Annotated in this window: 54 protein-coding genes and 1 pseudogene (1 of these 55 only partly in view); 21 read left to right on the top strand and 34 right to left on the bottom strand. The window is 71.8% G+C overall.

Annotated features, from left to right (window positions below; genetic code table 11):
• A protein-coding gene (locus I4J89_RS24810; protein ID WP_196416461.1) for a winged helix-turn-helix domain-containing protein crosses the window boundary here: on the top strand, positions 1 to 80 show its 3' end. It extends 481 nt beyond the left edge of the window; only the last 80 of its 561 coding nucleotides appear in the window; its start codon lies beyond the left edge, outside the window; its stop codon occupies positions 78 to 80.
• Complete coding sequence (locus tag I4J89_RS24805; RefSeq protein WP_196416460.1) at positions 77 to 1,324, top strand: MFS transporter; 1,248 nt, start codon at positions 77 to 79, stop codon at positions 1,322 to 1,324. Before I4J89_RS24810 ends, I4J89_RS24805 begins: the two co-directional genes overlap by 4 nt.
• On the opposite strand, the gene I4J89_RS24800 is transcribed toward I4J89_RS24805, so the two are convergent.
• Positions 1,263 to 1,916 (bottom strand): maleylpyruvate isomerase N-terminal domain-containing protein, encoded by a 654-nt coding sequence (locus I4J89_RS24800; protein WP_230859543.1) that lies wholly within the window; start codon positions 1,914 to 1,916, stop codon positions 1,263 to 1,265. The two genes, I4J89_RS24805 and I4J89_RS24800, sit on opposite strands and share 62 nt — an antisense overlap.
• A complete protein-coding gene (locus I4J89_RS24795; RefSeq protein ID WP_196416458.1) occupies positions 1,913 to 2,917 on the bottom strand; it encodes a Ppx/GppA family phosphatase in 1,005 nt (334 codons plus the stop codon). Before I4J89_RS24795 ends, I4J89_RS24800 begins: the two co-directional genes overlap by 4 nt.
• A 124-nt stretch (positions 2,918 to 3,041) precedes the next feature.
• On the opposite strand from I4J89_RS24795, the gene I4J89_RS24790 reads away from it, so the two are divergent.
• Positions 3,042 to 3,533, top strand: a complete 492-nt coding sequence (locus tag I4J89_RS24790) for a SigE family RNA polymerase sigma factor (protein WP_196416457.1) — start codon at positions 3,042 to 3,044, stop codon at positions 3,531 to 3,533.
• Complete coding sequence (locus tag I4J89_RS24785) at positions 3,530 to 4,318, top strand: hypothetical protein (protein WP_196416456.1); 789 nt, start codon at positions 3,530 to 3,532, stop codon at positions 4,316 to 4,318. Before I4J89_RS24790 ends, I4J89_RS24785 begins: the two co-directional genes overlap by 4 nt.
• Here the strand turns inward: I4J89_RS24785 and I4J89_RS24780 are convergent.
• Entirely contained in the window at positions 4,302 to 5,003 is a 702-nt protein-coding gene (locus I4J89_RS24780; RefSeq protein ID WP_196416455.1) for a TetR/AcrR family transcriptional regulator, read from the bottom strand. The two genes, I4J89_RS24785 and I4J89_RS24780, sit on opposite strands and share 17 nt — an antisense overlap.
• Before the next feature lie 89 nt (positions 5,004 to 5,092).
• On the opposite strand from I4J89_RS24780, the gene I4J89_RS24775 reads away from it, so the two are divergent.
• Together I4J89_RS24775 and I4J89_RS24770 are read left to right on the top strand one after the other, a co-directional pair.
• Complete coding sequence (locus I4J89_RS24775; protein ID WP_196416454.1) at positions 5,093 to 6,352, top strand: saccharopine dehydrogenase family protein; 1,260 nt, start codon at positions 5,093 to 5,095, stop codon at positions 6,350 to 6,352.
• 10 nt (positions 6,353 to 6,362) lie between these two features.
• Entirely contained in the window at positions 6,363 to 7,250 is an 888-nt protein-coding gene (locus tag I4J89_RS24770; protein ID WP_196416453.1) for an NAD(P)-dependent oxidoreductase, read from the top strand.
• On the opposite strand, the gene I4J89_RS24765 is transcribed toward I4J89_RS24770, so the two are convergent.
• Positions 7,215 to 7,748: a hypothetical protein gene (locus tag I4J89_RS24765; RefSeq protein WP_196416452.1), complete on the bottom strand. Its 534-nt coding sequence runs from the start codon at positions 7,746 to 7,748 to the stop codon at positions 7,215 to 7,217. The two genes, I4J89_RS24770 and I4J89_RS24765, sit on opposite strands and share 36 nt — an antisense overlap.
• Positions 7,745 to 9,010 (bottom strand): hypothetical protein, encoded by a 1,266-nt coding sequence (locus I4J89_RS24760; protein ID WP_196416451.1) that lies wholly within the window; start codon positions 9,008 to 9,010, stop codon positions 7,745 to 7,747. The genes I4J89_RS24765 and I4J89_RS24760 overlap by 4 nt, the downstream gene beginning before the upstream one ends.
• 127 nt (positions 9,011 to 9,137) lie before the next feature.
• Between I4J89_RS24760 and I4J89_RS51590 the strand changes: the two genes are divergently transcribed.
• The 5 genes from I4J89_RS51590 (at position 9,138) to I4J89_RS24735 (ending at position 15,254) form a co-directional block, all read left to right on the top strand.
• Complete coding sequence (locus I4J89_RS51590) at positions 9,138 to 10,214, top strand: helix-turn-helix transcriptional regulator (RefSeq protein WP_196416450.1); 1,077 nt, start codon at positions 9,138 to 9,140, stop codon at positions 10,212 to 10,214.
• A 21-nt stretch (positions 10,215 to 10,235) separates the two neighbouring features.
• Positions 10,236 to 10,667, top strand: a complete 432-nt coding sequence (locus I4J89_RS24750; RefSeq protein WP_196416449.1) for a VOC family protein — start codon at positions 10,236 to 10,238, stop codon at positions 10,665 to 10,667.
• A 133-nt stretch (positions 10,668 to 10,800) separates the two neighbouring features.
• Entirely contained in the window at positions 10,801 to 12,489 is a 1,689-nt protein-coding gene (locus tag I4J89_RS24745) for a tetratricopeptide repeat protein (RefSeq protein ID WP_196416448.1), read from the top strand.
• Positions 12,486 to 14,147, top strand: coding sequence for a hypothetical protein (locus tag I4J89_RS24740; protein WP_196416447.1), 1,662 nt, complete (start codon positions 12,486 to 12,488; stop codon positions 14,145 to 14,147). Before I4J89_RS24745 ends, I4J89_RS24740 begins: the two co-directional genes overlap by 4 nt.
• Positions 14,148 to 14,222: 75 nt before the next feature.
• The gene (locus tag I4J89_RS24735; protein ID WP_196416446.1) at positions 14,223 to 15,254 is read left to right on the top strand and encodes a hypothetical protein; all 1,032 of its coding nucleotides are present in this window, start codon (positions 14,223 to 14,225) and stop codon (positions 15,252 to 15,254) included.
• Between the two features lie 61 nt (positions 15,255 to 15,315).
• Here I4J89_RS24735 and I4J89_RS24730 read toward each other — a convergent pair whose 3' ends face one another.
• On the bottom strand, positions 15,316 to 16,431 hold the full coding sequence (locus I4J89_RS24730) for an epoxide hydrolase family protein (protein ID WP_196416445.1): 1,116 nt from the start codon (positions 16,429 to 16,431) through the stop codon (positions 15,316 to 15,318).
• A gap of 113 nt (positions 16,432 to 16,544) precedes the next feature.
• Between I4J89_RS24730 and I4J89_RS24725 the strand changes: the two genes are divergently transcribed.
• On the top strand, positions 16,545 to 17,174 hold the full coding sequence (locus tag I4J89_RS24725) for a TetR/AcrR family transcriptional regulator (RefSeq protein WP_196416444.1): 630 nt from the start codon (positions 16,545 to 16,547) through the stop codon (positions 17,172 to 17,174).
• A gap of 287 nt (positions 17,175 to 17,461) precedes the next feature.
• Here the strand turns inward: I4J89_RS24725 and I4J89_RS24720 are convergent, their stop codons facing one another.
• Positions 17,462 to 18,769 (bottom strand): S8 family peptidase, encoded by a 1,308-nt coding sequence (locus tag I4J89_RS24720; protein WP_196416443.1) that lies wholly within the window; start codon positions 18,767 to 18,769, stop codon positions 17,462 to 17,464.
• A 65-nt stretch (positions 18,770 to 18,834) separates the two neighbouring features.
• Between I4J89_RS24720 and I4J89_RS24715 the strand changes: the two genes are divergently transcribed.
• Complete coding sequence (locus I4J89_RS24715) at positions 18,835 to 21,534, top strand: CHAT domain-containing protein (RefSeq protein WP_196416442.1); 2,700 nt, start codon at positions 18,835 to 18,837, stop codon at positions 21,532 to 21,534.
• Here the strand turns inward: I4J89_RS24715 and I4J89_RS24710 are convergent.
• Positions 21,512 to 21,964 (bottom strand): hypothetical protein, encoded by a 453-nt coding sequence (locus tag I4J89_RS24710; RefSeq protein ID WP_196416441.1) that lies wholly within the window; start codon positions 21,962 to 21,964, stop codon positions 21,512 to 21,514. The two genes, I4J89_RS24715 and I4J89_RS24710, sit on opposite strands and share 23 nt — an antisense overlap.
• On the bottom strand, positions 21,942 to 22,538 hold the full coding sequence (locus tag I4J89_RS24705) for an RNA polymerase sigma factor (RefSeq protein WP_196416440.1): 597 nt from the start codon (positions 22,536 to 22,538) through the stop codon (positions 21,942 to 21,944). The genes I4J89_RS24710 and I4J89_RS24705 overlap by 23 nt, the downstream gene beginning before the upstream one ends.
• A gap of 194 nt (positions 22,539 to 22,732) precedes the next feature.
• On the opposite strand from I4J89_RS24705, the gene I4J89_RS24700 reads away from it, so the two are divergent.
• Positions 22,733 to 23,923, top strand: a complete 1,191-nt coding sequence (locus I4J89_RS24700) for a lactonase family protein (RefSeq protein WP_196416439.1) — start codon at positions 22,733 to 22,735, stop codon at positions 23,921 to 23,923.
• Complete coding sequence (locus tag I4J89_RS24695) at positions 23,923 to 24,102, top strand: hypothetical protein (protein WP_196416438.1); 180 nt, start codon at positions 23,923 to 23,925, stop codon at positions 24,100 to 24,102. Before I4J89_RS24700 ends, I4J89_RS24695 begins: the two co-directional genes overlap by 1 nt.
• 482 nt (positions 24,103 to 24,584) lie before the next feature.
• Here the strand turns inward: I4J89_RS24695 and I4J89_RS24690 are convergent, their stop codons facing one another.
• A complete protein-coding gene (locus I4J89_RS24690; RefSeq protein ID WP_309238465.1) occupies positions 24,585 to 25,658 on the bottom strand; it encodes a LacI family DNA-binding transcriptional regulator in 1,074 nt (357 codons plus the stop codon).
• 169 nt (positions 25,659 to 25,827) lie between these two features.
• On the opposite strand from I4J89_RS24690, the gene I4J89_RS24685 reads away from it, so the two are divergent.
• Positions 25,828 to 26,619 (top strand): AbfB domain-containing protein, encoded by a 792-nt coding sequence (locus I4J89_RS24685; RefSeq protein ID WP_309238464.1) that lies wholly within the window; start codon positions 25,828 to 25,830, stop codon positions 26,617 to 26,619.
• Entirely contained in the window at positions 26,616 to 27,245 is a 630-nt protein-coding gene (locus tag I4J89_RS24680) for a DivIVA domain-containing protein (RefSeq protein ID WP_309238463.1), read from the top strand. Before I4J89_RS24685 ends, I4J89_RS24680 begins: the two co-directional genes overlap by 4 nt.
• A gap of 9 nt (positions 27,246 to 27,254) precedes the next feature.
• Here I4J89_RS24680 and I4J89_RS24675 read toward each other — a convergent pair whose 3' ends face one another.
• From I4J89_RS24675 to I4J89_RS24630, 10 genes are all read right to left on the bottom strand, one after another.
• On the bottom strand, positions 27,255 to 27,647 hold the full coding sequence (locus tag I4J89_RS24675) for a hypothetical protein (protein ID WP_196416437.1): 393 nt from the start codon (positions 27,645 to 27,647) through the stop codon (positions 27,255 to 27,257).
• A complete protein-coding gene (locus I4J89_RS24670) occupies positions 27,640 to 29,970 on the bottom strand; it encodes a DUF4132 domain-containing protein (RefSeq protein WP_196416436.1) in 2,331 nt (776 codons plus the stop codon). The genes I4J89_RS24675 and I4J89_RS24670 overlap by 8 nt, the downstream gene beginning before the upstream one ends.
• Before the next feature lie 36 nt (positions 29,971 to 30,006).
• On the bottom strand, positions 30,007 to 30,603 hold the full coding sequence (locus I4J89_RS24665; protein ID WP_196416435.1) for a LutC/YkgG family protein: 597 nt from the start codon (positions 30,601 to 30,603) through the stop codon (positions 30,007 to 30,009).
• Complete coding sequence (locus I4J89_RS24660) at positions 30,600 to 32,048, bottom strand: LutB/LldF family L-lactate oxidation iron-sulfur protein (RefSeq protein ID WP_309238462.1); 1,449 nt, start codon at positions 32,046 to 32,048, stop codon at positions 30,600 to 30,602. Before I4J89_RS24660 ends, I4J89_RS24665 begins: the two co-directional genes overlap by 4 nt.
• Positions 32,045 to 32,782 carry a (Fe-S)-binding protein gene (locus tag I4J89_RS24655; RefSeq protein WP_196416434.1) on the bottom strand — a complete coding sequence of 246 codons (738 nt, stop codon included), beginning with the start codon at positions 32,780 to 32,782 and terminating at the stop codon, positions 32,045 to 32,047. The genes I4J89_RS24660 and I4J89_RS24655 overlap by 4 nt, the downstream gene beginning before the upstream one ends.
• 3 nt (positions 32,783 to 32,785) lie before the next feature.
• On the bottom strand, positions 32,786 to 34,165 hold the full coding sequence (locus I4J89_RS24650) for a rhamnulokinase (protein ID WP_196416433.1): 1,380 nt from the start codon (positions 34,163 to 34,165) through the stop codon (positions 32,786 to 32,788).
• Positions 34,162 to 36,192: a bifunctional aldolase/short-chain dehydrogenase gene (locus tag I4J89_RS24645; protein WP_196416432.1), complete on the bottom strand. Its 2,031-nt coding sequence runs from the start codon at positions 36,190 to 36,192 to the stop codon at positions 34,162 to 34,164. Before I4J89_RS24645 ends, I4J89_RS24650 begins: the two co-directional genes overlap by 4 nt.
• A 147-nt stretch (positions 36,193 to 36,339) precedes the next feature.
• The gene (locus I4J89_RS24640; protein ID WP_196416431.1) at positions 36,340 to 37,299 is read right to left on the bottom strand and encodes a hypothetical protein; all 960 of its coding nucleotides are present in this window, start codon (positions 37,297 to 37,299) and stop codon (positions 36,340 to 36,342) included.
• A gap of 6 nt (positions 37,300 to 37,305) precedes the next feature.
• Entirely contained in the window at positions 37,306 to 37,554 is a 249-nt protein-coding gene (locus I4J89_RS24635) for an ABC transporter permease (RefSeq protein ID WP_196416430.1), read from the bottom strand.
• Positions 37,555 to 37,565: 11 nt separating this feature from the next.
• Positions 37,566 to 38,987, bottom strand: coding sequence for a M12 family metallopeptidase (locus I4J89_RS24630; RefSeq protein WP_196416429.1), 1,422 nt, complete (start codon positions 38,985 to 38,987; stop codon positions 37,566 to 37,568).
• A 243-nt stretch (positions 38,988 to 39,230) separates the two neighbouring features.
• On the opposite strand from I4J89_RS24630, the gene I4J89_RS51585 reads away from it, so the two are divergent.
• Genes I4J89_RS51585 through I4J89_RS51580 form a run of 3 tightly spaced genes read left to right on the top strand, consistent with a single transcriptional unit; the run spans position 39,231 to position 44,098 of the window.
• Positions 39,231 to 42,911: an nSTAND1 domain-containing NTPase gene (locus I4J89_RS51585; protein ID WP_196416428.1), complete on the top strand. Its 3,681-nt coding sequence runs from the start codon at positions 39,231 to 39,233 to the stop codon at positions 42,909 to 42,911.
• 15 nt (positions 42,912 to 42,926) lie between these two features.
• On the top strand, positions 42,927 to 43,493 hold the full coding sequence (locus tag I4J89_RS24620; protein ID WP_196416427.1) for a sugar O-acetyltransferase: 567 nt from the start codon (positions 42,927 to 42,929) through the stop codon (positions 43,491 to 43,493).
• Positions 43,490 to 44,098, top strand: a complete 609-nt coding sequence (locus tag I4J89_RS51580; protein WP_309238461.1) for a TetR/AcrR family transcriptional regulator — start codon at positions 43,490 to 43,492, stop codon at positions 44,096 to 44,098. Before I4J89_RS24620 ends, I4J89_RS51580 begins: the two co-directional genes overlap by 4 nt.
• 128 nt (positions 44,099 to 44,226) lie before the next feature.
• On the opposite strand, the gene I4J89_RS24610 is transcribed toward I4J89_RS51580, so the two are convergent.
• The 4 genes from I4J89_RS24610 to I4J89_RS24595 are packed head-to-tail and all read right to left on the bottom strand — an operon-like array spanning position 44,227 to position 46,716.
• Positions 44,227 to 44,568, bottom strand: a complete 342-nt coding sequence (locus I4J89_RS24610; RefSeq protein ID WP_196416426.1) for a VOC family protein — start codon at positions 44,566 to 44,568, stop codon at positions 44,227 to 44,229.
• A complete protein-coding gene (locus tag I4J89_RS24605) occupies positions 44,568 to 44,963 on the bottom strand; it encodes a VOC family protein (RefSeq protein WP_196416425.1) in 396 nt (131 codons plus the stop codon). The genes I4J89_RS24610 and I4J89_RS24605 overlap by 1 nt, the downstream gene beginning before the upstream one ends.
• Positions 44,964 to 45,010: 47 nt before the next feature.
• Entirely contained in the window at positions 45,011 to 45,619 is a 609-nt protein-coding gene (gene prfH / locus I4J89_RS24600) for a peptide chain release factor H (protein WP_196416424.1), read from the bottom strand.
• Positions 45,616 to 46,716 carry an RNA ligase RtcB family protein gene (locus I4J89_RS24595; RefSeq protein WP_309238460.1) on the bottom strand — a complete coding sequence of 367 codons (1,101 nt, stop codon included), beginning with the start codon at positions 46,714 to 46,716 and terminating at the stop codon, positions 45,616 to 45,618. Before I4J89_RS24595 ends, prfH begins: the two co-directional genes overlap by 4 nt.
• 239 nt (positions 46,717 to 46,955) lie before the next feature.
• On the opposite strand from I4J89_RS24595, the gene I4J89_RS24590 reads away from it, so the two are divergent.
• Positions 46,956 to 47,819 carry a poly(ethylene terephthalate) hydrolase family protein gene (locus I4J89_RS24590; RefSeq protein WP_196416651.1) on the top strand — a complete coding sequence of 288 codons (864 nt, stop codon included), beginning with the start codon at positions 46,956 to 46,958 and terminating at the stop codon, positions 47,817 to 47,819.
• A gap of 42 nt (positions 47,820 to 47,861) precedes the next feature.
• Here the strand turns inward: I4J89_RS24590 and I4J89_RS24585 are convergent, their stop codons facing one another.
• From I4J89_RS24585 to I4J89_RS49775, 10 genes and pseudogenes are all read right to left on the bottom strand, one after another.
• Positions 47,862 to 48,266: a hypothetical protein gene (locus I4J89_RS24585; protein WP_196416422.1), complete on the bottom strand. Its 405-nt coding sequence runs from the start codon at positions 48,264 to 48,266 to the stop codon at positions 47,862 to 47,864.
• 92 nt (positions 48,267 to 48,358) lie between these two features.
• On the bottom strand, positions 48,359 to 50,005 hold the full coding sequence (locus tag I4J89_RS24580; protein WP_196416421.1) for an alpha/beta hydrolase: 1,647 nt from the start codon (positions 50,003 to 50,005) through the stop codon (positions 48,359 to 48,361).
• The gene (locus I4J89_RS24575; RefSeq protein WP_196416420.1) at positions 50,002 to 50,307 is read right to left on the bottom strand and encodes a type VII secretion target; all 306 of its coding nucleotides are present in this window, start codon (positions 50,305 to 50,307) and stop codon (positions 50,002 to 50,004) included. The genes I4J89_RS24580 and I4J89_RS24575 overlap by 4 nt, the downstream gene beginning before the upstream one ends.
• Before the next feature lie 62 nt (positions 50,308 to 50,369).
• On the bottom strand, positions 50,370 to 50,783 hold the full coding sequence (locus tag I4J89_RS24570; protein WP_196416419.1) for a hypothetical protein: 414 nt from the start codon (positions 50,781 to 50,783) through the stop codon (positions 50,370 to 50,372).
• Positions 50,784 to 50,798: 15 nt separating this feature from the next.
• Positions 50,799 to 51,641 carry a DUF72 domain-containing protein gene (locus I4J89_RS24565; protein WP_196416650.1) on the bottom strand — a complete coding sequence of 281 codons (843 nt, stop codon included), beginning with the start codon at positions 51,639 to 51,641 and terminating at the stop codon, positions 50,799 to 50,801.
• Between the two features lie 2 nt (positions 51,642 to 51,643).
• Positions 51,644 to 52,282, bottom strand: a complete 639-nt coding sequence (bluB, locus tag I4J89_RS24560) for a 5,6-dimethylbenzimidazole synthase (protein ID WP_373688156.1) — start codon at positions 52,280 to 52,282, stop codon at positions 51,644 to 51,646.
• Between the two features lie 14 nt (positions 52,283 to 52,296).
• On the bottom strand, positions 52,297 to 53,337 hold the full coding sequence (locus I4J89_RS24555) for a LacI family DNA-binding transcriptional regulator (protein ID WP_196416417.1): 1,041 nt from the start codon (positions 53,335 to 53,337) through the stop codon (positions 52,297 to 52,299).
• A gap of 483 nt (positions 53,338 to 53,820) precedes the next feature.
• On the bottom strand, positions 53,821 to 54,180 hold the full coding sequence (locus I4J89_RS24550) for a nuclear transport factor 2 family protein (RefSeq protein ID WP_196416416.1): 360 nt from the start codon (positions 54,178 to 54,180) through the stop codon (positions 53,821 to 53,823).
• A 35-nt stretch (positions 54,181 to 54,215) separates the two neighbouring features.
• A complete protein-coding gene (locus I4J89_RS49780; protein WP_230859560.1) occupies positions 54,216 to 55,151 on the bottom strand; it encodes a DUF2332 domain-containing protein in 936 nt (311 codons plus the stop codon).
• 141 nt (positions 55,152 to 55,292) lie between these two features.
• A pseudogene (locus I4J89_RS49775) lies at positions 55,293 to 55,661 on the bottom strand (spermine/spermidine synthase domain-containing protein); the annotation flags it as partial.
• Positions 55,662 to 56,508 lie beyond the last annotated feature (847 nt).

Here is a 56,508-nt window from a genome sequence, read left to right as displayed (position 1 = left end):
ACGACCTGGGCGAGCAAACCGGCGGCACGGAGACGGTGGCGGTCGTGGTGCAGGCGTATCCGTACCGGCCGGCGCGGTGACCAGCCTCTGGCGCAACCGCGAGTTCAACCTGCTGTGGACCGGCCAGTGCCTGTCCGAGCTGGGAAACGCCATCGCGTCGCTGGCCATCCCCCTGCTCGTCCTGACGGTCACCGGTTCGCCGGTGCAGGCCGGCCTGGTCGGCACGATCGCCCAGGTCACCCGGCTGGTGTGCCGGTTGCCGGCCGGGCTGCTGGTGGACCGGGTGGACCGCCGCCGGGCCATGCTCGCCTGCGACCTGCTCCAGCTCGCCGCGTTCGCCGGTCTGGGCGCCGCCGTGCTGGCCGGGCGGGTGCACCTTGCCGTGATCATCGCGGTCGCGGTGGTGGACGCGGCCGGCGGGACCCTTTTCGGTACGGCCGAGCACGCCGCCCTGCGCAGCATCGTCCCGATCCCCCGGCTGCCGGACGCGGTGGCCCGCAACGAGGCCCGCGGCTACGGCGTCTCGCTGGTCGGCCCGGCCGTCGGTGGCCTGCTGTTCGGTCTGGGAGCGGTGTGGCCGTTCGCCGCGAACGCGGTCTCCTACCTGGCGTCCATGGTGGGCGTGAGCCTGATCCGCAGGCCGCTGCAACAGCCTCGCGAGGGCGCCCCGGGCGGTTTGGCGGAAGGGCTGACCTTCGTCTTCGGCAACCCGTTCCTGCGGACCGTGCTGTTCATTGCCGCGCCGCTCAACTTCGCCGTCACCGGCACCATCTTCACGATCATCATCGCCCTTCAGGGGCACGGCGTGGCACCGGCCGTGATCGGGTTGACCGAGACCGTCATCGGTGCGGGTGGCCTGATCGGCGCCTTCGCCGCCCCGCTGCTAAGACGCCGGCTGCCGATGGCCGTTCTGACCCGGGCGATCTGCTGGGCGGCGACGGCGTGTTTCGTGGTCAGCGCGCTGCTCACGACGAGTGTCGCGGCGGCCGTACCGGTCGCGCTCACCCTGTTGCTCGCGCCGGCCTGCAACGCCGCGCTCTTCGGCTACCAGGCGGCGATCACGCCGGACCGGTTGCAGGGCCGCGTCGTCAGCGTGATCTTCCTGGTCGCGAACTCGGCGTCCGCCGCGGCGCCGCTGCTGGCCGGTCTGCTGGTGACGGCGTGGAGCGCGGGCGGCGCGATCCTGCTGTTCGCGGCGGCGGTCGCCGGTTCGGCGCTGGTCGCGACCTTCGGCCGGGGCCTGCGCGACACGCCGGGGCTGGTCAGCCCAGCGTCAGCGGGCGCAGCCCCTGATCGGCCAGCCGTATCGACTCCGCCGCGGTGACCGGCGCGCGCCCGGTGGCCTTGCGCAGCAGCGTGACCGGGTCCCAGCCGAGGGCGGCGACCGCGGTTCGCCAGTCCGGGCCGAAGAGCAGCGCTTGAAGTTCGCCGGCCGCGGCGGGGGTGAGCCACGGGTGCCGGTGCACGGCGTCGGCGACGTCGAGGCCGTGGACGGCCAGCTCTACCACCCGGGTGAGCAGGAAGTCGGACAGCAGCATCGCGTCGCCGTGCCGGGTGCGGACGATCCGGCCGGGCGGCTCGTGCCGGATCGCCGCGAGCACCTCGTCGACGGTGGCGGTGAGATCGTCGAGGGAGGCCGCGCGATCCTGCGCTACGCGTACCCGATCGGCGTTGGCGGCCCGGCTGAAGCGGTGGTCGGCGCGGTAGTAGGCGGTCGCGGTGGTGTCGGTCTGCTGCGGCGCAGCCGCGGCGACCATTTGGGGTACGCGTGACAGCACGGTCACCACATGCCCCACGACGTCGCGTACCCGCCACGGGACGCAGCGGGTCGGCTGCCCCCACTCCCCCGTGGTCAGCTGCCCGAGCGCGGTGGTGAAGGCCTCGGCCTCGGCGCGGAACGCCGCCTCGACGATCAACAGACGCTCCCGGCCAGGCGGTGGTCGTCCAGGTTGGTGACGATGCCGGCCGGGTCGCGCAGGCATACGCCGCGCAGGTTGTCCCCGTACGACGGCGGGCTGAGCCGGCGCAGCAGGATGCCCTCGCGCAGCGCCCACGGGCAGACCTCCACCCGGTCGACGCCGAGAGCCGCCATCGTGGTCTCGGCGATCACAGCACCGGCCAGCAGCTGCCGGGCCCGGCTGCGGGAGACCCCGGGCAGTTCGGCGCGTTGCTTCGGGGTCATCCGGGCCAGCCGTGGGATCCAGGTCCGCAGCTCACGCCGGTGCAGTACGCGTGACCCGGCCGGGTCGGACTCACCGGCGAAGCAGGCCAGCTGCTTGAACGTTTTGGACGTGGCGACCGTCTTGTGCGGGCGCGTCTCCCAGTCCAGCCGGCGCACGACCGGGGCGAGCACGCCGCGGACGTGCCGGCGCAGCCGCTTGACGTCCCGGCTCGTCGCCGGGTGCTCGGGCAGATGGCTGCGGGTGAGAAGCCCGGCGCCCAGCGGCAGGGACAGCGACACCGCCGGGTTCTCGTCGCGGCCCTGCACGATCTCCATCGAGCCGCCACCGATGTCCAGCAGCAGCAACGGGCCGGCGGCCCAGCCGAACCAGCGGTGCGCCGCGAGGTAGGTGAGCCGGCCCTCGTCCTCACCGCTGAGGAAGCCGACGTCGAGACCGGTCCCGGCCCGCAGCGCCGCCACGATGTCGTCCCGGTTCGCGGCGTCCCGGACGGCCGCGGTGGCGTACGGGATCAGCTCGTCCACCTGGTAGGCCCGTGCCGCCTCAACCACCGAGCAGACCGCGGCCACCAGGCGGTCCACGCCGGCCGGGGTGACCAGGCCGTCCGGCCGGATCGCCGGAGCCACCCTGGTCAGGCGTTTCTCCCGGTACACCGGTAGCGGTGGCGCCCCGGCACAGGCGTCGATCACCAGTAGCTGGGCCGCGTTCGATCCGATGTCCAATACCCCCATGCGCACGGGCGGCCGCCTACCCCGATCTACGCGCGGTATGCCCTCGTCCGAGGTGACAGACATCACCGCTTGAACCTTTCGGCCCTCCCGATGGGTTGACACATCGACGCAGGACGAGAGGGTGTGCATCGTGGCTGAGCCGGACGCCGACTTCGCGGCGTATTTCGCCGGGCGGGTGAGTTCCGTGCGCCGTCTCGCCTACGCGCTGTGCGGCGACTGGCATACCGCCGACGATCTCGTGCAGCTGACGTTCGTGAAGCTGTTCCCGCGATGGGCACGGGTGCGTGACGGGCAGATCGACGCGTATGTGCGGCGGATCCTGGTCAACACGTTCCTCTCGCACACCCGCAAGAGCCGCTGGGAGAAGGTGGTGGCCGACGTCCCGGACCGGCCCGCCCCGGAGGTGGAGCGGCACGAGGACCTCGGTCAGGCGCTGCGGCGGTTGCCTGCCCAGCAGCGTGCCGTCGTCGTGCTGCGGCATCTGGAGGACTTGTCGATCGCCGAGGTCGCCGAGCTGCTCCAGGTCGCCGAGGGCACCGTGAAGAGCCAGTCCGCCCGGGGCATCGCCGCGCTGCGAGCGGCGATGGACCTCACCGTGGGACCGAAGGAGACGCGACCGTGACCGATTCCACCGACATCCGGGACGCGCTGATCGCGTACACCGGGGACGAGCCACCGCTCACCTTCGCCTACGAGCACGTCCTCACCGCGGGCCGGCGTGCTCGCCGCCGTCGCCGGATCGCGGCGGCGGCCGGCGGGTCGCTCGTGTTCGTGGCGGTCACCGGTGTCTTCATGGCCGCGCTGCCACACGTCCGGGCCGACCCCGACGTCTCGGCGGGTGTGGCGCTCGACCCGGCACCGTTCTGCGCGGCTGCGGAGGCGGAGCCCAGCAGTCCGGCGGCGGTCGAGCACGCCGCGGCCCGGATCAGCTGCTATCTGCTCACGGCGGTGCCTCCGCTGTTGCCCGAGGCCGACTTCCAGCGCATACCCGGTTCCTCGGACGACGTCCTTCCGCTCCAGGCGTACCCGTCTCAGGAGACGCCACCGATCATCTCGGCGGACGCCCTCGTCAGCGACAGCAGGGGTTTCGGTGAGATCGGGTTCGGCCTTTATCCGGCCGCCGAGACCGTGGAGGAGGCCATCGCGAGCTGTGCCGGCTGCGATGTGCGGCAAGGTTCGCACGGGGAGACGATCCTCGTCCACGAGGCGGTGGAGGAGTCCCGGTTGCGGAGGATCGACGTGTGGGTGCACAAGGGCGACACGGTCGTCTTCGCCACCGCAACGAACGCTGTGCCGGACGCGACGCTCGACTCGGACAAACAGGAAATGGGGCGCCCGGAGCCGCCGCTGGACGAGGACCAGCTCGTCGAGCTGGCCACCGCCCCGGAGCTCACCCTCTTCCCCTGAGCGCGGCGATGCCGTTCAGCAGCAGGTCCAGGGCGGCGGGGTAGGCGCTGGTCACCATCTCGGCGGCCAGCAGCGGCGCGATCCCGGCGATGTGCGGATGGCTGCTGGCGGGCAGCCGGGCGTAGGTGGACCGCCACACCACCTCCTCGGCGCGCAGCGCGGCGTTCGGCAACGCGAGCGAGGCCGCGTCGAGGGCCGCGAAAGCCAGCGTCTGGTCGATGAAGGCGTGGTAGACGCGTACCGTCTCGGCGGCCGGCAGGCCGGCGGAGTGCAGCACGCCGAGGACCACCTCGTCGGCGGCGAGCTCGTTGGCGCGGCCGGTGACCCGGCTCGTGGTGAGCACGGCGGCCTGCGGATGGGCGATGTAGGCGGCGTGGATCCGCAGGCCGAGCGCCCGCAGATCGGCCCGCCACTCGCCACCCGGGACCCAGCCGTGCAGAGCCTGGCCGATCAGGGCGTCACCGATCGCCAGGATGATCTCGTCCATCCCCCGGAAGTACCGGTAGAGCGTGCTGGGATCGCAGTCCAGCGCCAGACCGAGCCGCCGTGCGGTGAGCCCGGCGCTGCCGTGCTCGCGCAGCAGCCGCAACGCCGCCTCGACGATGAGCCGCTCGGACAGGACCGTACCGCCGCGGGTCGGCCGGCGCCGTCGCCGCTTCTCCTCCGGAACCACCGTCTTCGGCATCCGCCGCCTCCTTATGCCAACGCCGTTGACCTTAGCGCACCTCGGGGCCTTTGATCGAGACCGGCATCAATCGAGAGGAGCCACCAACCATGCGCGTACTGCTGGTAGGAGCAGGCGGCGTCGGCACGGCGATCACCCGGATCGCGGCCCGGCGGCCGTTCTTCGACGAGATGGTGGTCGCCGACTACGACCTGGCCCGCGCCGAGGCGGCGGTCGCGGCCGTCGGCGACGACCGGTTCCGGGCCGAGCGGGTGGACGCGAGCGACCGCGCCGCCGTCACCGGCCTGCTCCGGCGGCACGGCTGCGACGTCCTGCTCAACGCCACCGACCCGCGGTTCGTGATGCCGCTGTTCGACGCCGCCGGCGCGGCCGGGGCCACCTACCTGGACATGGCGATGTCGCTGTCCCGGCCGCATCCGGCACTGCCGCACCAGGAATGCGGGGTCAAGCTGGGCGACGAGCAGTTCGCGCAGGCCGCCGAGTGGGAGCGGGCCGGGCGGCTCGCACTGGTCGGCATCGGCGTCGAGCCCGGCCTGTCGGACATCTTCGCCCGGTACGCGGCGGACGAGCTGTTCGACGAGATCGACGAGATCGGCGTCCGCGACGGGGCGAACCTCACCGTCGACGGCTACGAGTTCGCGCCGTCCTTCAACATCTGGACCACCATCGAGGAGTGCCTCAACCCGCCGGTGATCTACGAGCGCGGGCGCGGCTGGTTCACCACCGCCCCGTTCAGCGAACCCGAGGTGTTCGACTTCCCCGAGGGCATCGGGCCGGTCGAGTGCGTCAACGTCGAGCACGAAGAGGTGCTGCTCATCCCGCGCTGGGTGGACGCCCGCCGGGTCACGTTCAAATACGGACTCGGTGAGGAGTTCATCCGTACCCTCAAAACCCTCCACCAACTCGGCCTGGACCGCACGGAAGCGGTAAGCGTGCCCGGCGGAGCCGGGCCGGTGACGGTGTCACCGCGCGACGTGGTCGCGGCCAGCCTGCCGGACCCGGCCACGCTCGGCGCGCGCATGCGCGGCAAGACCTGCGCAGGGACATGGGTACGGGGTACGCGCGACGGCGCCGAACGAGAGGTCTACCTGTACCACGTCGTCGACAACGAGTGGTCGATGGCGGAGTACGGCAGCCAGGCCGTGGTCTGGCAGACCGCGATCAACCCGGTCGTCGCGCTCGAACTGCTCGCCACGGGCGCCTGGTCCGGAGTGGGCGTTCTCGGTCCCGAGGCCCTGCCGCCCCGCCCGTTCCTGGACCTGCTCACCGAGTACGGCTCACCGTGGGGCATGCGCGAGCAGACCAATTCCGCCCGATTGGCATCGGCTTCTCCCCCGGCTGCTGCGTAACGTCCGGCGGGTGACCACCGGATTCCTCGGCCTCGGCGTCATGGGACAGCCGATGGCGCTCAACCTGGCCCGCGCCGGCACCGACCTGATCGTCTGGAACCGCACCCCGGAACGTGCCGGCCCCCTGCGTTCCCATGGAGCCGCCGTCGCCGCCGACCCGGCGGAGGTCTTCGCGAAGGCCGAGACCGTGATCGTGATGCTGGCGAACGACAGCGTCATCGATCACGTGCTCGACCGGTGCGACGTCGCCGGCCGGACCGTGGTGCACATGGGCACCACGGCACCGGACTACTCGGCCGGGCTCGCCACACGGGTGCGGGCCGCCGGCGGGGCGTACGTCGAAGCTCCTGTCTCCGGCTCGCGCGGCCCCGCCGCGGCCGGCGAACTGGTCGTGATGCTGGCCGGCGAAGCGCCGGACGTGGAGCGGGTGGCGCCGCTGCTGCGCCCGATGTGCCGCGAGATCGTCCGGTGCGGCCAGGTGCCCGGCGCCCTGCGGATGAAGCTGGCGGTCAACACGTTCCTGATCAGCATGGTGACCGGCTTGGCCGAGGCGTTCCACTTCGCCGACCGGCACGGCCTTGACCGGGCCACCCTCCGGGCGGCGCTGGACGCCGGGCCGATGGCCAGCGCGGTGTCCCGGGTCAAGGGCGGCAAGCTGCTCGACCGGGACTTCGAGGTTCAGGCCGCGGTCCGCGACGTGCTGTACAACGCCGAACTGATCGTCCAGGCCGGTGTGGAGTCACCGCTGCTGGAGGTCTGCCGGCAGCTGTACGCGGAGACCGCCGAGGCCGGCTACGGCGGCGAGGACATGGCCGCGGTGGTCCGGGCCCTCGAGGCACGGTCTCGGTCGGCCCCTTCCGTTCTACGGGCCGAGCACCCGTTTGAGGGCCAGCAGTAGGACGGTGAGACCGGCCGCTGCCAGCACGACGACCGCGGCCAGCCGGCCGAGACTCCAGGGTGTGGGCTCGACGGACTCACCCGCCAGGACAGCACGCGACGACAAAGGCGGGCCTGACCATCCTTGGTCGACATATCGGCGAACCGGCCCGAGCAGGTAGCCGCGGGTCCGGTTCAGTGTCTCGTCGGTGAGCTCGGCGTCCAGGTCGTCGCAGACGACCCCTTCGGCCATGTGCATGACCCGGGTAGCTTCGTCGCGGGCTCCGCCCGGAACGGGTACGTACCGATAGGCGAGCGCGTAGGCGCCTTCTCCCGGCACGGTCAATACCCGGCGGTGCAGTGCGGTGCCGCGAGCCTGGTCGACCCGTGCCGCGTTCACCAGCAACCGCCGGATTCGCGGATCGCTCCCACCACGCCGCGCTAAGAAGTCCGGCGTCACGATGAGCCGGCTCTCCACGATCACGAAGGGCCACAACCGGGATGTCGCGACGATGGTCATGACAGCACCTCACCGAGCAGCGATCCGGGGTTCTTCTCCTCGAACTCAGCGAGGCGTACGGCGAAGCCTTGCAGCGCAAGCGTGATCGCCTCGCTCTCGGTTGCCACCGCCTGTCGTCGCCGTTGGTGCTCCTCCTGAATCTCACGCAGGCGTGCCCGGCTCCGGCTCTCCTGTTCGTCCAGAACGGCACCGAGCTGGTGCAGGAGTTCGCCGGCCAGCCCGGCGGTGGCGATCGACATCGCCGGCGACCCCCCGTTTTGCCGCCGCGTGGCCCAGCGGTCGAGCCGCTCAGCCAATGGCCCACGGGCCGAGCCGACGAAGGCTCGCGCGTGGGCGAGCAACGCCGCTCTGCGGTTGAGTTTCCGTTCCACGCCCTCGCCGGACGGGCCGGTGTCGGCGAGCAACTGTTCCCGCCGCCAACGGATCGTGTCCGGCAACAAGGCGGTGAAGGGGACGTCGAGGTTGTACGGCTGCACGGGCCGGCCGGGGACCTTGACGATCTCGCCGGTCTCCTCGTCCAATGCGGCGAACGGGCCGGTCACGCTGACCGGGATCACCCGAACCGGAGCGTCGCGGTCCTGGGCACGTCCGTCCAGGTGAGCGGCGAACGTGGGTTGCCGCGCGACCAGCCCGGCCACAGCGCCCAGAGTCACCGGAACGCCATCGACCATACGGCCGTCGAGCAGGTCCCATTTCGAGACGACGACGTGCAGCGGTGGACGACCGCCGGTTCCGGTCAGCCGCTGCTCCATCACCTGTAACTGGTCGGACAGGTAGTGCTCGAGCCACCCGGCCAGCTCGGGAGCGCCACGCAGCATTCGCAGCAGTTTGAGCCCGTCGATCATGAGGAGGTACGCGTCCGCGTGGTCACGGTAGCCGCGAAGCGCCCGCAGCTCCGGGTCGACCTCGATCTCCTCGTCCGTCATGCCGAGGCGGGCGTCCAGCGGATCCAGCATCTCGCCCGAGTAGTCCAGGTATTCGACCGACAACGGCCGGAACGTGCCGTGGCGGTTGGTGATCTGGCAGTCGAAGCGCCACGGTTCGGTCTGCCAATGAGTCGACGGCGGGAAGTTCTTGAGGAGGGGGTTCACCGCGTCCGCGTAGATCCGGTTCAGCTTCAGCCGGTCGACCTCTCCGGTCTGCAGGGTGAAGACCGATCCTGGGCCGCTCACCGACATTCCTCGGAAGAGCCCGGCAAGGTAAAGCGTCTTTCCGGCGCCGCGTTCGCCGAACACCATGACGCGCAAGGTGGTAGCACTCACTGTCTCGACCTCGATCACAGGTTGCGGAGTAGGAAACCCGACGCGCCGTTCACGCGCCTTCCTCTACCAGAGCTCCACCGCGGTACGTCAGGGTAGGGAAAACATCCCGCTGACTTCGGAAGCCGTCGTGGTTGATCGCAGAGCCGCCGAGCTGATCGACGTCGTGCGCGCTGAGCCGTACGAGGATTTGACAGCGCTGGCCAGGAGGACGCTGCCCTATCTCGTCGCGGCCTTGGGCCTGCGCGCGCACGGTGCCGTGCTGCACTGGGTACATCCGGCGACCCTGCAGGAGGGAGCCGTCGCTGAGCCCGTCGACTTCGACCGGGCCATGCACCGGGGCTTCGACGTCTACCAGCGGTTCAACCGGCAGCAACCGTTGCTCAAGTTCTGTCTGGACCACCCCGACGCAACGCCGGTGACCCTGTCGGAGTGCGGTCCCACTCGGGCCGAGTGGGAGCGAACAGAGCTGTATCAGGAGTACTTCCGTCCGATCGGCGTCAACGACCAGTTGGCGATCGTCACCGCCTCCGGCGGGGCCAACTCCACCGGAATCAGCATCTCCGGGCCGGAGCGCGGATGTTTCACGGAACAGGACTCGGCGCTGCTGCGTACCGTGCGGATCGAGTTCGCGATGGCGATGGAACGCGCCGAGCACCGCATGTTCCAGCGGCTGGCGGATGACTTCGAAGCCCAGCTCAAGACCTCGGAGCAGGTGGCCGTCATCGCCGTGGACCGGCTCGGGCTGGTACGGATGTGCAGCGGTGCGCTGTGGGATGCGGTCGATGAGGCGCTCGGGCCGATCACGCGTGGTGCACCCCTGCCTGTCCCACTGGCCACGGTGGCCCGCCATCTGGCGAGCCTGCCGGCGACCGCCCGCCGCCCGTACGCTCTCGCGTCGCCCTCCGGCGACGCCGCTTTCGTGGTCCTCTGGTTCGATCAAGGCCACGACGGCGAGGGTGTCCTGCGCATCGACCTCGCACACACCTACGACGAGCGCTGGAACCGACTTCAGCCGGACGAAGTGCGGCTGATGGATCTGTGGGCGAGTGGCCGGACCGCCGAGGCGATCAGCTTGGAACTCCGCATCTCCGCCAAGACGGTGCACAACAAGATCAACAAAATCTACACGAAGCTCGACGTCCCCAACCAGCGTGCCGCGATCCGGGAGTATTACGGACGGCGCCACCGCAAGGCACACACCTGACCCACGCCTGGAAGGCAACGCATGACTGCTCTCGATTCCCCGATCCCCCGCTTTCATCTCGCGATGCCGGTCGACGACCTGGCTGAGGCGCGCCGGTTCTACGGTGAGGTGCTCGGCCTCAAGCAGGGCCGCAGCTCCGACACCTGGGTCGACTGGAACCTGCACGGGCACCAGTTCGTCACACACCTCGCGCCGGAGCGCGCCGAGCGTGTCCACAACCCGGTCGACGGTCACGACGTACCGGTCCCGCATTTCGGCCTGATTCTGCCGGTGCCGGAGTTCCACGAGCTCGCCGGACGGCTGCGGGCGGCCGGCACCGAGTTCGTCATCGAGCCGTACCTGCGGTTCGAAGGTCAGATCGGTGAGCAGTGGACGATGTTCCTGCTCGACCCGGCCGGCAACGCCCTGGAATTCAAGGCCTTCGCCGACGACGCCCAGGTGTTCGCCACCTGAGCGAGTGCTGCTCGCCGGGCTCGGTCCGCTGCCGCCGGTCGGGCAGCCGGCGAGCCGACGTCCCCCATCGGTGAGCTGTCGGAATCCTGACGAGCCGGCGGCCACGGTCAGTCACCACGCCTACGCTCCGGGCGTGAGTGGGGAGAGCGGCCTGCGCGATTCCATGATCGGCGATCTGTGGGACCGGGTGACGGCCTATCGCCTCTCCGAGGATCCGCAACCGATTCTGGACGAGCGAGCGCTGGCGACGGTGACGCGGCTGGCCGACCTCGCCGTCGACGTACGGCCCGACGGCACCCATGTGGACGCCGAGGCGCTCGCCGTGGTGGTGGCTCTGCACATGGCCCGGGCGACGGCTCTCCCGGCGTCGACGCGGGGTCAGGATCTGCGCTGGGCCATACGCTTCCACGGGCTGCTGGCCGGGGCGGACGTCCTGCCCGCTCAGGTCCGGGCGGTGATCGAGCGGCACGCCGCCCAGGTCCCCGAGTACGGCTACCTCCACGACGACGGATACGCGATCCTGCACGACGCCGGTGACGACCGGGCCGCCGTCGACGAGGCCATCCATTTGCTTCAGCAGGCCGTCGAGGCGGCGCCCGCGGCGGAGCCGGAACGGCCGACGTTCCTCTCGCACCTCGCCACGGGTCATGAGCGCCGGTTCGATCTGACCGGAGCGGTAGCGGATCTCGATCGCGCGGTGCTGCTCCTGCGGGAGGCGGTGGCGTCGGTGCCGCCCGGCGGCGTTGATGCCCCCTGGCTCCTGGCCGGTCTCGGCCGGACGTTGCGGAACCGTTTCGCTGTCACGGCTCGCCCGGAGGACCTGGAGGAGGCGGTGACCCTGCTCCGCACGGCCGGGCAGACCGTGGACACCGGCTCCGTCGACTATCCGATGATCCTGTCGAACCTCGGTTCGGCGCTGCTCGTCCGGCACTCGATGTCGAAGCACGAGGCCGACGTCGAAGAGGCGGTGCCGGCGCTTCGCCGGGCGGTCGAGGTGACGCCGGCCGGCCATCCGAACCGGCACGTCCGCCTGTCGCGCCTCGGCGCGGCGCTTGTCACGAGATACGACCTCCGCGCCGAGGACAGCGACCTGGACGAGGCGATCACCTGTCTGCGGGAGGAGGCGGCGGACGGGCGGCCCGGCCTCGACTACGGCAACCTCGCCGCCGCTCTCTACCGCCGCTTCGTCCGGTCCGGCGACGCCGGCGATCTCGACGAGAGCATCCGGTTGTTCGAAGCGGCGCTGGCACGGTCCACAGCGGACGACCCACACCGCGGACATCGACGGAGTAGCCTCGCCACCGCGTTGCGCTCCCGGCACGCCATCCGCGGCGAGGACGCGGATCTGCGGCGCGCGGTGGCGATGCTGCGGAACGACTCGGTCCTGACCAGGACCCCGAGCACGGAGAAGAGGAGAGGACCAACAGTGGCGCAGGATATCGAGCTCACCGTGGAGAGTACGTCGGAACTCGCGGCACTCGAGTTGCAGAACGGGGTCGACGAGCGGTCACCCGGTCACCCGATCGCCGTGCACCGCGAGGAACCCGGCCTCACACCCGGTACGGTTGGCGATCCCGGGCTGATCAGTGTGGTGCTCTCCTTCGCCTCGGACGCGATCCCCGCGGTAGCGGCCGTTCTCGCCGCATGGATCACAACCCGCCGCCAGGGTGTCACCCGCGCTCGCAAGGTGGTGGTGACCAAGCAGGGCACCGTGATCGCGGAGATCGAGATGGCGAAGCTCGAGAACGCTTCCGGCGACGAACTGACCCGCATGATCGACGATCTCCTGCGGGACGACGGCGGAGAGGCGCCCGAGGTGTGACCGGGTCTCGCAACTGGACCGACAGCACCACGAACGACATCTTCTACGACGGCCTGGACGCCGCCGGATATCTGCGCTGGCTCGGCGACCGCAGTCTCGGGGACCAGCATCTGCTGCCGCAGTTCCTGCACGAGTTCACCCATCACTGGTGCTTCCAGTCGCTGGTGGGCTCGACGCTGGCGCTGGCCGAGCTGCGGCTGACCACGCTCACCGCCGCCTATCCGGACGGACGCTCGATCTGGGCGCGGGACCTCCTCGGCCACCGGTATCTGTCCCACCTGATGCGGCCCCTGGGTGAGGGAATGGCTCAGCTCGCCGAGTTCGACCTGCGCCCGATGGGCGACGAATTCCATCCCGCGACGCCGTTGGGGGTTGCCAGCCTCTGCTTCTCGGTGACTCACGACCACATCTTCCGATCCACCATGATGCAGTTCCTGCGTAACTCGCCGGCCGTCCTGGAACGCAAGGCCTCGCTCTATCTGCGCCCGTTCGAGGTCAACGACGGCTACCTTCCGGGGTACATGGCGGTCAAGAACCTGGCGTTCTCCATGATCGGGCGCGGCGACAACGTGCCACTCGAGATGTTCCTGACCTACCTGCGCTCGTACTTCTGGGATGATCCGGCATACACCAAGATCCTCTTCTCCGGCGAGCTGGACGGCGCCAAGGTCGCCGCGGCCATCTCCCAGCGGTTCCGCGAACGGATGTTCACCCTGTTCACGGCGACCGACGTGCCCGAGCGCATCCGATCGTTCTGGGCGAGCTGGCAGCCACACGACCCGATGCTGTGTGCGGACGAGCTGGATGTCGTCCCCGCCGACTACGCCGAGGCGTACGAGCAGCTCGGCCTGTTCGAAAGGCACTACCTCCAGCTGCTGCGCCACGACCCCGAGGCGGTGGAGACGGCGACCGGATTGAGCGCCACGGCGCTGGCGGACCTGCTGCCGGACCTCGCCGTGACGCGGCGGTTCGCGCCCATCGCCACCACCGAGGTGGAGGTGAGCGGTAATGGAGACGTCGTAATGGGTATCCCGTTGCCGCCCGGCCGGCACCGATTGCGGGTGTTCACGCCGACGACGGGATCCGTACTCGCCCTGACCGCGGAGGACGCCGAGGGTGAGGTGCGGTTACTGCGGGTGTGGCACCTCGGCCCGGACGCCGAGGTGGACGAGGAGACCCTGCTCCACTATCCGCGGTGCGTGACGTCGTTGTCCGAGGTGATGCCCCGGTTGCGGGAGAGGTTCGTCGCCGGCGGCCTGCCCGTCGTCGACAGTCCTGCCCTCGAGGACTTCACCAAAGGGATCTACGACGACGCGCTCGACCTTTACACCATCGCGGCCGCCGCGCGGATTCCCGGCCACGACCGCATGACGGCCGCGCGGTCCATGCTGCGCGCCACCGGTCTGCGCGAGATATTCCGCAACGATGTCACCGCCATCCGGCTGGTCGCCGCGATGAGCCTGATCGGCGACCGGCTGGAGCTGATCCGTCCCGACCTGGCGGGATTCACGTACGGCCTGATCAGCCTCGCGCAGAGCTACTTTCTCCCCGACGAGGATCACGCGAGCCTGCAGCACCGCCTGGACCGGATAGTGGCCCGTGATCCGGACGCGCTGGTCCTGAAGGCGATCGAGGACGATCTCGTCATCTTCGTTTAGTACCCCAGCAGGAGACGTACCGATGAAGTGGGTCGTTAGGGTGCTGGTATCGCGTGGGGGGAGAGGGTTTTGCCGGTGGGAGCGGCCCTGGCCGCGATAGTGCTCGCGGCCGGCCCGGCGGCGGCCGCGCCGTCAGCGGCCGCGCCGTCAGCGGCCGCGCCGGTGTGCCGGATCGACGACGAGCGGCTGATCGAGATTTCTGGGCTGGTCGCCGACGGCAGCGGCTATGTGGTGGTGAATGACGGCGCGGACGATGCGGACGGGCGGCGGATCTTTTTTCTCAATCGGCGGTGTGCGGTGGCGCGGGCCGTGGCCTTCCCTTCTCGGCCGCGGGACACCGAGGATCTGGCGCGTGGGCCGGACGGCACGCTGTGGGTCGGTGATGTCGGGGACAACGGGGGCAGCCGGGAGACGGTCGCGTTGTGGCGGCTGAAGCCGGGTGCGGGTGCGCCGCGGTTGTATCGCATGAGCTACCCGGACGGGGCCCATGATGCGGAAGCCCTGGTCGTCTCGGGGGACGGCACGCCGATGGTGGTGACCAAGGATCCGATGACGGCCGGCATCTACGTTCCGGAGGGGAACCTTCGGGCCGGGAAGACCACGCCGATGCGGAAGGCCGGGGAGTTCGCGATCCCGGTGACCGGGACGAGCAATCCGTTCGGGCTGCCGGGGCGGCTGGTGATCACCGGCGGGGCGACCAGTGCGGACGGGCGGCGGGTGGTGTTGCGGACCTATGCGGACGCGTTCGAGTTCGACGTGAGCGGAGGCGATGTGGTGCGGGCCATCACCGAGGGCGAGCCCCGCGTGATCGCGCTGCCGGACGAGCCGCAGGGTGAGGCGATCGCGTACAGCGGGGACGGGACTGCCTTGCTCACCGTCTCCGAGGGCAGCGACCCGGAGATGATTCGCTATCCGATTCCCGGGAGGACCGCGGCGCCCTCGCCGCCGGCGTCGCTCGCGCCTGCCTCATCGCCGCCGGTGCCGCAGCCGGTCGCGGCGGCCGGCGGAACGACTGTTCCGTGGGGGGCGCTGGTGCTGGGTGCGGCTTTCGCCGCCGCGGCCGGGTTCCTTGGGATCGTCGTGGCCAGGCGCCGCCGCTCTCGCTGACGCCCAGAACCCGCGCCGGCCTGATGGCCGGCGCGGGTGCGGCGGGTGCGGCGGGTGCGGCCTACAGCTTGCTGAAGAAGGCCCGAACGTCGTTACTGAACAGCTCGGGCTGCTCGGCGGAGAGGAAGTTGCCACCCGCCGGGAGCTCGGTCCAGTGGGCGACCGGCGTGTCCCGCTCGGCGAACCGGCGGATGGTGATGTCGGTGACGCCGAGCGCGACACCGAGCGGGACCGTCGACTTCGGCTTCGGCGCCCACGCGGCCGGGTCGTGCGCCATCTCCCAGTAGAGGTTGGCCGAGGAGCCGGCCGTGCCGGTGAACCAGTACAGGCTGACGTTGGTGAGCAGCAGGTCCCGGTCGACGGCGTCGTCGGGCAGGTCGGCCGACGGGTCGGTCCACTCCTTGTACTTCTCGACGATCCAGGCGAGCTGGCCGGCCGGCGAGTCGTGCAGCCCGAAGGCCAGGGTCTGCGGCCGGGTGGACTGGATGACGTTGAAGCCCATCTTGTCGTCACGGAACTCCTGCAGGCGCCGCAGCCGGTCCTGCTCCGCCTCGGTCAGCTCGGCGAAGTCGGCAGGGTCGTCGGACGGGAACGTGATGTGCCCGTTGACGTGCACGCCGATCACCTTCTCCGGCGCCTGCCGTCCCATCTCGACGGCGATCGCGGCGCCACCGCCGGTGCCCTGCACGCCATAACGCTCGTAGCCGAGCCGGGCCATGATCTCGCGGAAGGCGGCGGCGGTCCGCGCCCCGTTCCAGCCCGGGGCGGTCAGCGGGCCGGAGAAGGCGACGCCCGGGTTGCTCATCAGGACCAGGTGGAAGTCGTCGCGCAGCTGCTCGACGACCGGCAGGTAGATCGCGAAGCTGGCCGGCCAGTCGTGGCTGATCAGCAGCGGGACGGCGGCCGGGTTGGTGGAGCGGACGTGCGCGAAGTGCACGGTCTGCCCGTCGACCTCGGTCACGAACTGGGGCAGCTCGTTGAGCCGTGCCTCGGCGGCGCGCCAGTCGAACTCGCCCGCCCAGTACTCCGCGAGGCCGCGCAGGTAGTCGACCGGAACGCCGCGCTGCCACCCCTGGCCGGGGATCTCCGGGGTCCAGCGGGTGCGGCCGAGGCGGTCACGCAGGTCCGCGACGTCGGCCTCGGGGATCTCGATGCGGAAGGAACGGATCTCGGTCATCGCCGGCTCCTCGTTTTCTCGCTCATCCGGAACGGAATGCTTCGTTCCGTTCAACAGTAACACGTTGGCGAGCGGAGCGGAATACTTCGTTCCGTTCCGCTAGGCTGATGGCCATGACCAGTCCGAAAGCCGGCCGCGCACGACAGGCGGAGCGCAACAACGTGACGATCCTGGCCGCTGCCCGGGAGGTTTTCCTGGCCGACCAGAGGGCGCCGATCTCGGCGGTCGCCGAGCGCGCCGGCGTCGGCATCAGCGCCCTCTACCGCCGCTACGCCGGCAAGGAGGATCTGCTGCGCACGCTCTGCCACGACGGGCTGCGGATCTTCATCGGCGAGGCGGAGGAGGCCGCCGCCGACCCCGACGACTGGGCCGCCTTCGAGAGGTTCATGCAGGGTGTCGTCGAGGCCGACGTGCACTCGCTTACCGTGCACCTGGCCGGCACGTTCACCCCGACCGAGGAGATGAGGGCCGACGCCGCCCGGGCGAACGAGCTGGCCATCGCCCTGTTCGAGCGGGCACACCCGCAGATGCGCGCGGAGGCCGTCCCGGCCGACGTCACCATGCTGCTGGAGATGTGCGCGGCCGTGCGCATCCCGGACCAGGCACGCACCGCGCAGCTGCGCCGGCGCTACCTGGCCGTCCTGCTCGACGGCCTGCGCGCCGGCGGTGCGCTGCCCGAGCCCGCACCCACCATCGCCGAGATCAACTGGCGCTGGTCCACCCCCAAACCCGAGACCGAATAACACGCTTTCGGTCCGGCTTTTTCGAGGTACGCGTGACCGGCCGTCCCGCCGAAGCCGCCCCGTCCCCGCTCCCCCAGCGCGAGCCGCCCGCCACGCGCGGCCCCAACGCGACCGCCGGGAAACAGCACGGGCGACGCGGGCGTCCGGTCCCGGCCGCCCCGCCGAAGCAGCCCCGTCCCCGCTCCCCAGGGCGAGCCGCGTGCCATGCGCGGCCGCACCGCCGGTCGCCGGCCTCCCGCGGAGGCGGCAAGCCGACCGAGACCGCCCGCACCCACCCGATACCGGCGTCAGCGGCGGCGGACCCAGGACGGCAAGCCGAGCGTGTCCGGCTCGATGAGCAGCGGCTCACCCACCCGCCGGTTCTCGCCCGCCGCCTCCTCGGCCTCCCGGACGATCCACTCGTACGCCTGCCAGGCCGAAGCCCGGCCCGGAACCGTGCGCGCCGCGATCGCACCGCTGACCGCGGCGGCCGCGAACGACGTGCCGCTCCACCGGGCGTACCCATTGAAGTTGCGCGATTGCCGGACCGGCTCCTGCGGGCCGTCGCCGTCCGGGTCTTCCCAGACCTGGGCCCGGCGGTCGAGGTAGGTGCTCTCCACGTCCTCGCCGGGGGCCAGCACGTCGATCCAGGAACCGAGCGGCGTGAACGACGCCGGCTCGCCGTCGCCTCGGGCGCTGGCGGCGCCGACCGCGACGACGTCGTTGAGCGCGGCCGGCCAGGCCGCCTTGCGTTCCTGGCCGTCGGTGAGGAAACCGTGGTTGCCGGCCGCGGCGACCACGACGATGTCCGGGTCGAGCCGGTCGATCGCGGTGGACAGCACCAGCGGCGGCATCCCGTCGTCGGTGTAGCTGACGAACGAGAGGTTGAGCACGTCCAGGCCTTCGCGTCCCAGCTGGACGATGCGCACCGCGGCCTCCCAGGAGTCGGCGACTCCCTGGTCGTCGAGCAGGGCGGTCACCGACAGGGTCGCGCCGGGTGCCTGCCGCAGCACCAGGCCGGCGATGAAGGTGGCGTGCCCGGCCTCGGCCGGTAGGCCGTCGGGGTAGGCGAGGCCGTTCTCCTGATCACCGACCCAGGCCCCGGCCAGGTAGTCGTGGCGGCGCAGGGCGGTGTCGACGAGGCCGACCCGGGCACCCCGGCCCGGTGTGGCTGCCCGCGCCTTGGCCCAGCCCGGTTCGTCGATCTTGCGGGGTGCACCGCCGCCGCCGTGCGACACCTCGCCGGCGCCGCTCACGCCGGGGCGGGCGTTGCGCATGCCGGGGATCCGGCCGACCGCGCGATTCTTACCCATGGTCGGCATCCAGCCGCCGTTGAGTGCGGCGAATCCGGCGCGCAGATCGGTGAGCACGCGGTCCAGTGGCGTCTCGGCCGCGGCGGCCGCCCGCCGGGCGTCCGGCTGGACGTGGCGGCGCCAGTCGGCGACATGGTCGGCGACCGCGCCGGGCTCCCGCAGCGAGATCCGGGCCAGCCCGAGATCGCCGTTGCGGTCGGCCATCTCGATCATCCGGCCGGCGCCGGCCTCCTGCATCACGCCGAGGACCAGCTTTTCGTGGGGCAGGGCCACCACCAGGTCGACCGGCTCTTGCGTCTTCACCAGGGCACCTCATTTCGCCGTCGGGCCGCCCATCAGGCTATCGACAACGATCGACGGAACCAGGGATGAGTCCGCTAAGAGACACCACGAAGGCGATCTATGATTGCGGCCTCGGTAAGGAGGCGGGCATCGAGTCAAGCCCTGCGGAGGCGCTGCGCCTGGCTACGGTCGACCCGGCCCGGGCCCGCGTGCTGGCGGTTCGTGCCGAGAGCGCGGCACGGCGAGCCGGCGACCGGGCCGCGGAGAGCGTTTCCCAGCGGGCCCTCGGCGTCGCGGCCATGCAGCTGCGCGATCTCGACGGCGCGGTGACCCATCTGCGCCGGTCGGTCGCCGCTGCCCGGCGGGCCGGTTCGGCGCAGCTGGTCGGCGAGGCCCGGATGAGCCTGGCGTCCGCGCTGGCGCTGCGCGGGCTGCCGGCCCGGGCGTTCCGCGAGATCGAGGCCGCCCGCCGGGAGCTGGACGGGGTCTCGGCGGCCCGGGCGCTGGTCCAGCGGTCGGCCATCCTGCTGGAGATGGGCCGCGAGGACGAGGCGCTGGAGAGCCTGCGCCCGGCGCTGCCGGTGCTGCGGCGGGCCGGGGACGCGCAGTGGGAGACGCGTGCGCTGAGCAATCGCGGCCTGCTGCATCTGGCCCGGCGCAGCTTCGCCGCGGCCGAGCAGGACCTGGTCGCGGCGCTGCGGCTGTGCGCGGAGCACAACCTGGAGCTGCCCCGGGCGTACGCCGAGCAGAACCTGGGCTGCGTCAAGGCGTACCGGGGTGAGGTGCCGGCCGCGCTGGAGCACTTCGACCGGGCCGAGGAGCACTACCACCGGCAGGGCATGCGGGTCGGTTCGCTGCTGGTGGACCGGGCGTCGCTGCTGCTGTCGGTACGGCTGGTCGACGAGGCACGGGCGACCGCGGAGGCGGCGGTCCGCGCCTACGAGTCACAGAAGCGCATGCACCTGCCGGAGGCCCGGCTGCTGTTGTCCACGGTCGCGCTGGTGCAGGGTGACCTGGCGACCGCCGAGTCGGCGGCGGCGCAGGCAGCCCGCGAGTTCGCCCGGCTGGGGCGGCGCAACTGGGTGGCCCTGGCCCGGGACGCCCGCCTGCAGGCGCTGGCCCGCCGGCACCCGGAACGGGTCACGCCCGGTCAGGTGCGGCGGTCGGCGGAGGCCTTGGCCCAGGCCGGGTGGACGGTGCAGGCTCTGGCGGCGCGCGTACTCGCCGGGCGGTTGTCGCTGGAGCGGGGCCGTCTCGCGCAGGCCCGTACCGATCTGGCTCTGGCCGGCCGGGCGCGCGCCGCCGGACCGGCCGACTCGCGTGCCCGCGCCTGGCTGGCCGAGGCGATGCTGCGCCGGGCCGACGGCAACCGGTACGGTGCCCGCCGCGCCCTCGCCGCCGGATTGCGGATCGTCGAGGAGCACCAGGCGACGCTGGGCGCCACCGAGCTGCGGGCGCACATGTCGGCGCACCGTGGTGCGCTGGCCCGGCTCGGAGTGCGGATCGCGCTGGAGGACGGCGACCCGCACGGCGTCTACGCCTGGTCGGAGCGGGGCCGGGCCATCGCCACCCTGCTGCATCCGCTGCGGCCGCCGGCCGACCCGCAGCTGGCCGGCGACCTGGCCGACCTGCGGGCCACCGTGACCGAACTGGAGGAGCGGCGCGGCGGCGGGCAGCCGGCGACCGCCCTGCTGCACCGGCAGATCACCCTGGAACGGCGGATCCGCGACCGGTGGCGTACGTTCACCGGCTCCAGCGGCGCCGCCACCGGCCCGCCGCCGATCGCCCAGCTCGCCGCGTACCTGGGTGAGGCCGCCCTGGTGGAGTACGTCCAGCTGGACGACGTGCTGCACGCCGTCACCGTGGCCGGCGGCCAGGCCCGGCTGCACACGCTGGGCCCGCTCACCGCGGTGCTGCACAACCTGACCCACCTGCCGTTCGCGTTGCACCGGCTGGCCGACGCCCGGACCGCTCCGGCCAACGCCGCGGCCGCCCGCCTGGTGCTGGAGCGGGCCGGACGGGTCTTCGACGATCTGCTGCTGCGCCCGCTCGCCCCGGTCGTCGGAGACCGGCCCCTCGTCGTGGTACCGACCGGGGCGTTGCAGTCGCTGCCCTGGTCGATCCTGCCCTCGTGCGCCGGGCGGCCGGTCACGGTCACGCCGTCGGCGACGCTGTGGTTCCAGTCGGCGCGGCGGCCGGCCGTCGACCCGGCCGGTTCGGTCGTGGTGGTGGCCGGGCCGGGGCTGCCGGGTGCGCGTACCGAGGCCGACGCGGTGGCCGCCCTCTACGACGCTCCGCTGCTGCTCACCAACGGGGCCGCCGACGCCGCCCACGTGACCGCGGCGATGCGCGGCGCCACCATGGCGCACGTCGCCGCACACGGGCAGCCGCGCTCGGACAACCCGCAGTTCTCCTCGCTGCGGCTGGCCGACGGGCCGTACACGGTCTACGACCTGGAGATGCTCAGCGAGGCACCGCGCCACGTGGTCCTGGCCGCGTGCGACACCGGCCGCTCGCACGTGGTCGGCGAGGAGGTGCTGGGCCTGACCTCGGCGTTGCTGAGTCAGGGCACGGAGACCCTGGTGGCGCCGGTGGTACCGGTGCCGGACGGGGAGACGGCGCCGCTCATGCAGGCGTACCACGCACGGCTGCGCGCCGGGAACTCACCGGCCGAGGCACTCGCCTCGGCGCAGGAGCACAGCCGCGCCGAGGGCGGGCTCCAGCTCGCCGCCGCGGCCGGGTTCGTCTGCCTGGGCGCCGGCCTCAGAGCCGGATCCAGTCGGTGACCACGTCCGCCGTGGCCGTACGCCAGCGCAGCCGGAACGCCTCCGCCGGCACCTCCGGCAGCGAGAAGCAGCCCAGCTCGTCGGTACGGATCCACGAGCTGTCCCCACCCGCCAGAAGCACGCAGATGTCACCCTCCACGGCCGGGACGACCTGCCCCACCACCAGACCGGCACTGCGCTCCACCTGCACCGTCACCGACGAACAGGCGAACATCACGGTACGGTGCAGCTCGCCGCGGACGGTCAGCTCCTCATTCAGCAGCGAGTCGTGGATCAGGCTCGCGAACTCCAGTTCGTCGTCCACCCCGTACCAGGCGAAGGCGCCCTCGCCGATCGTCGTGATCCGCTCCTGCACGGCCGCGCCCCCGCGCAACGCCGAGCCGAGTTCACGCAACAGCCGTTCGTCGTCATCTGAGGGTCGCGATGCCACCAGGGCCACCTTTCCTTTCGCCGTTCGCCTGTTCCAGGCACTCCCGCAGGTGCCGCAGCGCGCGGGCCCGGGTCGGCCCGATGCTGCCCACCGGTACGCCGAGCCGCCGGCTGATCTCCGAGTAGGAGAACGGCGGATCGGCGGTCAGCAGCAGCAACAGCTCCCGATGCCGGTCGGACAACTCGGCGAACGCGGCCAGCAGGGCCTGGTTCCGCTCACCGTCGAGCAGCGCCTGATCCGGCTCGGCCACCTCACCGAGGTACATGTCGTTCTCCGTCGTCGGGTCCACCGGCCGCAGCCGCCGGCCCGCCTTGAGTACCCGTACGCACTCGTTGCGCGAAATGGTGATCAGCCACATCGGCAGAGCCCGGGGCTCGCGAAGATCACGCAGGTGCTCGACAAGCCGCAGCCAAACGGTCTGCGCCACGTCCTCGGCATCGGCGCCGTACAACCGGTGCCTCACGATCACCGAACCGACCAGTGGCGCGTACCGCTCGACGAGCGCCTTCCAGGCCCCCGCGTCACCCTCCCCGGCCGCCGCCACCAACGCGGTCACCGTGGACGTTTCCACCATGCTCGACCTCCTCGTCGTGAGGACCGTCAATCTGCGGATGTCTCCACCGGACTCCTGATACTCGGTGACCGTGCCACGTTCCGGTGCAGAGATGTCGGGCAGCCGACGTATCAACGGCCGTGCTGGGTGATCCGTCGATGTGGACGAACCCGAGAAAGGGCCAACCAAAGATGCGCATCTTGACCGGTGTGAACATGACGTCGAAGGACCTCGTCCTGGTGGACTGCCAGCAGGACAGGCTGGTCCGGGTGCCGCTGGCCGGCATCGCCGGCTGGGAGCCCGCCGCGCCGCGACACGCCTGGATCACCTCCGACGAGCGCACCGTCTACCTGGCGACGGACGCCGTCCCGCCGTTCCACGCCTCGATCGCGGTGCTGCGCCTGCACAGCGTGGACTGGGACGCCGGGACCGCCGACGTACGCCTGCTGCAGATCCTGCGGCTCGACCCGGCCGGCACGCCGTCCGACATGCCGCACCTCGCGCAGGTGGATCCACGGCAGCCGATCATGCCGTGGAGCAGGCCGTTCCACACCCAGACGAACGGGCCGGCCTTCCTGCCGCACTCGCCGTTCACCTACGTCACGCACTGCACCGACGACCGGATCCGCGGCTTCCGCATCGACGCCGACGGCACCCTCACGCCCGCGATCGTCTACTCCGAACGCCGGCTGACCCGCCAGACCCACGGCATCGACTTCAACCCGGCCGGGACGCTCGGCCTCGGCGTCGGCTACGACTACGACCTCAGCGAGGTACGCGTCTACCGGCCCGACCGCGGCACCGGCGACGTCCGGGTCACGCACACCATCCGGCTCGGCACCGCCACCCGGTACGGTTCCTTCGCGCACGCGGCGACCTGGCTGGACGACCGGTACGCGTACGTCGGCGCGATGCAGGCCGGACCGACCTCACGAACCCCGCTGGGCGCGGAGATCGTCGGCCCGAGCGTCTGGCTGATCGACACCCACGAGAACACCGGCCAGCTGGTAATCCCCCCGACCGCCCAGGTCGAGGGCGCCGGCATGTTCCGCTCACCGTCCGACGTCGCGATCGCCAACGGCAAGCTCTACGTGGCCGAGGAGGACGCCTGGACCGGCCGCCCGTGCCGCCCCGACGACGGCTTCGTCTCGATCTGGGACCTGAGCGACCCCGGCAAGCCGCACTTCATCAAGCGATTCCGCCCCGACCAGGAACTGCCCGCCGACTTCCGCGACGCGCACACCACCACGGCCACCGCCGACGAGGAGTCCGTCTTCGTCTCCAGCTTCGCCAGCGACCACCTGATCCGCATCGACACCGGCACCGACAAAATCGCCAAGGTGTACACAGCCGCCGACGGCCTGAGCACCTTCCACGGCGAGTTCGCCGCGGGCCGCAACCGCTGATGGCCGACACCCCCGCGGACGAACTGGTGATCCGGCACCACGACGACCGGATCACCCGCTACCGCGACGTCCGCTACTGCCTATGGGCCGGCGGCGTAACGATCTACCGCGACGGCGCCCAGATCGCCCGGCACACCGACGTGATCGAGCTGCAGGCCTTGGCCCTCGCCGCCCGCTGACCCTTTCCGGGCCTCCGCCTGCCGGTCCAGCTTCTTCGGGGTACGCGCAACCGGTCGTCCCGCCGAAGCCGACCCCGTCCCCGCCCTCCCAGCGCAAGCCCGGCTCCCCCTCACCGCCCCACCGCGACCGCCCGGAAACAGCATCCTCGGCCCAACGTGGGTGCTGTCTGGCGGCCGTTGAGACAGCGTTGAGCGTGGGCTAAGCAAGATCACCGCTTGGGGACCCTGACTACGGAAGCCCTCTAGTGTTTCCCGGCGGCCGCGGTGGGGCCGTCAGGGAAAGCCCGGCTCGCGCGGGCAGGGCGGGCACGGGTCGGCTTCGGCGAGACGCCGGACCCGTACCGAAGAAGGAGAGCGACCGGCAAGCAGACCTCGACCAAGTCTGTATAGCGCGTGCGGATTGGTGTTTCGAGGCGGTCGCGGTCGGGCGGTGACCGCGAGGCGTGCTCGCGTGGGAGAGCGGGGATGGGTGGATCGGCGGGTCACTCGTCCCGATGAAGGGGTGGTGGCAGTTCGCCGGAGCCTCGCCGGATCAGCGTGGTCGGGATCCAGTGCTCGCCGGGGGCGCTGGTGTCGCCGTCGATGCGGCGGAACAAAGCCTGGGCCGCGGTGCGGCCGATGGCGGCCGGGTCCTGGGCGATCACGGTGACCGCTGGTTCGACCAGGTCGGCAAGCGGGAAGTCGTCGAAGCCGACCAGGGCGACCGTGTGGTGCAGGCCGAGGCGGCGCAGCGCCCGGACGGCGCCGATTGTGATCAGGTTCTGGCTGGTGAACAGGGCCGTCGGGGGCCGCGTGCGGTGGAACAGCTCCGTCACCGCGCGGTCGGCGAGGGTGGTGGTGTGCAGGTCCGGGATGATCAGGGTGGGGTCGGAGGCGATGCCGGCCTCGCGCAGCGCGGCCAGGTATCCGCGCTGCCGGTCGCGGGCGGTGGAGATGCGGGTGTAGTCGCCGAGGCAGGCGATCCGGCGGTGGCCGTGCGCGATCAGGTGCCGGGTGGCCTCGGTGGCGCCGGCGACGCTGGTGGCCAGCACGGTGTCCGCGGGTACGCCGTTGGCGGGGCGGTCGACGAAGACGACCGGTGTGTCCGCCTGGATCTCGGTGTTCAGGTAGCTCTGGTCGGCGCCGACCGGAGCGATGATCAGGCCGTCGGCGCGGCGCATGGTGAAGGCGCGGGCCAGTTCGCGTTCACGGCGCGGGTCCTCGTCGAGGCTGCCGGTGAGTACGTGGACGCCGTGGGCGCGGGCCTCGTCCTCCACCGCCCGGTGCAGCGCCGAGGAGAACGGGTTGCCCACGTCCTCGAGCAGCAGGCCGATCAGGCCGGTGCGGCGGTCGCTGCGGCGCAGGGTGCTGGCGCCGATGTCGGGCCGGTAGTGGAGGGCGTCGATGGCGCTGCGCACCTGCGCGACAAGCACCGGGGAGACGTTGGGCTCGCCGTTGACCACCCGGGAGACGGTCTTGAGGCTGACCCGGGCCACCTTGGCGACGTCGTTCATCGTCGGCCGGCCGGTCCGGCGGCTGCCAGCCGTCAGCCCGGGAGACCCACCCTTGATCGACACCGGCCCAGCCTAGACAACGCTTTCCCTCCGAACAACGAGGATCAGGCGCTGACCAGGCAATATATCGGAAAGAAACTTGCACGTTACGTGGAGTTGACAACATCAACTTCGGTCGCGTCTACTGCCTGACAACGTTGTCCCAGACACATGCCGGTGAATCTTTCCACGCGTGACCAGGAGCCACAGTCAGATGCCGCAGGGCGAGAACCACGAACACCCGCGGATCGCCGGCGCCCGCCGGACGCCGTGCATCCCCGCCCTGGCGCTCGCCGCCGCGACCACCCTCGCCGTGGTGAGCTACGCCGCCACCGCGGTCGTCATCTCGGACAGCGGACCTCGGCAGGGCCTCGGACCCGTGCCGGTGCCGCCGCAGGGCTGGACCACCAGGCCGCCGTCGGTGCCGGTTTCCGTGCTCCCCGCGCCGTCACCATCGCCGTCCCGCGCCGAGAAGCCGGCCCCGGCCTTCAGCTATCGCAAGGTCAGCGAACGCACCGTTCGCAGCCGGCCGCCCACGACCGCGCCACCACCGCCACCACCGCTGCCGGTGGGCCGCACCCTCGGCCTGTCCCCGCTCGACCGGCCGGATCACCGCGTCCGGCACCGGAACTTCGTGGCCCGCGTCGACCCGGTCACCGCCGCCAGCAGCCCGGTGGACCGCGCGGATTCCCGGTTCGCGGTACGTGCCGGGCGGGCGGATCCGCGGTGCCGCTCGTTCGAATCGGTCAACCAGCCCGGCTTCTACCTGCGGCACCGGGACTTCCTGCTGCGCCTGGACCGGGCCGACCAGACCACCCTGTTCGACCAGGACGCGACCTTCTGCCCGGTCACCGGTGGCGGCGGCTTCGCCCTGCGCTCCACCAACTACCCCACCCGCCATCTGCTGGTGGTGGACGCGCAGGTGCGGCTCGAGGAACCGGCCGCCGGGCAGCCCACCGTGTTCCGGGCGGTGTCCGCGCTGTGACCGGGAAACTGACTCCGGCCGACATCCACAACGCGGTCTTCAGCAGGCCTCCGTTGGGCAAGCGCGGCTACGACGAGGGTGAGGTCGACGCCTTCCTGGACGAGGCGGAACAGGAGATCACCCGGCTCACGGCCGAGAACCGGCGACTGCGGGAGAGTCTCCAGCGCACCGGTGCCTCGCAGCGGGTCCTGACCACGCGACTCGAACGCCGCCTGGCCGAACTGGCCGAAGCCGAGCAGCACGCCGAGCGGGTGCGCGCTGAACTGGAGCGCGCCCGTGCGGCGGCCCGAGCCGTCCCGCCACCACCGCCGCCGTCCGGCAACGCCGACCGGGTGGTCGCCATCGCGCAGCGCACGGCCGACGAACACCTGCGTGAGGCGCAGCAGGAGGCCGAGTCGCTGCTCACCACCGCGCGTACCAAGGCCGACCAGCTGACCAGCGAGGCGCAGCTGAAGGCCTCCACGATCGACAGCGACGCCCGCCACCGGCACACCGAGGCGATCAACGGCATCGCCGGGAAGCGGGCCGCCGCGCTGGAGGAGATCGATGAACTCGGCCGGCGCGCGGAGAGCCTGCGCGAGTCGGTGCACGATCAGGTGACGCAACGGCTCCAGGACCTGAAGTAGCCGGCCGCGTCAGCCACCGACCAGGGGGATCAGGCGGATGAACGAGATCTCGTTGTCGCGGCGCAGGTCGATCAGCTCGCCGAGATCCTCTATCTGCCGGTCCCCGGTGAGCATCACGAAGCCGTTGCGGGCGAACGCGGCGCACGCCGCGTCGGCCTGTGCCTCCCAGTCGACGCGGTCGCCGCCGGGCATCCGGAATCCGTGCGGGGTCTCGGTGGCCGCCGCCGGCCGGACCAGGCCGCGGAACAGGTCGTTCCGGGTCGCGTTGAACCGGGCCACCTCCTCCCGGACCCGGAGCTGCAACAGCTCCCGGGCGGTGATCTGCTCCGGCAGGCCGGGCAGTGTCCAGGAGCCGATCTCCCGCCCGGTCAACGTCTCGTCCCGCATCAGCGCCTCAGCCACGGCTCACCCCCGGCAGCTGGCGCAGGATGGACGCGTCGGTGATCTTGTCGTCGGCGGCCAGCAGCAACGCCTTGGACAGGATCAGCGACAGCCGCTCGTCGTCGTCGAAAGGCAGGCTCACCCGGGTGGCCCGGCCGCCGGGCACCACGCAGAGGTACGCGTCGTCCGGCTCCATCAGGATGTTGCCGGAACCCAGATGGATCTTGTAGATGGCTCGGGTGCCGCGCACGCGCAGGAATCGGTCGGTCAGCTCACAGCGCGGGCCGATCGCCAGCCGGGGCAGCAGCCGGGCCAGCACGTCCCGCCGCACCTCGGCACCGCCGGTCAGCGCGCCGAAGCCGGCCTCCGCCCAGTACGCCCGGAAGGGGTGCTCGCCGCGGTCGGCCCAGCTGTCGTCGGCGGCGATCGAGGTCACCCCGACGAACAGGTCCACGTCGCGCATCGCCTCGCTGAGCACCCGTGGTGGCACCTCGGTGATCGGCGCCGGCTCCCACAGCCGGCCGTCGCGCCGGGCGAACCGCACCTGGTCGGTCGAGCAGAACTCGACCTGGTCGGACCTCCCCTCGATGGTGCCGGCGGCCTCGTGCCAGAACGCGACCCGCCAGTCGCCGCCGGCCAGTTCCCGGGTGGCCTCGCTGTGGTGGCCGCTGTCCCACGGCCCGAGGAAGTTGGCCGACCAGCCACGCACCCGCATCAGGGCGTTCGCCTGCCGGTACCGCAGGATGTGGCCGGCGAACCGGTTGGAGTAGACGCGGGTCTGCTCCTCCGCCGGGGTCAACCGGTACACCTCGCGGAACGCCTGCTTGAACGGCTGCCGCACGGTGGCCGTGGTGATCCGGTCACGCCAGGCCGCCACCTCGTCGGGGGCGGCCAGGACCGGGTGCCAGAGCCGCACCACCCAGCCGGGCCCACCGTGGCCTCCGACGCTCCAGCCGGTGGCGGTCTGCTCGGGAAGGCCGGTCACCCAGGCCTGGTGGTCGGCCGGCGTCTGCCAGATGAGCCGCCGCCCGAGGGCGCCGGTGACCGGATGCCGCAGGTAGCGCTCCTGCCAGGTCTCCCACTCCCAGGTCCGGTCCGCGGAGAGCAGGTCCTCCACGCGGGCGCGCTCGACGGCGAGCGTCTTGTTGATCTCCTTCGCCAGGGCTTTGGCCGGGCCGGCGTGGTCACGGACCGCGGCGGGCAGGCTTTTCAGCGGCCGGCCGTCCCGCCACGCTCGGACGGTCGCCTTGCCGTCGATGATCTCGACGACAAGCGTGTGCCCGCCGGGGGCCGGCCAGCTGCGGCGACCGTCTCGATCCAGGCCATGGTCGTCGACGGCCAGCTCCTGCGCCTCGCCCTGCGCCCAGCCGTGGGCCGCGCCGATCCGGTCCAGCGCGGTGCGCGCCCGGGCACGCAGCGGTTTGCTGCGCGTGGCGACGGCGAGCCGGGCCAGAGTGCGGGCCGGCTCGACGCCCGGCCGCTCGACCAGTGCCTCCACGGCGGCGGCCGCGGTCCGCGCCGCCCGCGGATCCGCGGAGCGACCGCGTGGCACACCGGCCACCTCGGCGACCCGGGCGAGCAGCGCCGTCGTCTCGTCTGCCGGGTCCAGTGCGGCCATCCAGCACAGCCCGCGCAGCAGCACGTCGTGATCGTCATAGACCCAGGCGGCGGCCTCGGCGAACACTCTGAGCACGTCGCGGACCGCGGCGACGGCCTGTGGCGCCCCGGTTAGCAGGGTCTCGGCCCGGCGTGACCATGCCTTGGCCGGCACCGGTCTGGTCAGCGTGACCGCGAACTCCAGGGCGGCGATGGTCGCCGGATCGGCGACCCGCTCACCGAGCCGGTCGCGCGCCGCAGTACCGAAGCGGTCGCCGTGGAAGAGCAGGTGGGGCGGCAACTCGCCGGTGAGCCGGGCCAGCGCCCGCCCATATCGCTCGGCGAGCGGGCGCCGGATCTCGGCGGGGAATTCGGCGTTGCCGTCGAGAAGCTCGCCGAGGACCGCGGACAGCACTGGGCCATACGCCGCCAGCATGTCGAGCGGGATCTGCTGCGCGATGACGGCGGGCAGACAATACGCCTGGCCGTCGTCGTCGATGCCGGCCTCGCTCAGCGAACGCAACGCCCAGGCCAGGTCACCGGGCTTCCACGGCAACGGCTCGGCGGTGATCCGGAAGATCTCCGGGTCGGGATCGTAGTTGGGAGAGCCCCTGCGCACCGCGGCCAGATGCCATTGCATGGCGATCAGCCGCTGCTGCTCGCCGGCCCACTCGTCGTCCGTCGGGACCGGGGGTGTGCCGGGCGACGCGGGCATCGGGCCCGGAATCAGGGAGAGCCAGCTGTCCATGCCCGGCATCATGCCGCCCGGGTACGACAAAACCGCTCAGCCGGGCAGCAGCAGCACGTGCAGATGCCGAGGCCCGTGCACTCCCTCCACCCGATTCAGCTCGATGTCACTAGTAGCCGACGGCCCGCTGATCCAGGTCAGCGGCCGCCGCGGATCCAGCCGCGCCACCGCGTCCGGCACCGCGGCCACCACCTGCTCCGGCCGCAGCACGCAGATGTGCACATCCGGCAGCAGCGTGATGATCCGCCGCCCCTGATCCGGCGAGGCGTCCAGCACGATCGTCCCGGTCTCGGCGACCGCGACAGCCGCGGCGGTCAGCACGGCATCGGCGGCGGCGATGCGGTCCGGCGCCAGGTCGTCGTCGGCGAAGGCGCCGGCCGGGCGCCACGCTTGCGGCAGACCCGGGGGTACGAGCACCGCACCGCCCTCGCCGACCAGCTCGGCCACGGTCGCCGCCACCTCGGCCTCGCTCACCCGGTGCACCTCGGCCTTGTAGTCGACCAACCGGTCGATGAGCACCTCCACGTCGGCGGACCGTCCGGCGGGCCGGTAGTCCCGCGGCACCTCGGCGACCACCGGCGCGTCCCGCAGTGCCGCGCGCACCCGCCCGAGAATCAACTCCCGCGAACTCATCGCTCCCCCACTCCTGAGTCCCGCGCGGCCCACCAGTCGCGGAAGGTCTGCTTCGGAATCTCCGGCAGATCACGCCCGGCGGTCCACCCGGACAGCGGCGGCGGCAGGCCCCGGCCCCGCCGCCCGACGATGCGGGCCAGCTTGGCGGCGCGTTGCGCGTTCGCGTACAGCCTGGGCCGGGCCATCGTGTAGGCCGCGGCCGCCATCGCGGCCCGCTCCCCTGCCGGGTGCGGCACCTGGTTGCGCAGGTGCACCAGCAGCGACGGGATATCGATCTTCACCGGGCAGGCGTCGAAGCAGGCGCCGCAGAGTGAGGAGGCGTACGGCAGGGACGCGTTGTCCGCCACCCCGGTGAGCTGCGGGGACAGCACCGCCCCGATCGGTCCCGGATAGACCGACCCGTACGCGTGGCCGCCGGTCCGCTCGTAGACCGGGCACACGTTGAGGCAGGCCGAGCACCGGATGCAGTGCAGCGCCTCCCGCCCGACCGTGTCGGCGAGGACCGCGCTGCGCCCGTTGTCGAGCAGGATCAGATGGAAGTTCTGCGGCCCGTCGCCGGGCGTCACCCCGGTCCACATCGTCGTGTACGGGTTCATCCGCTCCCCGGTCGACGCCCGCGGCAGCAGTTGCAGGAAGACTTCCAGGTCCTGCCAGGCCGGCAGCACCTTCTCGATGCCCATCACGGTGATCAGCGTGTCCGGCAGGGTGAGGCACATCCGCCCGTTCCCCTCCGACTCCACGACGGCCAGGGTGCCGGTCTCGGCGATCGCGAAGTTCGCCCCGCTGACCGCGACCTTCGTGGACAGGAACGTCTCGCGCAGGTAGCGCCGCGCCGCCGCGGCCAGCACCGGCGGGTCGTCGGTCAACGCCGGGTCGACGCCGGGCATCGCGCGCAGGAAGATCTCCCGGATCTCCGAGCGGTTGCGGTGGATCGCCGGGACCAGGATGTGACTGGGCTTGTCGTCGCCGAGCTGCACGATCAGCTCGGCCAGGTCGGTCTCCACCGGCGTGATGCCGGCTTCTTCGAGGGCCTCGTTGAGCCCGATCTCCTGGGTGGCCATCGACTTGACCTTGATGACCCGCGACGAGCCGGTCTCCTGGACCAGGCGGGTGACGATCGCGTTGGCCTCGTTGGCGTCGGCGGCCCAGTGCACCACGCCACCGGCGGCTGTCACCTTCTCCTCGAGCTGCTCCAACAAGAAGGGCAGCCGGGCCATCACGTCGGCCTTGATCGCCGATCCGGCGTCCCGCAGGCTCTGCCAGTCCGGCAGCTCGGCGATCACCTTGCCGGACTTGCCGCGGATCGTCGTCGTGGCGTGCCGCAGGTTGCGCCGCAGCTGGGAGTTGCCGAGCGCGTCGTGCGCGGCCTGCGGGAACGTCTGGTCGCCGCGCAGGTGCCCGACGCCGCGCGGTGCGGTCGCCGGCATCCCCAGGAAGGTGGTCACGAGATGAACTCCGTAGCGGCCAGGATCTCGGCGAGGTGCACGGTGCGCACCCCGGTACGCAGCCGGGACAGCCCGCCGCCGATGTGCATCAGGCAGGAGGCGTCGCCGGCCGTGCAGACGTCCGCGCCGGTGGACACGATGTTGGTCATCTTGTCGGCCAGCATGGCGGTGGAGGTCTCCGCGTTCTTGATCGCGAAGGTGCCGCCGAACCCGCAGCACTGCTCGGCGGCCGGCAGCTCCACCAGGTCCAGCCCGCGGACCTGCCGCAGCAGTCGCAGCGGCTTGTCACCGACCCGGGTCATCCGCAGGCTGTGGCAGGTCGGGTGGTAGGTGACCCGATGCGGGTAGTACGCCCCCACGTCCTCCACCTTCAGCACGTCGATGAGCAGCTCGGACAGCTCGTAGGTGCGTGACGCCACGTCGGCGGCGCGGGACGCGAGACCCGCGTCGCCGTAGGAGGCGGCCACCATGGCGTGCTGGTGCCGGATCGATCCGACGCACGACCCGGACGGCGCGACGATCACGTCATACGGGTCGAACACCGAGGCGTACCGTTTGACCAGCGGTAACGCGGCGGCCTGATATCCGGTGTTGATGTGCATCTGCCCGCAGCAGGTCTGCTGGGACGGGAAGACCACCTCGTGCCCGAGCCGCTCCAGCAGCAGCACGGTCGCCTTGGCCGCCTCCGGGAAGAGGGTGTCGGCCAGACAGGTGGCGAAGAGCGCGATCCGCACGGGTCACCTTCCTGCCCGCGCGGCCGCGGCCTGCCAGGGGCCGTCGTCGCCGCGCGGCTCGTAGCGCACGATCCGTTGAGTGTGGCGCACCAGCGACCGCAGCGCATCCAGTCCGCCCTCGACCACGCCCGCGGCACGCGCCTGTACCAGCAGGTTGCCGAGCGCGGTCGCCTCCACCGGGCCGGCCAGCACGGTCAGGCCGCAGGCATCCGCGGTGAGCTGGCAGAGCAGCTCGTTGAGCGCTCCGCCGCCGACCAGGTGCACCACGCTGACCTCTCGGCCGGCGAGCTCTTGCGCCTGGCGCACCGCACGCCGTTGGGCGAGCGCCAGGCTGTCCAGGACGCAGCGCGTCACGACGGCGGGCCCGGCGCCGGCCGGAAGGCCCGCCATCTTGCGCAGCCGGCCGTCCATGTCTCCCGGGGGCAGGAAGACCGGGTCGTCGAGATCCACGACGTGGGCGAGGCCCGGCTCGGACGCCGCCGCGGACAGCAGCGACGGCAGATCCGGCGAACCCCACTCGCGCAGGCACTCCTGCAACGGCCACAGCCCCATGACGTTGCGCAGGTAGCGGATCGTTCCGTCGACGCCACCCTCGTTGGTGAAATTCGCCTGCCGCGACGCGTCGCTCAGCACCGGCTGGTCCAGCTCCAGGCCGACCAGCGACCAGGTGCCGCACGAGATGTACGCGAAGTCGCCGCCGCTCGCCGGCACCCCCACGATCGCGGACGCCGTGTCGTGCGAGCCCACCGCCACCACGGGTGTCCCGTCGTAGAGCCCGATCCGCTCACCGGGGTGCCGCACCGGCGGCAACAGCTCGGCACGCAACCCGAGGTCGGCGACCAATTCCGAAGACCAATCCCGGGTACGCACGTCGAGCAGTCCGGTCGTCGACGCGTTGGTGTACTCCGCCCCGATCTCCCCGGTCAGCCAGTAGGCGAGCAGGTCCGGGATGAGCAGCAGGTGACGTGCCACCTGGTACTGCGGGGTCCGGGAGGCGGCGACCAACTGGTAGACGGTGTTGAACGGCAGCGTCTGCAGCCCGTTGACCGGATAGAGGTCGCCGACCCGGGCAGCGATCCCGTCGGTACGCGAGTCCCGATAGTGGACCGGGTTGCCGAGCAGCGCCCCGCTCGCGTCGATCAGCCCGTAGTCGACCGCCCATGAGTCGATGCCGATGCTGCTCACCGGCCCGGCCGCGCGCAGCCCGTCGAGCATGCCGCGGTGCAGCGACAGGATGTCCCAATGCAGCGTCCCGCCGACGCGTACCGGCTCGTTCGGGAACCGGTGCACCACGTCCAGGTCGAACCCGCCGTCGCCGAACCGGCCGACCACGACGCGCCCGCTGGACGCGCCGAGGTCAACGGCCGCGAACGCCTCGCTCATCGCAGGAACGCCGCGGCGACACCCGCGTCGACGGGAATGTGCAGGCCGGTGGTGTGCGACAGCTCGCCCGCGGTGAGCACGAAGACCGCGTTCGCCACGTGCTCCGGCAGCACCTCACGCTTGAGCAGGGTGCGCTGCGCGTAGAACTCGCCCAGCTGCTCCTCGGGCACGCCGTACACGGCGGCGCGCTGCGCGCCCCATCCGCCGGCGAAGATGCCCGAGCCGCGCACGACACCGTCCGGGTTGATGCCATTGACGCGTACGCCGTACGCGCCCAATTCGGCGGCCAGGAGCCGGACCTGGTGGGCCTGGTCCGCCTTCGCGGCGCCGTAGGCGACGTTGTTGGGTCCCGCGAACAGCGAGTTCTTGCTGGAGATGTAGACGATGTCGCCGCCCATGCCCTGCCCGATGAGCACCCGGGCGGCGGCCTTGGCGACCAGGAAGGAGCCCTTGGCCATCACGTCGTGCTGGAGGTCCCAGTCCTGCTCGGTGGTTTCCAGCAGCGGCTTGGAGATGGACAGCCCGGCGTTGTTGACGACCAGGTCCACCCCGCCGAAGGCGAGCACCGCCTCGCGCAGCGCGGCCTCGACCGCGGCCGCGTCGGTGACGTCCGCGGTGACGCTCACCGCGGCGTCGGTCCCGCCGATCTCGCGGGCCACGGTCTCGGCGGTGGCCGCGTCCCGGTCGGCGACCACGACGCAGGCGCCCTCGGCGGCGAGCCGCAGCGCGATCGCCCGGCCGATGCCGGAGCCGCCACCGGTCACGAACGCCACCCGGGTGGCCAGCGGCTTCGGCTTCGGCATGCGCTGGAGCTTGGCCTCCTCGAGGGCCCAGTACTCGATCCGGAACTTCTCGGCCTCGTCGATAGGCGCGTAGCGGGAGACCGACTCGGCGCCGTGCATCACGTTTATCGCGTTGACGTAGAACTCGCCGGCGACGCGGGCGGTCTGCTTGTTGGCGCCGAACGAGAACATGCCCACGCCGGGGACCAGCACGATCGCCGGGTCGGCGCCGCGGATGGCCGGGCTGTCCGGGGTGGCGTGCCGCTCGTAGTAGCCGCGGTAGTCATCCCGGTACTCGGCGTGCAGCTCTTTGAGCCGGGTGACCACCTCGTCGAGCGGGGCGTCCGGTGCGGTGTCCACGACCAGCGGCTTGACCTTGGTGCGCAGGAAGTGGTCGGGGCAGGAGGTGCCGAGGGCGGCCAGCTCGGCGAGGCGCTCGCTGCCGACGAAGTCGAGGACCACGTCGCTGTCGGTGTAGTGGCCGACCTGGGGACGGTCGGTGGAGGCGAGGCCGCGGATCACCGGGAAAAGCGCGGCGGCGCGCTCACGGCGTACCCCTGCGGGAAGTGCCCCGACCACGGTCGCGCCGAACGGCGCGCTGCGGCCGTGCTCGGCCAGGTAGGCCGCGGCCGTTTGAATGATCTCGGTGGAGTTGGCCTCGCACTCGGCGCTTGTGGCTCCCCACGCGGTGATCCCGTGCCCGCCCAGGATGACGCCGATGGCCTGCGGGTTCGCCTGCTGGACGGCGGCGATGTCGAGGCCGAGCTGGAAGCCGGGGCGGCGCCAGTCGACCCAGAGCACCCGGTCGCCGAAGATCTCCTTGGTCAGTGCCGGGCCGTCGGCGGCGGTCGCGATCGCGATGCCGGCGTCCGGGTGCAGGTGGTCGACGTGCGGCACGTCGACGAGGCCGTGCATGGCGGTGTCGATGCTGGGTGCGGCGCCGCCGCGGCCGTGCAGGCAGTAGTCGAAGGCGGCGACCATCTCGTCCTCGCGCTCCAGGCCCGGGTAGACGCTCGGCAGGGCGCGCAGCCGGTCCAGGCGCAGCACGGCCAGGCCGGCCTCGGTGAGGGTGCCGAGGTCACCGCCGGAGCCCTTGACCCAGAGCAGGTCGATCGGCGAGCCGGTCACCGGGTCGGTGTCGGTGCCCTTGGCGGACGTGTTGCCGCCCGCGTAGTTCGTGGTGCGCGGGTCCGCGCCGAGGCGGTTGGAGCGGGCGATGAGGTCGGTGACTACGGGGTTCGTCATGACGGTCCTTCGAGGCCGGGGCGGCGGTGGTCTCCGGGTTGCTCGGAAGCGCTGGTGAAACGTTTCAGAGTTACCGACACATTACGCGCGCGTCCGAGCCCCGGTCAAGGCCCGCCGACCGCGGAGGGCGTGTCCACGCCCTCCGCGTCAGATCGGCTTCACCACCGGCGGGCGCCGGCGTATCAGGTAGTCCCGCACCACCAGCCCGCCCCGGTTGCCGGGCACCTGCATGGTCGCGCTGACCAGCAGGCGACGCTGCCCGTCCCGCGGGTCGGCGGCGAAACGTGCCGCCTCCAGCTCGGCGACTCCGCGGCGGTCGTACCACTCGCCGGCTTTGCTGTCCCACAGCCGCACCGCCTCGGTGGAGACGTCCAGGTGCGGCAGGGTGGGCGCCGGAGTCGGCGGGTCCAGGTACCAGGCGGTCGTGCGCTGCTGCTGGAGCGGTGTTTCGGCGCTCACCCGGTGCCGGCCCGAGTTGGCGAACCAGGCCACCCGCCAGCGGACGGTCCGGTCCGGCCAGCCGGCCTCACCCGGGCGGGCGGAGAGCGTACGCCCGTCGGTGTCCATGGCGAAGGCCAAGCTGTCCGGCGGGTGGATCTCCAGGGTGTCGTGCGCGGTATCCAGGACCAGCAGGCCCTGCATGGCGATCCGGCCCCGATCCCGGGCCAGGCGCGAGGCCGTCGACAGATCGCGGTTCTCACCGGGCTCGTTCGCCACCGGGCGGCCCAGATCGTAGGCCGGGTGGTCGCCGCCCGACAGGCGCAGCGCCGCGGTCAGGTCGGCCGAGTCGTACCGCCACTGCCACGACGCCTGCCACGGCGGCCAGGTGATGCCCCGCTTGTGCCGGTCGTCGACGAGCATCAGCTCGCAGTACGGCCGGGCGACGTGCTCCGCGGCCACCCGTATGCCGTTCTGCCGCAGGAAACGCTGCAGCCGGTCGGCGGTGGCGTTCGGAAGCCGCAGATACACGTGCCAGTCGAACTCCTCGTCCGCCCGGCCGTGGAACAGCGTCACCCGCTCGACGATGCCGTCGAGCTGGATCTGGTGGCCCTCCCCGGACGGCCCTCGCAAGGAGGGCTCGACCGGGAGGACCCGATAGTCGGACATGGCTGGTCACCTCGCGGCGTACACCGTGGCCCGCCGCCACTCCGCCCGCGCCAGCAGCGCGAACGTGACGGTCGCCAGGCCCAGCAGGACGACGAGGGCCCACTCCAGCGACCCGTCACCGCCGTCCGGCGAGACCCCGAAGAGGATCTCGATCCACTCCCGCGAGACGAGGGTGATCAGGGTGAGCAGGGCGGTCAGACCCGCGAGCACCGCCTCGGCCCAGAATCGTGCTCGCAGCCCTCGGGTACCGGACATGACTCTCCTCCTCACGGGTACAGCCGCCGGATGGTGGCGATGTCCCCGGCGCTCAGGTGGCCGTTTCCGCCGTTCGGCACGCCGGGCGGGAAGACGATGACGCGCAGGCCGGTGTCGCGCGTCGTGTGCCACAGCCGCGAACTGCTCTTGCCGCGGTGCACCGAGTGCAGCGCGCCGTCGAGGACCGCGAGCGCCGGCGTGCGGCGGCTCTCGTTGTTGTCGTCGCGGTCGTTGGGCCGCCAGTCGGTGCCGTCGTAGGTGGAGTGCCAGATCGTGGCCGACGACTCTCCGACATGGGCCAGGTGCAGCAGGCCACCGAACTCGCACATGCCGGGCGGCGCCTGGCTGCGCTGATCCTTGATCCGCCGGTTCGCCGTCCAGGTACGGCCGTCGCGGGTCGACGAGTGCCACAGGTCGTTCGAGCTGTCACCCAGGTGCACCAGGTGCAGGCGTCCGCCGTACGCGGCCAGCGCCGGAGTGGCCTTGCTCTTCTGGTCGGGGATCCGGCGTTCCTCCCAGGACCGGCCGTCCCGGGTCCACGAGTGCCACAGGTCGTTCGAGCTGTCACCCAGGTGGACCATGTGCAGTTCACCGTTGAACGCCGCGAGCGCCGGAGTGGCCTTGCTCTTCTGGTCCTCGACCCGGACGTTCTTCTCCCACTCCCGCAGGTCCCTCGACACCGAGTACCAGATGTCGTTGGAGCTGTTGCCGAGGTGCACCATGTGCAGGTCGCCGTTGAGGACGGCCAGGGCGGGCGCCGCCTTGCTGCTCTGGTCGGGGATCGCCTCGTCGTCGGTCCAGGACATGCCGTCCGGGGTCCAGGAGTGCCACAACGTGTTGGACGACTCGCCGAGGTGCACCATGTGCAGTTCCCGGCCGGTCGAGGCGAGCGCCGGCGCCGCCCGGCTGGTCTTGTCCGGCAACGCGTGCGCCTGCCGCCAGTCCACCGCGAAGGCCCGCGAGTTGTAGTGCATGACGGACCCGTAGTCGTACGCTCCGATGTCGTCGCCGTCGTCGACGTGCCGCGGGAAGTTGCCCTGCTTGTCCGAGCGGGCGTTCTGCACGAACACCGTGACGAAGGCGTTGCGATCCTCCCGCTGGTGTTCGTGGAACAGCCCGGCCGCGTGGCCGATCTCGTGCACCAGCGCGCCGCCCGCCGGATTGCACGGGATCTGCTGCGCACCCGGGAACTGCCGTCGCCCGACGTGGCTGCTGCAGGCTCCGGCCTCGTCGGCGCGGACGAACTCGATGTAGTTCGCCTCGCGCTGCCGCGGCCGGAGCGTGATCGTGGTCCGGGTGTTCCATTCGGTGACGGCCGCGTCGATGGCCGTCCGTTCCGGGCTGCTGCCCGGCGGGAAGTCCTCCTCATTGATCGTGTACGGGATGACGCCGTTCACCCAGCGCCAGCGTGCTCCGGTCCGCGCGAGTCCCATCGCGGTCTCCTCCCCCGGTGCGGTCTCCGTTGTCAACGCCAGTCCAACCGCTGACACCGGTCGTGTCGCGAAGACCGGACCGGGTCCGGAACCGCCGCCGTCGCCGCAGGCCGGCGCCCCGGTGGGCGGCGTCGCACCGGACAACTCCGGACAGCCGGCCGGAGTCGTCCGGCGCTGTCACATGCCCGTCAACCCGCCGATCGCCGCGGCGGCACGGGCATAGGCTCGTCCGATGTGACGGGCGTGCCCAGTAGTCCGGTCGCCGAGTTCTGCGCCGACCTGCGGCGCCTCCAGGAGAGCTCCGGCGTGAAGCGTGCCGCCCTGGCCCACCGCCTCGGCTACAGCCGGTCCCAGCTGTACGAGATCCTCTCCGGCAACGTCAGCCGGCCGCCGGACTGGAGCCGGCTCGTCGAACCGCTGGTGCGGGCCTGCGCCGGCGACGACCCGGCCACACTGGACCGGTGGCGGCGCCGGCACGGCGTGCTGCTGGAGGTGCACACCGCCCTGCGGCGCCACGACCGGCGCGCCGAGCCGGCCCGGCTGCCGTGCCCGTACCGCGGGTTGCGCGCCTTCGAGGAGACCGACGCCGCACTCTTCTTCGGCCGGGAGGAACTCACCGACCGGCTGGTGGACGCGGTGGAACGCAACGCCGTGGTCGCGGTGGCCGGCCCGTCCGGCAGCGGGAAGTCGTCGCTGGTGCTGGCCGGCGCGGTGCCGCGGCTGCGGTCCAGCGGCTGGGCGGTCGCCGTGCTGCGCCCGGCGAGCGGGCCGACGCCGGAGGCCGCGATGGCGGCGGCGCTGGCCCGGCTGACCGGCGCCGACCCGGCCGCCCTCGAGCTGCGGCTGATCGATCAGGGAGCCGCGGCGGTCGCCGAGGCGGTCCACGGCACGGGACCGGTCCTGCTGGTGGTCGACCAGTTCGAGGAGGTGTACCAGCGCGGGCCGGTGCCGGCCCGGGAGTTCGTCGACCTGCTGCTCGCCGCCGCCACGGCGGTGACCGTGGTGCTCACCCTCCGGGCGGACTTCCTCAGCCGGGCACTGGAGCACCCGGCACTGTCCGCGGCGATCCAGGACTCGATGATCGTCACCGGCCGGATGACGCGGGACCAGCTCCGCCGGGCCATCGAGGGACCACTGCCCACCGGGATCCGGTACGAGGCGGGTCTCGTCGACCGGATCCTCGCCGACGCCGGTGACGATCCGGGCCACCTCGCCCTGCTCGAGTTCTCCCTGACGGTGCTCTGGGAGCGCCGTACCGGCGACCTGCTCACCCATATGGCGTACCAGGCTCTCGGCGGCGTCGCGGGCGCCCTGACCCGGTACGCCGACGACGTCTGCCGCCCGGCGACGACCACCACGCCGGAACTGATCCGGCTGTTCCGGCAGCTGGTCCGGCCGGACGGCGGGCAGCAGCCGACCCGCCGGGTCGCCAGGCGTACGGAACTCGGCGAGACGCTGTGGCCGGTCGCCCAGCGCCTCGCGACCACCCGGCTGATCGTGATCGGCCGCGACGACGCCGGCGTGGAGACGGCGGAGCTGGCACACGAGGCGCTGGTCACCGGCTGGGAGCGGCTGCGCGGCTGGGTCGAGGCCGACCGTGACTTCCGGATCTGGCAGGAACGGCTGCGGACCGCGATGGAACAGCACCGGCTCAGCGGTGAGGACACCGGGACGCTGCTGCGCGGGGCGCCACTGGCCGAAGCGCAGCGGTGGCTGCGCGAACGGGCCACCGACGTGGGTGCGCAGGAACGCGCGTTCATCGAGGCCGGGGCCCGGTGGCACGGCCGGGTGGTACGCGGCCTGCGCGCCCTGGTCGCCGGTCTGGTCGTGCTGCTCGTCCTGGCCGGCGGGCTGGGCGTCGCCGGTGCCGTGCAGCGCCGCGATCTCGCACGACAGGAGCGCCTGGCCACCTCGCGAGCGCTGGCAGCGCAGGCCGACGCGACGGTCAACGAGCGGCCGATCGAGTCCATCCTGCTCAGCCTTCAAGCAGCGGCGGAGGCCGACACCGCCGAGGCTCGCGGTGGCGTGCTGCGGCACTTCCTCGCGCATGCGAACACCGTCACCCTGCTGGCCGGGCACGCCGACCGGGTCGCGGGTGTCGCGTTCGGCGCGGGCGGGCGCCTGCTGGCGTCCGGGAGCGTCGACGGCAGCGTCCGCCTGTGGGACGTGGGCGCGCGCCGGGAGTCGGCGATCCTGACCGCGCACACCGATCGGGTCTACGGGCTGGCCTTCAGCCCCGACGGCCGGGTACTGGCGTCGGCCGGTGACGACCGCGTGGTCCGGCTCTGGGACGTCGCGGCACGCCGCCAGATCGCCGTGCTGGCCGGGCATCGCGATCGGGCCCGCCGGGTGGCGTTCACCTCGGACGGCCGGAGCCTGGCGAGCGCCGATGTGGCCGGCACGGTGCTGATCTGGGACCTGGCCACCCGGCGCGCCCGGCACACCCTGGCCGGGCACACCGGCTGGGTGCGTGGCGTCGCGTTCGCCCCCGACGGATCGCGGCTGGCGACCGCCGGCGTCGACGGCACGCTGCGGTTCTGGGACCCGGCGAGCGGGCGGCAGACAGCCCGGCTGGGTGGGCAGGACGGCCCGCTGCGCGCGGTGACGTTCGCCCCGGACGGCGCGACGGTGGCCGGGGCCGGCGACGACGGCACCGTACGGCTGTGGGAGGTGCCCGGCGGGCGGCCGGTCGCGGCACTCGCCGGGCACACCGATGTCGTCACCAGTGTCACGTTCGCCGCCGACGGGCGCCGGCTGCTGTCGGCCGGGCAGGACGGCACCGTACGGGTGTGGGACGTCGCCGGCCGGCAGGAGATCGCCCGGCACCGGGGTCACATCGACTGGATCTCCGGGGTGGCGTTCAGCCCGGACGGGCACACGCTCGCGACCGCCGGGCAGGATCACACGATCCGGGTGTGGGACACCGCGACCAGCCGCTCACACATCCGGCTCGCCGGGCACACCGGTCCGGTGACCGCGGTCGCGTACCGGCCGGACGGGCGCGCGCTGGCCACCGCGAGCGAGGACGGCACCCTCCGGTTCTGGGATCCGGGCGGCGGCCCCGAGACGGCCCGCCTCACCGGTCACACCGGCGGCGTGAGCGCGGTCGCGTTCAGCCCGGACGGCACGATCGCGGCCACCGCGGGCGCGGACCGGACGGTACGGCTCTGGGACGTCCCGGCACGCCGGCAGATCGCATCGCTGAGCGGGCACACCGACGTCGCGCGCGGCGCCGCCTTCAGCCCGGACGGCCGGATCCTGGCCACCACCGGCCACGATCGCACGGTCCGCCTCTGGGACGTCGCCGGCCGGCGCGAACTCGCCGCACTGACCGGGCACACCGGCTGGGTGTCGGCGGTGGCCTTCAGCCATGACGGCGCCCTGCTGGCCACCGGCAGCGACGACCGGACCGTACGCCTCTGGGACGTCGCCGGCCGGCGCGAACTCGCCGCGCTGACCGGGCACTCCGGGTGGGTCTCGGCGCTCGCCTTCGTCGCCGGCGACCGCACGCTGGTCTCGGCCGGCCAGGACGCGACGATCAGGGTCTGGGACCTGACCAACCGCCGGGCCCGATCGATCCTCACCGGCCACACCGGATGGATCTGGTCGATCGCGGCGAGTCGGGACGGCCGTACGATCGCGTCCGGCGCCGACGACGAGACGATCCGCCTGTGGGACATCGACGCCCGGCGTGAGCTCGCCACCGTGACCGAGCACCACGGCTGGGTGAGCGGGCTCGCCTTCAGCCCGGACGGCCGTAAGGTGGCCTCGGCCAGCGCGGACCACGTGGCGCGGCTGTGGGACGTGGACGCCGCGTCGTCGCGGCGGCGTCTGTGCGCCCTGGCCGGGCGGGAGCTGACCGCACAGGAATGGGCGGACTTCCTGCCTGGGCGGCCGTATCGCCGAGCCTGCTGGCGGCAATAGCGTACGTTTGTACACATGACCGTGAGTGAGAAGAGCATGCGTGAGCGGATGCTCTCCGGTGAGCTGTACATCGCCGACGATCCCGAGATCGCCCGCGACATCGCGCGGGCCCAGCGCCTCAGCCACGAGATCAACACGATCGATCCGACCGATTACGACCGGCGTCGAGAGCTGCTCACCGAGTTGCTCGGCTCGTTCGGCGAGGGCGGCGAGATCCGCCCGCCGCTGCACTGCGACTACGGCTATCAGACCTTCTTCGGCGCCCGCTCGTTCGCCAACTTCGGACTGATCATCCTGGACGTCGCGAAGGTGACCATCGGCGAGGACGTGCAGATCGGTCCCAACGTCCAACTGCTCACCGCCACCCACCCGCTCGAGCCTGGCCCGCGCCGCGACAAGTGGGAGTCGGCCGAACCCATCGTGATCGGCGACAACGTCTGGCTCGGCGGCGGCGCCATCGTCTGCCCCGGCGTGACGATCGGGGAGAACACCGTGGTCGGCGCCGGCGCGGTCGTCGTCCGTGACCTGCCGGCGAACGTGGTCGCGGTCGGATCGCCGGCACGCGTCGTCCGCGAGCTGTGAACGACACCCGCTCCGGCCCGCCGGCACCGCGGCGCGAGGTGCCCGCGGCCGGCGGGCCGGTGGCGCGGCGAGCCCGCCGGCACGACCCGGACCGCAAGGACCGGATCATCGACGCGGCCATCCGGGTCATCGCCGAGCACGGCGTCGCCGGCACCACGCACCGGCTGATCGCCGCCGCGGCCGACGTGCCGCTGGGCTCGCTGACCTACCACTTCACCGGCCTCGAGGATCTGCGTACGAGCGCGTTCCGGCGGCACGCCGAGCGGATGGCGGCGATCTACGCCGCGCACTTCGACGGCGTGCACGACCGGGAGCAGCTCGTCGACGCCGTCACCGACCTGATCGACGGTGACGCCGGCGCCGACCAGGAGGACTGGGCGATCGCCTACGAGCTGTACCTCGCGGCGCTGCGCGACCCGGTCCTGCGCGAGGTGACCGACAGCTGGATGCGCAGCAGCCGGGCGGTGCTGGAGCGGTTCGTCGACCCGACCATCGCCCGGGGCGTCGACGCGCTGATCGAAGGCCTGGTCATCCACAAGATCCTGGCCACCGCCCCGGTGCCGCGGGAGGAGATCCGCGAGATCGTCCGCCGCGCCTTCTTGTGAAAATTCGGTTACAGCTGCAACCAAATCAGGGCCTCAAAGCGTTCGAATTCATGAGGGCCCGTACGGCCCGGCACGGGTACGGGGTGCGGCGGCGGCACCGGTTCGGGTCGCCGCCGCCCCGTGTCGCGTCAGCCTGGCCCGCCGCCCAGGCCGATCTCGTTTCCCTCCGGATCCACATAGGTGATCTTGCGGACGCCGTTGTCGTAGGTCTCCCGCTTCGCCGGCTCCAGCCCGCGCGCCGAGATCCCGGCCACCCGCTCGTCCAGGTCGCCGACGAACAGCGTGATCAAGGCGTGCCCGGCGTGCGCCGGGCGGTGCTCGACGTACAGGTACCGATGCTCGGCCAGCTCCCACACCGCTTCGACGTCGTTCGGGTGGAAGGCCGGCGGCGCGCCGAGCAGCTTCTCGTACCACGTCAGCGCCGCCGGGTAGTCGCTGACCGAGACCCCGGCGAACAGGTCGACGGCCATCAGGACGACGCCACGGGTGCGCAGATCATGACCGGGTTGCCGTCCGGGTCGGCGACGTACGCCATCCGCTCGCCCCACGGCTGATCGGCCGGCTCGGCCAGCACCGGCACCTGCCGCGCCCGCAGCGTGCTCAGCGCCTTGTCCACGTCGTCGGTGTAGACGCACAACTCGAACGGGCGGCCGACCCGCATCCGGATCGGCTGGCCGTGGGAGCCGAGCTCCCCGTCGTTGACCGCCGCCAGCGAGATGCCGTGCTCCAGGCCGACGAAGACCGCGGTCCCGTCGGGTGGGAACTGATAGGTCTGCGCGAACCCGAGCAGATCCCGGTAGAACACCAGCGAGGCGTCCAGATCTTCGACATAGAGGATGGTGGAAACGTCCCGGAACGAACTCATCGCAGGCGGACCCCCATTCACGGTCAACGAAAACTCTCGCGGCGAGTCTATGGCCGTTCGACGCGCGTGGGGTTGCCGCGGACGAGTTCGTCGTGCACCCGCCATCGGGCCTCGACCACGGCGCTTCCGGCCGCCGCGTCGCTCGCCTCGAGGCGTTCACGCAGCAGGCGCAGGGCGATGCCGCGGTTCAGGCTGAACTGGCGCTCGGTGTCGACCACGACGACGGCTCCGGTGGGGCGGTGCCGGGCGCGAACCGCGGTGCTCGCCTTGTTGCGGTGCTGGCCACCGGGCCCGCCGGTGCGGCAGGCGACGATCTCGACGTCCGACTCGGCGAACGGCGTGCGCTTGGCACCGGCCCCGACCGGCCGCGCGGTCACGTACCAGTTCTTGCGGCCGGTCCCGGTCCGGTACGGGCTGGGCGCCTGCCAGCACAGCGTGCCGGTCCAGGACCCGGCGAACTCCTCGGCGCCCTCGCCGGTGATCTCGACGAGGACCGAGCGAAACGTGCCGGGCCGCTCGCCCGGCACGCTCTCCACCCGCCGGGTGGCCAGCTTGCGCCGCTGGGCGCCGGCCTCCAGCCGGGCCAGCAGGCGGGCCACCGCCCAGGCGCACTCCTGCGGGCCGCGACCGGCCGACAACAGCAGGGGTACGCTCATCGCCGCCCGCCCTTGCGCGGGCCGAGGTCGGCCGTCTTGTACGTCACGACCGGCACCGTGGTGACGACCGGCGTGGCCAGGCCGTGCCCGACCAGGTCGCCGATCACCTGCTCGATCCGCTTGTACGCGGTCGGCGCCTCCTCGAAGAGCAGTTGCCGGTCGCCGCACACGACAAGCGAGCCGACCGGCGTACGCCGCAGCTCCTCGACGGTGTGCTTGGCCTTGCCGCGGCGCAGCGCGTCCGCCCTTGACATCTTGCGTCCCGCGCCGTGCGCGACCGAATGCCCGGCCTCCGGGCCGGCGTGCGCGGCCACCAGGTAGGAGTGCGTGCCGCGGGTGCCGGCGATGAGCACGTCCCCGCCGTCGCCCGGGGCGGCGCCCTTGCGGTGCAGATAGACGCCGTCGCGGATCTCGACCGAGTTGTGGCAGACGTCGACGATCGGCTCGGTGACCTCGGCGCCGAGCGCCTCGGCGACCCGGGCGGCCATCAGCCGCCGGTTCAGCGCACCCCAGCGGACGGCGGCGTCGTGCATTTCCAGATACGCCGCCGGGTCCGGGGCCGGGCCGGCGCCGTGGACCTCGGTGTGTGCCCGCAGGATCCGCTCGCCGAGGCCGCGCGAACCGCTGTGGACGATCAGGACCAGGTCGCCGCCGGACAGGCCCAGCCGGCTCGCGTGCCCGGCGTCGAGAACACCGTCGACACGGGCGAGCTCGACGAAGTGGTTGCCGCGGCCGACCGTGCCGAGGCTGTCGGTGTAACCGGCCGGGATGTCGGCACCGGCCAGGTCATCGGGGTCGACCGGCTTGTCCAGGTCGGGGAAGCGGGCGGCGACGCGCTCCGGCACGACACGCTTGAGCCGGATCGGGAAGACCGCGATGCCGCAGCCGATGTCGGAGCCGACCAGGAGCGGGTAGAGCACGCTCGACGCCATCGCGGCGCCGATCGGGGCACCCTTGCCGGGGTGCAGGTCGGGCATCCCGGCGACGTGGATCATGCCGTCCAGCGCGGCCACCTGGTGGCACTGCGCGACGGCGTCGGACTCGATCCAGCTACCAGCTGCGGCGAAGACTTTGACGGTGGCGGAGGTGGACTGCACGAAGGCTCTCTTCTGCAAGAAGTGGGGCTGAGGGCTGAGGGCGCTTCGTGGGTGACGTCATGCGGACCACCCTGGCCGAGCCGGCCCGGCGCGGCAATCGAATTTCGTTCTTGGCACGCCGCCAACTACATAACACGGCGGCAGGTAGCGGCTGGGATTACCACTTTGTTACTGACGGGTTACCTTCATTACATCCATCGATGGCAATCATTCTCCCGCCTATCCCCTGGGAGTTCCCGATGCCCGTCTCCACCCTCCGGACAGCCTTCTGCGCCGCCATCGCCGCGCTGCTGATCGCCCCCGCGGCACCGGCCGTCGCCGCCAACCCGTACGAGCGCGGCCCCGCACCGACCAACGCCAGCATCGAAGCCAGCCGCGGATCGTTCGCGATCAGCCAGGTCACCGTCTCCCGCTCCAGCGTGACCGGGTTCGGCGGCGGCACCGTCTACTACCCCACCAGCACCTCGGCCGGCACGTTCGGCGCGGTCGCCATCTCCCCCGGCTTCACCGCCTCCCAGTCCAGCATCGCCTGGCTCGGCCCGCGGCTCGCCTCCCAGGGCTTCGTGGTGATCACCATCGACACGCTGAGCACGCTCGATCAGCCGGACAGCCGCGGCACGCAGCTGCTCGCGGCCCTCGACTACCTGACCCAGCGCAGCTCGGTGCGCACCCGCATCGACGCCACCCGCCTCGGCGTCATGGGCCACTCGATGGGTGGCGGCGGCAGCCTCGCCGCGGCACGCACCCGGCCCGCACTACAGGCGGCGGTGCCGCTGACCCCGTGGCACGGCACCAAGTCGTGGACCAGCGTCCGGGTCCCGGTCATGATCATCGGCGCGGAGAACGACACGGTCGCGCCGGTCACCTCACACTCCGAGCCGTTCTACACCAGCCTCACGTCGGCGCCGGAGAAGGCCTACCTGGAGCTGAACAACGCCAGCCACTCCGCACCCACCTCGGGCGGCAACGTCACCGTGGCGAAGTACAGCCTGTCGTGGCTCAAGCGCTTCATCGACAACGACACCCGCTACGAGCAGTTCCTCTGCCCGGCCCCGTCCGGCTCGGCGATCCAGGAATACCGCAACACCTGCCCGCACTCCTGACCGCTCGTGACGGCGGGCCCGGCGAGGTCGCCGGGCCCGCCGTCAAGCCGCCGGCGTCCGGTAGCAGGGCGACGACACCATGAGGAGCATCGCCAACTCGTCCCCACTGGTAAGGCTCGCGCTGTACCCGTTGGCGGCACCAGCGGTGATCTCCCCGCCGCCGCTGACCGGGAACGTGCGCTCCTTCTCGATGGTGTAGCCGCTGCTCTCCAGGGCGGAGCGCGCCTTGGCGAGGACGGTGAGGTGCTCCGCGACCGGAATCAGCATCTGGTAGATGCCCTGCACGTAGTACACCTCCGCGGAATCGGACAGCTCACCCCGGCGGCCTTCGCAGGGGGTGACGTTCGCCTTCGCCTGGCTGAACCGGTCCGCGCCAACCGCGACACGGATGGCTTCGGCCTGCCGGACGACCTCCTGCTTCGCGTCTTCCTGAGGCATCGCCAGCATGTCGTCTCCTCCGCCGGAACAACTCGTCAGTGCCACCAGCGCGGCAACCAGCCCTCCGACCAGGGCGTGTGTCACAACCAGATCTCGACGGGTCATGATGCCGGCGCCTCTCCGTGGTCCAAGCCAACCTTGTCGTACTTCCCGACCATGATGTGCGCCTGATTGCGCAGGCTTTCGGTGTCGCGATCCCAGTAGGCGCTGTGCCCATGAGTGTCGACGGTGAACCGGTTGGCACCGAAGTCCCCGTCGCTCGGTTCGTTGTCGTGAACGAACGGGAAGCTGCCGGCGGCGCCGGCGATGCCGTCACCCTCCGCCCGGCCGGCCCAGACGTGGCGCGGGTCGATGCCGAGATCCTCGGCACGATCGGTGTGCATACCCGGACTGCCCGCTGTGATGATGTCGTCCACGGCGAGCCCGTTGGCGTCGAGGGCCGCTTCGGCGACCACCGTGGAGCCGTAGCTGTGTCCCACAACCGTCAATTGCCGGATCTGCTCCGAGTTCGTTGCCCGGAGCCCGTCGACGAAGCGGTCGAGGAAAGCGCCGCCCTGCTCGGAACGCTCATGCCCGACCGCCGTGGCGTTCAACTCCGGCGCGTCGTAGCCGAGCCACATGATCGCGGCGACGTCGTTCGTCGCGCTGGTGAGGCCATCAGCGGTGTCCTTGAGGTTGACGACCCGGTCGACGTTGCCGGAAACGTCGCCCATCATCGTGCCGACTCCGGGAACCCAGACAGCGGTGTGCCGGGCGGTGTCGGGATCGCCCACCGAGACGATCACTTTGCCGTCACCGGCCGGGTCGACGCCGAGCAGCATCCCGCTAGCGCCCAGATCCGCCAACTTGGTTTCGACCCTGCCGAGATCGGCCAGCTGCGCCCGAATGACTTCTTGCTCGCGGAACAGGCCGTTCAGTTCCGGGCTGTAACCGCCGCGCGTGTTCGCATGCCGCTCCATGTTCTCCCGCAATTGATCCATGCGCGCCTCGATCGCGGCGTCCCGGGCGGCGAGCTCACTCTGGTCGCGCTCCAGCCGCAGCCGGTTGGCGGTGTCGCGGTCGCTGGCGGGCACCCCGTCGAGCCAGCCGATCAGGTCCGGCATGTCCTGGATCGCCTGCTCCTGCTGCTGCGGTGTCAGCGTCTCCCACCACCGCCTGACGTCCGCCGGCGGGCGCCCGCGCTGTGCCTCGGCCGTCGCCCGGGTCACCGGAGGCAGGGTCGTCTGACCGAATCTCGTGCGCGGGTCGGGCAGGTTGACGCGGATCGCGTTGGCGGTCGAGTCGTCCAAGCCCCGGGCGCGCTCCACGACCGCTTCGAGGTCTGCCAGGATCACGTTCAACTCGCGGGCGGTGCGGTCCAGGTTGCCGCCGAGATACGCCGAAGCGGGCGCGCTGACCCGACCGTTGGCGGTGTCGACGGTGAACCCGGCCTGGCGGGCGGAAGTGACCATCTGCTCCGCTGTCTGGCGGAGTTCGCCAACCCCGTACGCGTGCCGGTCGAGCGCGTCGTAGATGCGCCGCGCCGGGTTGTAGGTGTTGCTCACCTCGGCCCGCATCCGGGTGGCCTTCTCGTCAGCGGCCCGGGCGCCGGCCCCGGACGGCCAGGCATACGCGAGATCGCGGGTACTGCCGATGAACTGCTCGGCCGCGTCGTCGATGCGGTCCGCCAGCCGCTGCCATGCTGAGGCGGCCGCGTGCCACGGTCCGGGATCAGCGTTCAGCAGCTGGTGCAGGGTGAGCGCACTCATCTCGGCACCCGGTCGATGTCCTGCCCGGACGACTGGTCCGTGGCCTGGATGCGCCGGGCCGCGGCGAGCAGCTCCCGGCCGAATCCGCGCACCTCGGCGGCGAGTCCGTCCAGGTATCCGTTCCAGACGCCGGCCGCCTCGGCGGCGGTGGTCGCGGTGTCCCAACCGGCGTGCCTGCCGGGCGCCAGGTTCCCGTCGGACGACGACCGGGCATCACTCAAGGTCACCGCGGCGGCCTCCACGCCGGCGCCGGCCTGTTCCAGGGCGGGCACGTCGACCGCGAGTTCGTGGGGCAGTGCCACCGTCCCCTCCCAGGTCACTCTTCGTCACCTGTGGATGGGTACGCCCGCCACGCCGGCCTGGTTCAGTCGAGCAGCCAGGTGTTCATCTGCTGCCCGTACGGGGTCAGGGCGACGATCAGCACCACGATCCAGGCCGCGGTGAGGGTGACGCTCCAGCGGAACACCTTGCGGTCGCCGGCCCAGTGCGAGCGGGCGATCGCCAGCAACCCGAGCAGCAGCGCAGCGGGTGCTGCCAGGAAAACGAGCATCGCGACGAGCCGGCTGATACCGAACATCCAGGCCAGCGGATTCCACACCGAATCCGGCATGGAGTCCTTCGGGTCGCCGAGCCGTTCCAGCCGCGGGTCCAGCAGGGCACCCGCGTCCCCGGTCTGCACGACGGCGAGCAGCAGCACACCGAAGCTGCCGAGCAGGTACGCGACAAGCATCACCCACTGCGCCCACAGCACCGCCCGGCCGCCGATACTCGTTGTCATGGCCGGAAACCTACGTCAGAACAGGGTGGGCGGCCCGGCCGGCTCCGGTGACGGCAGCGGGTCGAGCTGCGGCACCCGCGCCCGGACCTCGTCGTGGAAGCGCCGGCACAGTTCGGGCGCGTCGGCGTTGTCCGGCGTGTGCACGAACACCGTCGGTGAGCGGCCCTCGCGCAGCCAGCCCGCCACGGTCTCCACCCAGCGCTGCCAGCCCTCGACGGTTCGTTCCACCGAGTCCCGGCCCAGGTAGCGGACGATCGGCCGGTCGGTCAGTGCCCGGGTGCGCAACGGCAGGCGCGGCTTCTTCGCCCACGCGTCGCGTTCCGCCTCGCTGGTCGGCGGGGTGGTGAAGAACGTGGTGGTGTCGAACGGGATCCACTCCGCCCCGACCTCGGCGAGCACGTCCTCGAGGCCGCGCGGGTCGTCGAAGAAGGCTGGATGGCGAACTTCCACGGCGTACCGATGCTCGGTAGGCAGGCCCCGCAGGAAGCGCGACAGAACCGGCAGGTCGCCGGGTCCGAAGGAACCCGGCAGTTGCACCCAGAGTGCGTGCGTGCGCGGGCCCAGCGGGGTGATGGCGTCGAGGAAGGCGCGCAGCGGCTCGTCGGCGCCGGTGAGCCGGTGCTCGTGGGTGACCACCTTGGGTAGCTTCAGGACGAACCGGAAGCCGGTGTCGGTCTGCTCGGCCCAGGTGGCCACGGTGTCGCGCGCCGGGGTCGCGTAGAACGTGGTGTTGCCTTCGACGGCGTTGCACCATCCGGCGTACGCGCGCAGCCGCTCCGGCGGCGTGGCCGGATGCGGCAGGAAGCGCCCCTGCCAGGACTTGAGGCTCCACATCGCGCAGCCGACGTGCAGGCGCATCGTCACTCACACTCCCTGCCGGAGGACCACCGGTCATCGTGCACCACCCGGCTGAGCGGCCCGCGCCGGCGCCAGCCGTGCCGTTCCAGGTCGGGTACCCGCTCCAGGTGGGTGACCGGGCCCAGGCAGAGCCACGCGACCGGGCGCACGTGTGACGGGATGCCGAGCAGGCCGCGCAGGAAGTCCTCCCGGTAGAACGAGACCCAGCCGACGCCGAGCTGTTCCGCGGTGGCGGCCAGCCACAGGTTCTGGATGGCCAGGCAGACCGAGTAGAGGCCGGCGTCGGCGATGGCGTGCCGGCCGAGGACCGCGGGTCCGCCGCGCGAGGGGTCGTAGGTGACCACGATCGACAGGCTGGACTCCAGCACTCCGTCGATCTTGATGCGGGCGAAGCGGGTCGCGGCGTCGCCGTCGAGGGTGGCGGCGAAGACGTCGCGTTCGGCGCGGACGTGCTGGTGGAAGGCGGTCTTCAGGGCCGGGTCGCGGATCACGACGAAGTCCCACGGCTGGGAGAGGCCGACGCTGGGTGCGGCGTGTGCGGCGGTCAGGATCCGGTCGAGGGTGTCGTCCGGGATCGGCTCGCCGGTGAACTGGCCGCGCACGTCGCGGCGGCGGTGGATTACCTCGTAGAGCTCGTGGATCACGAGGAGGGACGTTACCGGCGCACCGTTCCGGTGGACGCCCGGGCCACCAGCGCCGGGACGAACGTCGCCTGCTCGTGCACGTGGTCCGGGTTCGTCGCCTCGTCCAGGACCAGGCGTGCCGCCGTCCGGCCCAGCTCCTGCCGTGGCTGGCGCACCGAGGTGAGCGGGACCGCCGCCGCGGCGGCGAAGTCGATGTCGTCGAAGCCGACGATCGCCAGATCGTCGGGGACGCGCAGGCCGGCGGTGACCGCGTGCTGGAGCAGGCCGAGGGCGAGCAGGTCGTTGGCGCAGAAGGCGGCGGTGGGCCGGCGGCGGCTGGGCAGGCCGGCCAGGCGTTCGCCGGCGGAGCGGCCCTCGCTGACGGTGAGCGCGTCGGTGGGCAGGTTGATCAGGTCGTCCTCGGCCATCCCGAACTCGGTCCACACCTCGCGGGCGCCCTGGAGGCGCTCGCGGACCTGGCCGATGCTGGCCGGTCCGCCGACGAACGCCACCCGCCGGTGACCGCGGTCGAGCAGGTGCTCCACGGCGATCCGGCCGCCGAGCACGTCATCCACCGCGACCGAGCAGTGGTCGCCGGCGCTGCTGAGCCGGTCCACCATGACGAACGGGATGCCACGCCGGGCGATCTCGGCGAGGTGCGGCGCGTCCGGGTCGACCGGAGTGATCAGGATGCCCTGGACCCGCTGCTGAACGAGCCGGTCGAGGTGTTTGGCCTCGCGCTCGGCGCGACTGTTGCTGTTGCAGACGAACAGAGAGAGGTCGGCGGCCTCGGCGGCGGTCTCGATGCCCTCGGCGACGTCGTGGAAGAACGGGTTGCCCCCGTCGAGCATGACGTAGGCCAGCGCGCGGCTGGTGCCGGCGCGCAGCTGGCGGGCCGACTCGTTGCGGACGAAGCCGAGCTCCGACATGGCGCGCTCCACCCGCTCGCGGGTGGTGGCGCTGACCACCGATGGTCGATTGAGCACGTTCGACACCGTGCCGAGCGAGACGCCCGCGGCCGCGGCGACGTCCTTGACCGACGGGGCGCGGCCGTTGCGGGGCGGTTGGCTCACCGGGCCTCTTCTCTCGCGGCTTGAAACGTCATATCGGAGCATAAAGCATGCGAGCGTGCATTGGTTGCCCGCGCGAGATCCAAGGCTGATGAAACATTTCAACCCCTGGAACGCCCGCGTGGTGAGCCGCCGCGGGTCGACCTTGATCGACATCGTACGACTTCGCCGGGTGCGCCTGGACCAGCGCCACCAGGCCGAAGGAATGCCCACCGCCGGAGGATCAAGATCCAACCCATTTTTCCGGTACGCGTGACGCGGAGTCCCGCCCTGCCCGCGATCACCTGCCACTCCGGGCCGCCCGGCGACCGCCGGGCCCATGCGGGCATCCGCGGCGGCGCGCCGTTTCCCTCCCGGCCGCGCTGCGGCCGGGAGGGAACGCCCGGCTCGCGCTGGGAGAGCGGGGACGGGTCGGCTTCGGCGGGACGGGCGGTCACGCGTACCCCCAAAGAGCGGAACCGGTGGGCGGACGTCCGCCAAAGGGGGTTAGAGCACGGCGATGTGTGCGGCGATGATGCGCCATTCGTCCTGGTATGCCCAGGTACGTGTGTAGCGCATCCGGGCGGAGAACGGCTCGCCGCCGAAAGTGCCGGAGACCGTACCGGTGAAGAACGTGACGCCGGTGGTGCCGACGACCAGCGAGTCCACGCTCTCCTCGACCAGTTCCTGGACCACCGACGTGCCGGACCGGTAGGCGTCCAGGTCGTCCTGCTTGCGGTAGCGGGCGCCGTCCGGTCCGATTGCGATCAGCCGGTCGTCGAGCAGCCGGTCCAGCTCGGCCACGTCGCCGGCACGCTGTGCGGCCTGGAGCCGCCGTTCCGCGGTGAGCAGTTCAGCCTCGGTCATGCGGTCACCCTAGACGCCCGCGGCCACCGCCGCGGTCAGCCGAACCAGGTGAGGGCATCGCCGTGGGCCCGGGCCCAGGCCAGCGGCTTGCCGTCGAGGCTGAGGACGTTGTGCAGGGTCTCGCCGGGCGGGTTCGGGAGGTTGTCGTGGGCGATCACCGACGGGTTCTCCACGGCGATCCAGTGTGCGGGCAGTCCGCGTACCAGATCGATGAACGCCTGCCGGCGTGCCGCCGGGACCTGGTACAGCACCGAGGTGTGGAAGACGACCAGGGTGGCGCCGGCCGGCGCCTGGGCGGCCAGCGCGGGCAGGTCGTCGACCAGGTCACCGCGGACCAGGTGAGGCGGGTCGGCGGCGGCGACGCGCGCCGCGGCGCGCAGGCGGGCGCGGCGATGCTCCTGCTCCGGCCAGATCAGGGCCTGCAACCAGCGGGCGTCGGCCGGGTCGGTGACGTCCAGGGGGTTCAGGTCGAGGCCGGCCCGCCAGGCCACCTCGGGTACGCGGTCCGGCGGCGCCGCTCCGGTCAGCGTGCAGTCGAGCACCGGCTCGCCGTCGCCGATCCGGTGTTCGCCGTAGCGGTACGCGTACCGGTCCGGGAACAGGTTGAGGCCGGCCGAGGCGCCGACCTCCAGCAGAGCGAGCGGCTGCGGCAGGGTGGCCAGCACCGGCAACAACAGCGCGCATCGGGCGGGTTCGTTGGTCTGCGTGGCCCGGGCCCGGATGTGCTCCTCCACGACGGACCAGTTCGCGGCGGTGAACTCCAGGAAGGCGGCCGGGTCGGTCACCGGACCGCCGAGGAACTGAACGACCGCGAAGATCAGGTTGGGCTGGCGCTTCGCCGCAGGCAGCGTGTCCAGCCGGGCGAGCAGCCGGGCATCGTGCGAGACGGCGGTGGCCAGTTGCTCGTACGCGGGTGACTCGCCGGCCGCCTCGCGCGCGGCGAACTCGGCGTAGGTCATCGCGGTCGTCATGATCGCCGATGATGCCACGTGCACCACATCCGGTTCGCCCCGTGGAACCGGGATCCGCACGGTACGGGTGGGCCCGACGGCCCGGTCCAGCTCGGCGGCGAACCGCGGTGAGTCGGCGGCGCTCCAGATCGCGAGGACCCCGCCCGGGGTGAGGCGGGCGCGCAGCAGGTCCAGGCCGGCCGGGGCGTACAGCCGGGAGTTGGCCGCGAAGACGATCCAGTCGGGGCCGTTGTCGACGTCCAGGCAGATGGCGTCGTAGCGGTCGGTGGTCGTCTCCAGCCAGGCGATCAGGTCGGCGGTGACCACCCGTACCCGGGGATCGTCGAGGGCGCCCGCGCTGTAGGGGCGCAGCACGCCGCGGTGCCAGTTCACCACCGCGGGTTCGATCTCGACGACGACGATCTCGGCGGCGTCGGAGCGGACCGCCTCGGCCAGCGAGAAGCCGACGCCGAGGCCCCCGATGAGCAGCCGCGGCCGCGGCCCGGCGGCGGCCAGGGCCTCGCGAATCATGGCCCGCTCGGAGTCGCCGGAGCGGGTGTCCATCAGGAAGACGCCGTTGCTGATCAGCTCGTAGTGCCCGTTTCGGTGGCGCAGCACCAGCTCACCGCGGTCGGTGGTGACGCGCTCCACAGTGTCCATTCATCGCACTCTAAACAGGATCCGGAGGTCTCGCTTTTCCCGGTGCGCGTGACCGGCCGTCCCGCCGGAATCTTGTCGTCCCGCTCTCCCGACGCGAGCGCACCGCCCCGTCCCGGCCGCGACCGCCGGGAAACACCGCTCCGTCCCGCCCGGCCCGTCCCCCGACGTGCGCGAACGACGGCCGACCTCCTCCGGCCGTAGCCCACGGACCTCACCGCACCTCATGACGTGCGCGAGCGACGGCCCGCCCCCGCCAGCCGTAGCCCACGCACCCCACCACACCCCATAACGTGCGCGAACGACGGCTCGAACCCGCCGCGCTGCGGCCTGTGGCGGCGCAACATCGCTGCACGCCCCCTTTTCACGTGCCGCCGCGCCCACGCGGCTGGCACTCAGCCACGTGCCGGAGGCCTCATCCGGTGCGTCAGGGCCAGCCGGGTCCGGCCGGCTGGCGCCCAGCCACCTCATGGAGGTCCTGTTCGGTGTCTCAGCGCCAGCCCGGACCCGCCTGCCCTCCTCACCTGCGGGGACGGCCGGTCACGCATACCGCTGATGGGAGTGACCGGCGAACGCACCTCGATGACTGAAGATCTAGAGCGCTTTCGGGGTCAGGGTTTGTGCCAGGTCTATTGAAGACGCTTTCGGGGGATCGACCGGTTTCGCCGGTTTCGGGTGTGCTGGAAGCATGCGGTACGGCGATGGTGGTGGCCTGAACCAG

The sequence above is a fragment of the Actinoplanes aureus genome (assembly GCF_015704865.1).
In the GTDB taxonomy this organism is placed as follows: Bacteria; Actinomycetota; Actinomycetes; order Mycobacteriales; family Micromonosporaceae; genus Actinoplanes; species Actinoplanes aureus.
This window is presented reverse-complemented; position numbering and strand designations above follow the sequence as displayed.

Excerpts from the sequence above, each read along its gene's own strand:
- I4J89_RS24780 (WP_196416455.1), bottom strand. The coding sequence starts at position 5,003 with ATGCCGAAGACGGTGGTTCCGGAGGAGAAGCGGCGACGGCGCCGGCCG.
- I4J89_RS24775 (WP_196416454.1), top strand. The coding sequence starts at position 5,093 with ATGCGCGTACTGCTGGTAGGAGCAGGCGGCGTCGGCACGGCGATCACC.
- I4J89_RS24765 (WP_196416452.1), bottom strand. The coding sequence starts at position 7,748 with ATGACCATCGTCGCGACATCCCGGTTGTGGCCCTTCGTGATCGTGGAG.
- I4J89_RS24750 (WP_196416449.1), top strand. The coding sequence starts at position 10,236 with ATGACTGCTCTCGATTCCCCGATCCCCCGCTTTCATCTCGCGATGCCG.
- I4J89_RS24730 (WP_196416445.1), bottom strand. The coding sequence starts at position 16,431 with ATGACCGAGATCCGTTCCTTCCGCATCGAGATCCCCGAGGCCGACGTC.
- I4J89_RS24725 (WP_196416444.1), top strand. The coding sequence starts at position 16,545 with ATGACCAGTCCGAAAGCCGGCCGCGCACGACAGGCGGAGCGCAACAAC.
- I4J89_RS24715 (WP_196416442.1), top strand. The coding sequence starts at position 18,835 with ATGAGTCCGCTAAGAGACACCACGAAGGCGATCTATGATTGCGGCCTC.
- I4J89_RS24705 (WP_196416440.1), bottom strand. The coding sequence starts at position 22,538 with ATGGTGGAAACGTCCACGGTGACCGCGTTGGTGGCGGCGGCCGGGGAG.
- I4J89_RS24700 (WP_196416439.1), top strand. The coding sequence starts at position 22,733 with ATGACGTCGAAGGACCTCGTCCTGGTGGACTGCCAGCAGGACAGGCTG.
- I4J89_RS24695 (WP_196416438.1), top strand. The coding sequence starts at position 23,923 with ATGGCCGACACCCCCGCGGACGAACTGGTGATCCGGCACCACGACGAC.
- I4J89_RS24670 (WP_196416436.1), bottom strand. The coding sequence starts at position 29,970 with ATGGACAGCTGGCTCTCCCTGATTCCGGGCCCGATGCCCGCGTCGCCC.
- I4J89_RS24665 (WP_196416435.1), bottom strand. The coding sequence starts at position 30,603 with ATGAGTTCGCGGGAGTTGATTCTCGGGCGGGTGCGCGCGGCACTGCGG.
- I4J89_RS24650 (WP_196416433.1), bottom strand. The coding sequence starts at position 34,165 with ATGAGCGAGGCGTTCGCGGCCGTTGACCTCGGCGCGTCCAGCGGGCGC.
- I4J89_RS24645 (WP_196416432.1), bottom strand. The coding sequence starts at position 36,192 with ATGACGAACCCCGTAGTCACCGACCTCATCGCCCGCTCCAACCGCCTC.
- I4J89_RS24640 (WP_196416431.1), bottom strand. The coding sequence starts at position 37,299 with ATGTCCGACTATCGGGTCCTCCCGGTCGAGCCCTCCTTGCGAGGGCCG.
- I4J89_RS24635 (WP_196416430.1), bottom strand. The coding sequence starts at position 37,554 with ATGTCCGGTACCCGAGGGCTGCGAGCACGATTCTGGGCCGAGGCGGTG.
- I4J89_RS24630 (WP_196416429.1), bottom strand. The coding sequence starts at position 38,987 with ATGGGACTCGCGCGGACCGGAGCACGCTGGCGCTGGGTGAACGGCGTC.
- I4J89_RS24620 (WP_196416427.1), top strand. The coding sequence starts at position 42,927 with ATGACCGTGAGTGAGAAGAGCATGCGTGAGCGGATGCTCTCCGGTGAG.
- I4J89_RS24610 (WP_196416426.1), bottom strand. The coding sequence starts at position 44,568 with ATGGCCGTCGACCTGTTCGCCGGGGTCTCGGTCAGCGACTACCCGGCG.
- I4J89_RS24605 (WP_196416425.1), bottom strand. The coding sequence starts at position 44,963 with ATGAGTTCGTTCCGGGACGTTTCCACCATCCTCTATGTCGAAGATCTG.
- prfH (WP_196416424.1), bottom strand. The coding sequence starts at position 45,619 with ATGAGCGTACCCCTGCTGTTGTCGGCCGGTCGCGGCCCGCAGGAGTGC.
- I4J89_RS24590 (WP_196416651.1), top strand. The coding sequence starts at position 46,956 with ATGCCCGTCTCCACCCTCCGGACAGCCTTCTGCGCCGCCATCGCCGCG.
- I4J89_RS24585 (WP_196416422.1), bottom strand. The coding sequence starts at position 48,266 with ATGCTGGCGATGCCTCAGGAAGACGCGAAGCAGGAGGTCGTCCGGCAG.
- I4J89_RS24580 (WP_196416421.1), bottom strand. The coding sequence starts at position 50,005 with ATGAGTGCGCTCACCCTGCACCAGCTGCTGAACGCTGATCCCGGACCG.
- I4J89_RS24570 (WP_196416419.1), bottom strand. The coding sequence starts at position 50,783 with ATGACAACGAGTATCGGCGGCCGGGCGGTGCTGTGGGCGCAGTGGGTG.
- I4J89_RS24565 (WP_196416650.1), bottom strand. The coding sequence starts at position 51,641 with ATGCGCCTGCACGTCGGCTGCGCGATGTGGAGCCTCAAGTCCTGGCAG.
- I4J89_RS24550 (WP_196416416.1), bottom strand. The coding sequence starts at position 54,180 with ATGACCGAGGCTGAACTGCTCACCGCGGAACGGCGGCTCCAGGCCGCA.
- I4J89_RS49780 (WP_230859560.1), bottom strand. The coding sequence starts at position 55,151 with ATGACGACCGCGATGACCTACGCCGAGTTCGCCGCGCGCGAGGCGGCC.